Origin of the sequence: Polaromonas jejuensis NBRC 106434 (genome assembly GCF_001598235.1) — a bacterium.
GTDB classification, from domain to species: domain Bacteria; phylum Pseudomonadota; class Gammaproteobacteria; order Burkholderiales; family Burkholderiaceae_C; genus Polaromonas; species Polaromonas jejuensis.
On the sequence record NZ_BCYO01000002.1, the window covers coordinates 333608 to 388813 of the forward strand.

Annotated in this window: 59 protein-coding genes and 1 pseudogene (2 of these 60 only partly in view); 25 read left to right on the forward strand and 35 right to left on the reverse strand. The window is 63.7% G+C overall.

Features of this window, described 5'->3' with window-relative positions; all coding sequences use genetic code 11:
- The 3 genes in view from PJE01S_RS04075 to PJE01S_RS04085 are tightly spaced (at most 58 nt apart) and all read right to left on the reverse strand, a layout consistent with a single transcriptional unit that may run on beyond the window.
- On the reverse strand, positions 1-1061 hold the 5' portion of the coding sequence (locus tag PJE01S_RS04075; RefSeq protein WP_068831848.1) for an MATE family efflux transporter. Its footprint begins 343 nt before the window's first position; 1061 of the gene's 1404 nt are visible here — the first part of the coding sequence; its start codon is at positions 1059-1061; its stop codon lies off the left edge, out of view.
- Positions 1058-2365, reverse strand: coding sequence for an MFS transporter (locus PJE01S_RS04080; protein WP_068831849.1), 1308 nt, complete (start codon positions 2363-2365; stop codon positions 1058-1060). Before PJE01S_RS04080 ends, PJE01S_RS04075 begins: the two co-directional genes overlap by 4 nt.
- A 58-nt stretch (positions 2366-2423) precedes the next feature.
- Positions 2424-2924 carry a MarR family winged helix-turn-helix transcriptional regulator gene (locus PJE01S_RS04085; RefSeq protein ID WP_068831850.1) on the reverse strand — a complete coding sequence of 167 codons (501 nt, stop codon included), beginning with the start codon at positions 2922-2924 and terminating at the stop codon, positions 2424-2426.
- A gap of 39 nt (positions 2925-2963) precedes the next feature.
- Between PJE01S_RS04085 and PJE01S_RS04090 the strand changes: the two genes are divergently transcribed.
- Positions 2964-3521, forward strand: a complete 558-nt coding sequence (locus tag PJE01S_RS04090) for a PaaI family thioesterase (protein ID WP_174548511.1) — start codon at positions 2964-2966, stop codon at positions 3519-3521.
- A gap of 154 nt (positions 3522-3675) precedes the next feature.
- Here the strand turns inward: PJE01S_RS04090 and PJE01S_RS24995 are convergent, their stop codons facing one another.
- Positions 3676-3882 (reverse strand): hypothetical protein, encoded by a 207-nt coding sequence (locus PJE01S_RS24995; protein ID WP_157090215.1) that lies wholly within the window; start codon positions 3880-3882, stop codon positions 3676-3678.
- Positions 3883-3936: 54 nt separating this feature from the next.
- Complete coding sequence (locus PJE01S_RS24310) at positions 3937-4308, reverse strand: histone protein (protein WP_245660587.1); 372 nt, start codon at positions 4306-4308, stop codon at positions 3937-3939.
- A gap of 564 nt (positions 4309-4872) precedes the next feature.
- Between PJE01S_RS24310 and PJE01S_RS04095 the strand changes: the two genes are divergently transcribed.
- From PJE01S_RS04095 to PJE01S_RS04115, 5 genes are read left to right on the forward strand one after another with little or no spacing between them, the layout of a single operon-like run.
- Positions 4873-6111, forward strand: coding sequence for an amino acid ABC transporter substrate-binding protein (locus tag PJE01S_RS04095; RefSeq protein WP_245660589.1), 1239 nt, complete (start codon positions 4873-4875; stop codon positions 6109-6111).
- 57 nt (positions 6112-6168) lie between these two features.
- On the forward strand, positions 6169-7068 hold the full coding sequence (locus tag PJE01S_RS04100; RefSeq protein ID WP_068831851.1) for a branched-chain amino acid ABC transporter permease: 900 nt from the start codon (positions 6169-6171) through the stop codon (positions 7066-7068).
- On the forward strand, positions 7065-8045 hold the full coding sequence (locus PJE01S_RS04105; RefSeq protein WP_068831852.1) for a branched-chain amino acid ABC transporter permease: 981 nt from the start codon (positions 7065-7067) through the stop codon (positions 8043-8045). The genes PJE01S_RS04100 and PJE01S_RS04105 overlap by 4 nt, the downstream gene beginning before the upstream one ends.
- Complete coding sequence (locus PJE01S_RS04110; RefSeq protein ID WP_068831853.1) at positions 8042-8785, forward strand: ABC transporter ATP-binding protein; 744 nt, start codon at positions 8042-8044, stop codon at positions 8783-8785. Before PJE01S_RS04105 ends, PJE01S_RS04110 begins: the two co-directional genes overlap by 4 nt.
- On the forward strand, positions 8785-9642 hold the full coding sequence (locus tag PJE01S_RS04115; protein WP_084389342.1) for an ABC transporter ATP-binding protein: 858 nt from the start codon (positions 8785-8787) through the stop codon (positions 9640-9642). Before PJE01S_RS04110 ends, PJE01S_RS04115 begins: the two co-directional genes overlap by 1 nt.
- Before the next feature lie 53 nt (positions 9643-9695).
- On the opposite strand, the gene PJE01S_RS04120 is transcribed toward PJE01S_RS04115, so the two are convergent.
- Entirely contained in the window at positions 9696-10418 is a 723-nt protein-coding gene (locus PJE01S_RS04120) for a SixA phosphatase family protein (protein ID WP_245660590.1), read from the reverse strand.
- 436 nt (positions 10419-10854) lie between these two features.
- Between PJE01S_RS04120 and PJE01S_RS04125 the strand changes: the two genes are divergently transcribed.
- Positions 10855-11592, forward strand: a complete 738-nt coding sequence (locus PJE01S_RS04125; RefSeq protein ID WP_245660592.1) for a protein-L-isoaspartate(D-aspartate) O-methyltransferase — start codon at positions 10855-10857, stop codon at positions 11590-11592.
- 67 nt (positions 11593-11659) lie between these two features.
- Positions 11660-14056 carry a spermine/spermidine synthase domain-containing protein gene (locus PJE01S_RS04130; RefSeq protein WP_245660594.1) on the forward strand — a complete coding sequence of 799 codons (2397 nt, stop codon included), beginning with the start codon at positions 11660-11662 and terminating at the stop codon, positions 14054-14056.
- A 30-nt stretch (positions 14057-14086) separates the two neighbouring features.
- Here the strand turns inward: PJE01S_RS04130 and PJE01S_RS04135 are convergent, their stop codons facing one another.
- From PJE01S_RS04135 to PJE01S_RS04150, 4 genes are all read right to left on the reverse strand, one after another.
- Positions 14087-14317, reverse strand: a complete 231-nt coding sequence (locus tag PJE01S_RS04135) for a hydroxyacylglutathione hydrolase C-terminal domain-containing protein (RefSeq protein ID WP_084389343.1) — start codon at positions 14315-14317, stop codon at positions 14087-14089.
- 377 nt (positions 14318-14694) lie between these two features.
- Positions 14695-15147 carry a hypothetical protein gene (locus tag PJE01S_RS04140; RefSeq protein WP_068831856.1) on the reverse strand — a complete coding sequence of 151 codons (453 nt, stop codon included), beginning with the start codon at positions 15145-15147 and terminating at the stop codon, positions 14695-14697.
- A gap of 156 nt (positions 15148-15303) precedes the next feature.
- Positions 15304-16002, reverse strand: a complete 699-nt coding sequence (locus tag PJE01S_RS04145) for a CBS domain-containing protein (protein ID WP_068831857.1) — start codon at positions 16000-16002, stop codon at positions 15304-15306.
- A complete protein-coding gene (locus PJE01S_RS04150; RefSeq protein WP_245660596.1) occupies positions 15999-16565 on the reverse strand; it encodes a DUF488 domain-containing protein in 567 nt (188 codons plus the stop codon). Before PJE01S_RS04150 ends, PJE01S_RS04145 begins: the two co-directional genes overlap by 4 nt.
- Before the next feature lie 141 nt (positions 16566-16706).
- Between PJE01S_RS04150 and PJE01S_RS04155 the strand changes: the two genes are divergently transcribed.
- Positions 16707-17600, forward strand: coding sequence for a LysR family transcriptional regulator (locus PJE01S_RS04155; RefSeq protein WP_068831858.1), 894 nt, complete (start codon positions 16707-16709; stop codon positions 17598-17600).
- Positions 17601-17827: 227 nt separating this feature from the next.
- Here the strand turns inward: PJE01S_RS04155 and PJE01S_RS25705 are convergent, their stop codons facing one another.
- Entirely contained in the window at positions 17828-18031 is a 204-nt protein-coding gene (locus PJE01S_RS25705; RefSeq protein WP_218017491.1) for a hypothetical protein, read from the reverse strand.
- Between the two features lie 189 nt (positions 18032-18220).
- Here PJE01S_RS25705 and gloA point away from each other — a divergent pair, with 189 nt between their 5' ends.
- The gene (gloA, locus tag PJE01S_RS04160) at positions 18221-18631 is read left to right on the forward strand and encodes a lactoylglutathione lyase (RefSeq protein ID WP_068831859.1); all 411 of its coding nucleotides are present in this window, start codon (positions 18221-18223) and stop codon (positions 18629-18631) included.
- A 103-nt stretch (positions 18632-18734) separates the two neighbouring features.
- Here the strand turns inward: gloA and eda are convergent, their stop codons facing one another.
- From eda to PJE01S_RS04175, 3 genes are all read right to left on the reverse strand, one after another.
- On the reverse strand, positions 18735-19397 hold the full coding sequence (gene eda / locus PJE01S_RS04165) for a bifunctional 4-hydroxy-2-oxoglutarate aldolase/2-dehydro-3-deoxy-phosphogluconate aldolase (protein WP_281178553.1): 663 nt from the start codon (positions 19395-19397) through the stop codon (positions 18735-18737).
- Positions 19388-21205 (reverse strand): phosphogluconate dehydratase, encoded by a 1818-nt coding sequence (gene edd, locus PJE01S_RS04170; RefSeq protein WP_068831860.1) that lies wholly within the window; start codon positions 21203-21205, stop codon positions 19388-19390. Before edd ends, eda begins: the two co-directional genes overlap by 10 nt.
- Before the next feature lie 198 nt (positions 21206-21403).
- Positions 21404-21970, reverse strand: a complete 567-nt coding sequence (locus PJE01S_RS04175) for an OmpA family protein (protein WP_068831861.1) — start codon at positions 21968-21970, stop codon at positions 21404-21406.
- Between the two features lie 97 nt (positions 21971-22067).
- Between PJE01S_RS04175 and PJE01S_RS04180 the strand changes: the two genes are divergently transcribed.
- Positions 22068-22628, forward strand: a complete 561-nt coding sequence (locus tag PJE01S_RS04180) for a gamma-glutamylcyclotransferase (protein WP_068831862.1) — start codon at positions 22068-22070, stop codon at positions 22626-22628.
- Here the strand turns inward: PJE01S_RS04180 and PJE01S_RS04185 are convergent.
- Positions 22618-23169 (reverse strand): nucleotidyltransferase family protein, encoded by a 552-nt coding sequence (locus PJE01S_RS04185; protein ID WP_068831863.1) that lies wholly within the window; start codon positions 23167-23169, stop codon positions 22618-22620. The genes PJE01S_RS04180 and PJE01S_RS04185 overlap by 11 nt on opposite strands.
- Before the next feature lie 77 nt (positions 23170-23246).
- On the opposite strand from PJE01S_RS04185, the gene pdxH reads away from it, so the two are divergent.
- Positions 23247-23900 carry a pyridoxamine 5'-phosphate oxidase gene (gene pdxH / locus PJE01S_RS04190; RefSeq protein WP_068831864.1) on the forward strand — a complete coding sequence of 218 codons (654 nt, stop codon included), beginning with the start codon at positions 23247-23249 and terminating at the stop codon, positions 23898-23900.
- Here pdxH and folK read toward each other — a convergent pair.
- The 5 genes from folK to PJE01S_RS04215 form a co-directional block, all read right to left on the reverse strand.
- On the reverse strand, positions 23897-24436 hold the full coding sequence (gene folK, locus PJE01S_RS04195) for a 2-amino-4-hydroxy-6-hydroxymethyldihydropteridine diphosphokinase (RefSeq protein WP_068831865.1): 540 nt from the start codon (positions 24434-24436) through the stop codon (positions 23897-23899). The genes pdxH and folK overlap by 4 nt on opposite strands.
- A 14-nt stretch (positions 24437-24450) precedes the next feature.
- Positions 24451-26052 carry a polynucleotide adenylyltransferase PcnB gene (gene pcnB / locus PJE01S_RS04200; protein ID WP_068831866.1) on the reverse strand — a complete coding sequence of 534 codons (1602 nt, stop codon included), beginning with the start codon at positions 26050-26052 and terminating at the stop codon, positions 24451-24453.
- 96 nt (positions 26053-26148) lie between these two features.
- Positions 26149-26877 carry an HAD family hydrolase gene (locus tag PJE01S_RS04205; protein ID WP_084389345.1) on the reverse strand — a complete coding sequence of 243 codons (729 nt, stop codon included), beginning with the start codon at positions 26875-26877 and terminating at the stop codon, positions 26149-26151.
- Positions 26874-27560: a DnaA regulatory inactivator Hda gene (hda, locus tag PJE01S_RS04210; RefSeq protein ID WP_068831867.1), complete on the reverse strand. Its 687-nt coding sequence runs from the start codon at positions 27558-27560 to the stop codon at positions 26874-26876. Before hda ends, PJE01S_RS04205 begins: the two co-directional genes overlap by 4 nt.
- A gap of 16 nt (positions 27561-27576) precedes the next feature.
- Positions 27577-28647: an AI-2E family transporter gene (locus tag PJE01S_RS04215; RefSeq protein WP_068831868.1), complete on the reverse strand. Its 1071-nt coding sequence runs from the start codon at positions 28645-28647 to the stop codon at positions 27577-27579.
- A 173-nt stretch (positions 28648-28820) separates the two neighbouring features.
- On the opposite strand from PJE01S_RS04215, the gene purM reads away from it, so the two are divergent.
- A complete protein-coding gene (gene purM / locus PJE01S_RS04220) occupies positions 28821-29861 on the forward strand; it encodes a phosphoribosylformylglycinamidine cyclo-ligase (protein WP_068831869.1) in 1041 nt (346 codons plus the stop codon).
- 46 nt (positions 29862-29907) lie between these two features.
- Positions 29908-31116: an MFS transporter gene (locus PJE01S_RS04225; protein WP_068831870.1), complete on the forward strand. Its 1209-nt coding sequence runs from the start codon at positions 29908-29910 to the stop codon at positions 31114-31116.
- A 205-nt stretch (positions 31117-31321) separates the two neighbouring features.
- Here the strand turns inward: PJE01S_RS04225 and PJE01S_RS04230 are convergent, their stop codons facing one another.
- Entirely contained in the window at positions 31322-32173 is an 852-nt protein-coding gene (locus PJE01S_RS04230) for a SirB1 family protein (RefSeq protein WP_068831871.1), read from the reverse strand.
- A gap of 91 nt (positions 32174-32264) precedes the next feature.
- A complete protein-coding gene (gene murJ, locus PJE01S_RS04235; protein WP_068831872.1) occupies positions 32265-33827 on the reverse strand; it encodes a murein biosynthesis integral membrane protein MurJ in 1563 nt (520 codons plus the stop codon).
- Between the two features lie 195 nt (positions 33828-34022).
- Between murJ and PJE01S_RS04240 the strand changes: the two genes are divergently transcribed.
- The gene (locus PJE01S_RS04240) at positions 34023-35342 is read left to right on the forward strand and encodes a hypothetical protein (protein ID WP_157090216.1); all 1320 of its coding nucleotides are present in this window, start codon (positions 34023-34025) and stop codon (positions 35340-35342) included.
- 148 nt (positions 35343-35490) lie between these two features.
- Positions 35491-35802, forward strand: a complete 312-nt coding sequence (gene rpsT / locus PJE01S_RS04245) for a 30S ribosomal protein S20 (protein ID WP_068831874.1) — start codon at positions 35491-35493, stop codon at positions 35800-35802.
- A 241-nt stretch (positions 35803-36043) separates the two neighbouring features.
- Here rpsT and PJE01S_RS04250 read toward each other — a convergent pair whose 3' ends face one another.
- The 12 genes from PJE01S_RS04250 to nac all read right to left on the reverse strand — a co-directional run bounded on the left by PJE01S_RS04250 (position 36044) and on the right by nac (position 46034).
- Positions 36044-36886 carry an ABC transporter substrate-binding protein gene (locus tag PJE01S_RS04250; RefSeq protein ID WP_068831875.1) on the reverse strand — a complete coding sequence of 281 codons (843 nt, stop codon included), beginning with the start codon at positions 36884-36886 and terminating at the stop codon, positions 36044-36046.
- Positions 36887-36947: 61 nt separating this feature from the next.
- Complete coding sequence (locus tag PJE01S_RS04255) at positions 36948-37682, reverse strand: amino acid ABC transporter ATP-binding protein (RefSeq protein WP_068831876.1); 735 nt, start codon at positions 37680-37682, stop codon at positions 36948-36950.
- A gap of 27 nt (positions 37683-37709) precedes the next feature.
- A complete protein-coding gene (locus tag PJE01S_RS04260) occupies positions 37710-38468 on the reverse strand; it encodes an amino acid ABC transporter permease (protein WP_068831877.1) in 759 nt (252 codons plus the stop codon).
- A 3-nt stretch (positions 38469-38471) separates the two neighbouring features.
- Complete coding sequence (locus PJE01S_RS04265) at positions 38472-39173, reverse strand: amino acid ABC transporter permease (protein WP_068831878.1); 702 nt, start codon at positions 39171-39173, stop codon at positions 38472-38474.
- Between the two features lie 54 nt (positions 39174-39227).
- Positions 39228-39980 (reverse strand): SDR family oxidoreductase, encoded by a 753-nt coding sequence (locus PJE01S_RS04270; protein WP_068831956.1) that lies wholly within the window; start codon positions 39978-39980, stop codon positions 39228-39230.
- Between the two features lie 208 nt (positions 39981-40188).
- Positions 40189-40953, reverse strand: coding sequence for a LamB/YcsF family protein (locus PJE01S_RS04275; protein ID WP_068831879.1), 765 nt, complete (start codon positions 40951-40953; stop codon positions 40189-40191).
- Between the two features lie 12 nt (positions 40954-40965).
- A complete protein-coding gene (locus PJE01S_RS04280) occupies positions 40966-41424 on the reverse strand; it encodes an acetyl-CoA carboxylase biotin carboxyl carrier protein (RefSeq protein ID WP_068831880.1) in 459 nt (152 codons plus the stop codon).
- 3 nt (positions 41425-41427) lie between these two features.
- Positions 41428-42420, reverse strand: coding sequence for a 5-oxoprolinase subunit C family protein (locus PJE01S_RS04285; protein ID WP_068831881.1), 993 nt, complete (start codon positions 42418-42420; stop codon positions 41428-41430).
- Positions 42417-43106 (reverse strand): 5-oxoprolinase subunit PxpB, encoded by a 690-nt coding sequence (gene pxpB, locus PJE01S_RS04290; protein ID WP_068831882.1) that lies wholly within the window; start codon positions 43104-43106, stop codon positions 42417-42419. The genes PJE01S_RS04285 and pxpB overlap by 4 nt, the downstream gene beginning before the upstream one ends.
- Positions 43103-44455: an acetyl-CoA carboxylase biotin carboxylase subunit gene (accC, locus tag PJE01S_RS04295; RefSeq protein ID WP_068831883.1), complete on the reverse strand. Its 1353-nt coding sequence runs from the start codon at positions 44453-44455 to the stop codon at positions 43103-43105. Before accC ends, pxpB begins: the two co-directional genes overlap by 4 nt.
- Positions 44448-44951 (reverse strand): acetyl-CoA carboxylase biotin carboxyl carrier protein, encoded by a 504-nt coding sequence (gene accB, locus PJE01S_RS04300; RefSeq protein WP_068831884.1) that lies wholly within the window; start codon positions 44949-44951, stop codon positions 44448-44450. Before accB ends, accC begins: the two co-directional genes overlap by 8 nt.
- 135 nt (positions 44952-45086) lie before the next feature.
- On the reverse strand, positions 45087-46034 hold the full coding sequence (gene nac, locus PJE01S_RS04305; protein ID WP_068831885.1) for a nitrogen assimilation transcriptional regulator NAC: 948 nt from the start codon (positions 46032-46034) through the stop codon (positions 45087-45089).
- A 222-nt stretch (positions 46035-46256) separates the two neighbouring features.
- Here nac and PJE01S_RS04310 point away from each other — a divergent pair, with 222 nt between their 5' ends.
- From PJE01S_RS04310 to PJE01S_RS04345, 8 genes and pseudogenes are all read left to right on the forward strand, one after another.
- Complete coding sequence (locus PJE01S_RS04310) at positions 46257-47465, forward strand: aspartate transaminase (RefSeq protein ID WP_068831886.1); 1209 nt, start codon at positions 46257-46259, stop codon at positions 47463-47465.
- Between the two features lie 35 nt (positions 47466-47500).
- Entirely contained in the window at positions 47501-48175 is a 675-nt protein-coding gene (locus PJE01S_RS04315; protein ID WP_068831887.1) for an RraA family protein, read from the forward strand.
- Between the two features lie 170 nt (positions 48176-48345).
- Positions 48346-48573: pseudogene (locus PJE01S_RS24315) on the forward strand (aminotransferase class I/II-fold pyridoxal phosphate-dependent enzyme); the annotation flags it as partial.
- Positions 48574-49068: 495 nt separating this feature from the next.
- Positions 49069-49947: an aldo/keto reductase gene (locus PJE01S_RS04325; RefSeq protein WP_218017492.1), complete on the forward strand. Its 879-nt coding sequence runs from the start codon at positions 49069-49071 to the stop codon at positions 49945-49947.
- 33 nt (positions 49948-49980) lie between these two features.
- Positions 49981-51279 (forward strand): ABC transporter substrate-binding protein, encoded by a 1299-nt coding sequence (locus PJE01S_RS04330; RefSeq protein WP_068831890.1) that lies wholly within the window; start codon positions 49981-49983, stop codon positions 51277-51279.
- Positions 51276-52157 carry a carbohydrate ABC transporter permease gene (locus PJE01S_RS04335; RefSeq protein ID WP_068831891.1) on the forward strand — a complete coding sequence of 294 codons (882 nt, stop codon included), beginning with the start codon at positions 51276-51278 and terminating at the stop codon, positions 52155-52157. The genes PJE01S_RS04330 and PJE01S_RS04335 overlap by 4 nt, the downstream gene beginning before the upstream one ends.
- The gene (locus tag PJE01S_RS04340) at positions 52150-53058 is read left to right on the forward strand and encodes a carbohydrate ABC transporter permease (protein WP_157090217.1); all 909 of its coding nucleotides are present in this window, start codon (positions 52150-52152) and stop codon (positions 53056-53058) included. The genes PJE01S_RS04335 and PJE01S_RS04340 overlap by 8 nt, the downstream gene beginning before the upstream one ends.
- Before the next feature lie 19 nt (positions 53059-53077).
- The gene (locus tag PJE01S_RS04345; protein ID WP_068831892.1) at positions 53078-54190 is read left to right on the forward strand and encodes an ABC transporter ATP-binding protein; all 1113 of its coding nucleotides are present in this window, start codon (positions 53078-53080) and stop codon (positions 54188-54190) included.
- Positions 54191-54466: 276 nt separating this feature from the next.
- Here PJE01S_RS04345 and PJE01S_RS04350 read toward each other — a convergent pair whose 3' ends face one another.
- On the reverse strand, positions 54467-55009 hold the full coding sequence (locus PJE01S_RS04350) for a hypothetical protein (protein ID WP_169804355.1): 543 nt from the start codon (positions 55007-55009) through the stop codon (positions 54467-54469).
- 15 nt (positions 55010-55024) lie between these two features.
- Between PJE01S_RS04350 and PJE01S_RS04355 the strand changes: the two genes are divergently transcribed.
- Positions 55025-55206, forward strand: the beginning of a protein-coding gene (locus tag PJE01S_RS04355) for an RraA family protein (RefSeq protein ID WP_245660598.1). Its footprint extends 202 nt past the window's final position; only the first 182 of its 384 coding nucleotides appear in the window; it begins with the start codon at positions 55025-55027; its stop codon lies off the right edge, out of view.

Here is a 55206-nt window from a genome sequence, read left to right on the forward strand (position 1 = left end):
GTGCCGAACAGCGAAAGCCATGCGCGCGGAAAGGCCGCAGCCGCAAGCCCGATCGCCTCGGTCAGCGTGAAAGCCATGGCCGCGCCTATCCAGGTCGCGCGGAGTGCGCGCTCATGCTGGCCCGCGCCCATGCAGGTGCCGACCATCGCCACCAGAGGCGCGCCCAATCCGAACACCAGCGGCACCAGCAGGTATTCAAGCCGCGCGGCCGTGCCGTAACCCGCAATGGCTGCAGGCCCGAAGCCGCCGGCAAGCGAGGTCGCCACCCCGATGGACAGGTTGGTCGCCAGCGTGGAAATGGCGCCAATCAGGCCAATGCGCAGGATGTCGCGAAACAGCAGCCAGCGCAGTTTCACGTTCGCCAGCGAGGGTTTGAGCAAGCTGCGGTCCGACCACAGGTAGGCCGCGAGCGCCAGTGTGCCGACCAGGTAGTACAGCAACAACGCGAGGGCGCCACCGGCGATGCCGAGCGCCGGCACAGGGCCCCAGCCGAAGATCAGCAGCGGCGACAGCGGCACCAGCGCGATCACGCCCACCACGGTCACATTGGCCGGCACCGTCATGTTGCCGGTACCGCGAATCACCGCCGCGAGCGAATTGAACAGCCACACCAGCATCGCCCCCGCAAACACCCAGTGCGAGTAGGTGACGGCCGCTTGCAGCGAAGCGCCGCTGCCGCCCATTTGCGCATACAGCCAGCGGCCGCCAAGCAGCAGCGCCAGCGAAAACGCCAGGCCAAAGCCCAGCGCAATCACGATGGCGTGCAGCACCAGCGCATCGGCGTCATCGCGCCGCCCAGCCCCCAGTGCGCGCGCGATCGATGAGGCGATGCCGCCGCCCATCGCGCCGGCCGAGGTCATTTGCATCAACATCACAATCGGGAACACCAGCGCCATGCCGGCCAGCGCATCGGTGCCAAGCTTGCCGACGAAGTAGGTTTCGATCAGGCCGGCGGCGGCCTGCGCGACCATCACCAGGACATTGGGCGCGGCCAGGCGCAGCAGGGTAGCCCCTATGGGCGCCTCCAACAGCAGGCGCGTGCGCGGGTCTATGGTGTTCACGGCGCGCTGCCCGCCGGTTTAAGAACGGCAAAGGGCGCGGGCTGGGGCCGGCGTATCAGCATCACAATCGCTGACGCGAGCAGGCAAGCAGCGCCCGCTGCATAAAGCGCAGGCGTGTAGGTCAACAGCAGCGTGCGCGTCAGGCCCGCGCCGTAGGCGGCGGTGGCTGCGCCGATTTGATGGGCCGCAAAAATCCAGCCAAACACCAGGCCTACTCGCTCCTTGCCAAAGGTGGCGCCGGCCAGCTTGACGGTGGGCGGCACCGTGGCAATCCAGTCCAGGCCGTAAAACATCGCAAAAAACGACAGTCCGTATAGCGAGAAAGTCGAATGTGGCAGCCAGAACAGCGACAGGCCGCGCAGGCCGTAGTACCAGAACAGCAGCTTGCGGTTGTCATAACGGTCCGACAGCCAGCCCGACATGATGGTGCCGGCAAAGTCGAACGCGCCCATCATGGCCAGCACCGAGGCGGCCGGTATGGCCGTCATGCCGTAGTCGCCGCACAGCGAGATGAAATGCGTCTGCACCAGGCCGTTGGTGCTCAGGCCGCAAATAAAGAAAGTGGCAAACAAAATCCAGAAGGTCTTGTTGCCCAAGGCTTCGCGCAGCGCCATAAACGGCGTGCGGAAATTCATGGCCGGCTGCACTGCCGGCACGGCGCCGGGCACAAAAACCTCACCCAACGGAGCCAAGCCCAGGTCGGACGGCCGGTTGCTGATCAGGCACAGCGCCAGCACGGCAATCAGCACGCAGCCGATAAAAAGAGGAATCACCGCATAACGCCAGCCAGCATGCTCTATCAGCCAGGCAGCAACCGGCAAAAACGCCAGCTGCCCGGTGGCGGAACTGGCCGTGAGCACGCCGATGACCAGCCCGCGCCGCGCGGTGAACCAGCGGTTGGCCACCACCGCGCCCAGCACCAGCGCGGTCATGCCGGTGCCCACACCCAGCATCACGCCCCACAAGATAAACAGATGCCACAACTGCGTGGCCTGCGTGGCCAGCGCCATGCCTGTGCCGACCAAGGCCAGACCGGTGCACATCACGCGGCGCAGGCCGTAGCGCTCCATCAGCACGGCGGCAAACGGGCCCATCAGGCCAAACAGCGCAAAACGCAACGCCAGCGCGGAAGAAATCTGCTCATTGCTCCAGCCAAACTCCTTGCTTAGCGGCTGCAAGATCGCGCCCGGCAGGCCCAACGCCGCAGACATGGTCAGCATGGTCAAAAACGTGACCGCGGCAATCACCCAGCCGTAATAAATGCCACGCTTTTGCAGCCAGGTGGAGATATGTTGCGCAAACATAGAAGCCCTCGTGAAATTGGAAATACCTTGAACTACTTTTTGAAAAAACTGCACTGCGCTAGTCGTCAAGGCCGGCAAGTTCGTCCCCGGCCAGCAGCTCCAGCGACTCATTGATCAGGCGATGCAGCGCCAGCACGCGCCCGTCGCCCAGCAGCTGGTTCAGGCTTTCCTGGGCTACCTTCCAGCGCTGGCGGGCTTCCTCGCGTTTGGCACGCCCTGCCGGCGTGATGGCCACCATGCGGCTGCGCGCATCGGTGCCGGCAGCCAGTTCCAGCCAGCCGGCGTCCACCAGCGGCTTGAGGTTGCGTGTCAGGGTGGAGGCGCTGACCTTCATGCCCTGCGCCAGTTCGCCAGGGCGCAAGGGGCCCAGTTTGAGGACATAGCTCAGCAATGAATACTGCGTGGTCTTGAGCCCGGCTTTCGCCATTTCAACGTCATAGTGATGCGCCACGCGGCGCATCAGCTGCCGTAACCTGAAGTTGGTGCAGCCCTGGGTTTTCAGTTCAGCTTTCAGGTCGGCCTCATGCTGGGACTGGCTGGAACGGGATTTATCGCGCATAATTTGATTGTAACTACAACTGTTGTATATGCAAATCAAATGAACAACATGACCCCACAGGAAACATTGACTCAATGGCTGGAACAAAGCGCGGCCGTGCGCGCCCGCATGTTGCAAGGCGGCGGCAAACCCGGCCTGGCCCGTCCCGAGCAGGTGACGGGCAAGAGCGGCATGGAAATCATGCAGGCCATGCTGGCCGGCGAACTGCCCTACCCCCACATCGCCGAAACGCTGGACTTCGCGCTGATAGCGGTCGAGCCTGGCAAAGCCATCTTTCAGGGCACGCCGCAACTGAAACACTACAACCCGCTGGGCACGGTGCACGGTGGCTGGTACGCCACCTTGCTGGATTCAGCCGTGGGCTGCGCCGTGCACACCATGTTGCCGGCAGGCAGGGCCTATACGACGGCCGAGTTGAGCATCAACATCGTGCGGGCCGCCTCGCGCCAGACCGGGCCGCTGCGCGCCATCGGCACGGTCATCCACTGCGGCCGGCAGCTGGCCACGGCCGAGGGCCGCATCGTCGGGCCGGACGGCAAGCTGTATGCGCATGCCACCACGACTTGCCTGGTGTTTGAGGTGCCAACACGGGGGTAGCTTGGCGAAGCGTTGCTGAGCAAGCTACATGGCGGCGGCTATCGACCCCACTCAGGCGGTCAATGCGGGTTGCTTGAGTGACCGCAATGCCGCGAGGCGGTGTGAAAACGCAAGAGCGTCAACGTCGCGCGAAGAATCGACCTCTCAGAATGGCTCATTCCATTTCTAAATCATTCGTGAACGCGAAGGCGAAGCGCAGACAGTACAGACGTACGGCAAGCGAAGCCGACAAAGTGCACGGATGATTTAAAAATGGAATCAGGTTGTATTTTTCGGACTTGCCAAGGGGTCGAGGATCATCAAAAACGTTGACGAGCGGAGTTTTCCAAGCGGTTGCAGGGATGGCAATTGGTTTGAACAAAAGAAAAGACCCAAAAGGGTCTTTTCTGCGAAGCAACATTGTCGCTAAAGAATATTATTTCTTGGCAGCAGGCTTTCCCGCTTTCTTTGGCGCTGCAGCTTTAGGAGCAACCTTTGCCTTTGGGCCTACAGGCGCAGAAGCCACCGGAACAACTTTCAATGCAGTACGTTGATCACGCAGGGCCTTGATTTCTGTATTGATTTTGTCCTTGCGTTCGGTCAGCTTCGCGATGCTTGCGCTAAGTTTTGCAACGGCCTTGGCTGTCTTCGAAACAGGAGCCTTTTTTACAGCTGCTTTGGCAACGGGTTTCACTACTTTCGCAGGAGCCGTTACTTTCTTTGGGGTTGCTTTAGCCTTTGGAGCCGTTTTTTTCGCAGTTGCCATTTTTAAATTTCCTTTTTTATTTACCTGGTTGAGATATTTCACCAGTACCGTATTGTCGCCAATATTTTCGTTCGTTATCCACGCCGGCATTCAATCGTCAGGAAAGTGCTCGGAAAATTGCTGTCATTGAGCAATTGACGAGCCGGTCGCACCATACCCGACCGCCATCAATGTCGCTTGCGTGCCCTTTGCGGTCACTGGTGATTGGGATTCGAACGACGGGATAGCATATCGGCCAGAAGCAGCCGTTGCCTCAACCCTTGCTTCGCGACGCTGGTTACCGGTCAGCCTGATAAGTCTTGGTGAACGACCGATAGCCACATCGGTGCGACAGCTTGGCGCCATCGAACCGCGAACGGCTCAACAAGCGCTACGGGCACCCCCGCCGCGCGCCGGAGGCGGTCAACGCATCGCGCCGCAGCAAGCGCCACCTCCGAGCCCCTTCGATTGCACCGATCAGGACTCTCGTGAACCACTGCCCCCTTGGGTGTATCGAAGAGCTATACTGAACTAGCCGCCCCTGCGGGCGCCAAGGTCAACTCCTGAGAAAGGAGGGGGTCGTTGCGCGCCGACACGCCATCGGATGGGACGCAGAAGGAGACAATCATGCTGAAAACATTCACCATGAGATTCCTGCCGATCGCAGGCGCCTGCGCCCTGCTGCTGTTGACAGCAGCGAATGGCGCCGACAAGGTCGAAGGCGATTCCATCGTTCTCGGCGCGGCGGTGTCGCTCACCGGAAAGTACTCCGTCAACGGCAAGAACACGAAGGACGGCTACGACCTTGCGGTCAAGCGCGCCAACGAAAAGGGCGGCGTCAAGGTTGGCGGCAAGAGCTACAAATTCAAGGTCGTCTACTACGACGATGAATCCACGCCGGCGCGCGGGGCGCAGCTCGCGGAACGCCTGATTGCCCAGGACGGCGTGAAGTTTGTGCTCGGCGCCTACAGTTCGGGATTGACCATGGCGATCGCGCCGGTGACCGAGAAATACAAGGTTCCCCATGTTGAAGGCAACGGTGCGGCTCGCGAATTGTTCACCCAAGGGTATCGCTACCTCTTTGCCGTCCTGTCTACCTCGGACTACTACTTGCGCGATGCCGTGAATCTGGCCGCCGAAGTCGCCAGGCAGAATGGTCGCGACCCGAAGACGCTCAAGGTCGCGATGGCGTTTGAAAACGATCCGTTCAGCCTGGACGTACGCGACGGCGTCGTGGAGGATGCCGCGCGTCACGGCATGAAGGTCGTCATTGACGACAAGCTGCCGCCCGAGCTGAACGACATGGCGGCGACGCTCACCAAGGTCAGGGCCGTCAAACCCGATCTGCTCATCGTGTCGGGGCACGAGAAGGGCGCAACCCTCGTGGTGCGACAGACGGCGGAGATGAAGGTGAACGTCCCGATGATCGCCACGACGCACTGCGACTCGGCCCAGCTGGCGGAAACGCTGGGCAAGATCGCCGAGACGGTTTTGTGCGCTTCGCAGTGGGATCGCAGCTTGAACTACCAGGACAGGTGGTTCGGTACCGCCGAGCAGTATGCGCAGCTTTTCAAGAAGGAGTTCGGCTACGAAGCGCCCTACCAGGCGGCCGAGTCGACGGCGTCGGTATTGGTCTTTGCGGACGCTTTCGAACGGGCCCAGTCCTTCGATCCTGAGAAAGTGCGCGATGCCATCGCCAGCACCGATCTCATGACCTTCTACGGGCCGATCAAATTCGACGCCAGCGGGAAGAACACCGCCAAGCCCATGGTGCTTTACCAGGTGCAGAACGGACACTACAGGGTGGTGGCCCCGACAAAATGGGCCGAGGCCAAGCTGGTCTGGCCGAGAAAGGTCGCGCCGTAGCGACGTCGTACCGTTCCCCGGTCCGGCGGCCCAGGACTGGGAGGAGTGCATGGCGAGATGAACAACCTCCAGTTGCTGTTCGGCGCGCCCGAGCTGTCGGTGCAGTTGCTGCTCGACGGCATTCTGATCGGCGCGATCTATGTGCTTCCGGCCTACGGCATGGCGCTCGTCTGGGGCGTGATGAACCTGATCAACATCGCCCAGGGCGAGTTGGTCATGCTCGGGGGTTACGTCGCGTTCTTCCTGTACGCCGCCGGTATCCACCCCTTGTTTGGCATTCCGCTGGCCGCGCTGCTGATGTTTCTTTTCGGCTGGGCGCTGTACCGCAGCGTCATCTTCCGCGTCGTGGACCAGGATCTATTCACTTCGATCCTCGCCACCTTCGGCCTGAGCATTCTGTTGCAGCAACTCGCCAATGGCCTGTTCGGCGCGAACGTGCGCACGGCCGAGTCCGGTTTTGGAACCTTGCTTCTGTTCGGCGGCTTGGTCACGGTCGCCGAGATCAAGCTCGTCTCATTCGTGGCGGCCCTGGTGGTCGGCACTGCGCTGATGTGGTTTCTCAAGCGTTCACGCATGGGACAGGCGATCCGGGCCACGGCTCAGAACGCGCGTGCCGCGCGCATCATGGGCGTTGATACGGACGCGGTGTACGCCTGGACCTTCGGCATCAACGCGGCGATCTGCGGGGCGGCCGGGGCCTTGGTGGCCATGACCTGGGTCGTGCATCCGTACCTGGGCCTGCCGTACACGGTGCGCTCGTTCATGATCGTGATCCTCGCCGGACTCGGCAACGTGATGGCCGTGTTCGTCGCAGCGCTCGGGCTCGGCGCGGCGGAAAATTTCGCAGGGTTCATCCTCGGTGCGCAATACCAGGCGGCGTTTGTATTTGGACTCCTGGTCGTCATTCTCGTGTGGCGGCGATTCTCACTCGGTCGCAAGCGGAAAGTCCTGCGATGAACTCGGCATTCACGCGCCTGTCCCTTTATGCCGGCGTCGCGATCTTGGCGCTGCTGGCGCCAATCCTTGCGCCCGACTACCGGACGCAGCTGGCGTTCCTGTGGGTAATGATCGTGTTCGCACTCACCTGGGACCTGCAAGGCGGTCAGATGGGCTACAACTCCTTCGGCAATATCCTGTTCTTCGGCATCGGCATGTACGCCTGTGCCGTGGTGCAGCGGGACTCGGGTCTCGCTTATTTCCCGGCGCTGTTCCTTGGCATGGGTGCGGGCGCCCTGCTTGCGGTCGCCGTCGCCGCGCTGCTCGGGTCCGGCATGCTCGGCTTGCGCGGACACTACTTCGCCATCGGCACGCTCGGTCTTGGCATTGCCGCGGGCGAACTGGCCAGCGGTTGGGAGTTCATAGGCGCCGGCGCGGGCATGGTCCCGCCGCTGTTCCCCGGCGCGATCGGCGGGCGCGAGAGCTTTTTCTACTACCTTTCCTTCGCACTGGCGGCCATCACCTTTGCGATCCTGCGCTGGTTGTACGGCGGACGCTTTGGCCTTGCGATCAACGCCATCCGCGACGACGAAGACAAGGCCGAAGCGATGGGCCTGCGCACGACGCAGTACAAGACTACGGCGTGGTGCATCTCGGCCTTGTTCCTGGCACTTTCGGGCGGTGCCGTGGGCAACATGATCGGTTTCATCGATTCGCGCGAGACCGCATTTGCGGGCGCGACCTTCGGCGTGTGGATGGTGTTGATGGCGATCCTGGGCGGCAAGGGAACGCTTTGGGGCCCCGTGATCGGTGCGGTGGTCTTCCATCTGACCAAGGAGCTGTTCTGGACCTACCTGCTCGGCTGGCAGCGCGTGGCGCTCGGCTTGTTGATCGTGATCATCGTGGTGTTCTTCCCGCGCGGGATTCTCGGGTGGGCGCACGAACGCTGGCCGCAGCGCTTCGGTCACCGGGTCGAAGAACAGGAGGTCCATCAGTGACAGCCATCCTCAGCATCCAGGGCGTGCGCAAGACATTCGGCGGCGTGGTCGCCAACAACGGGATCAGTCTCGAAGTGCCCGAGGGCAAGATCGTCGGGTTGATCGGCCCCAACGGCTCCGGCAAGACCACGCTGTTCAATTCGATCGTCGGCTATCACCCCATCGACGCCGGCTCGATCCGCTTTCAGGCGCGCGAGATCTCGGGTTTGCGCGTGCCCGAGATCGCCCGTCTCGGCCTGTTGCGCACATTTCAGCAAACGCGCATCTACGGCCGGATGACCTGCATGCAAAACATGATCATCAGCGTGCCGCAGTCCAGCGATCGATGGCGCTCGATGTTTCGCCGCGTTTCGCCCGCCGAGACCGGCAAGGCCGAGGATCTCCTCAAGTTCGTCGGCCTGTACGCCAAACGCCAACTTCAGGCGGGTGAACTTTCTTTCGGACAGCAGAAGCTGCTCGAGTTCGCCATGGCGCTCATGAACGAACCCAGGATGCTGCTGCTCGATGAGCCCACGGCCGGCATCAATCCGACACTGATCAACGGCCTGATCAGCCGGCTGCAGCGAGTGAACCGCGAGTTCGGGATCACGCTGCTCGTCATCGAACACAACATGCGGGTGATCATGGGGCTGGCAGAATACGTTTACTGTCTCGCGCATGGCGAGCTGCTCGCGCAGGGAGCGCCTGACGCCATCCAGAATGATCAGCGAGTAATTGACGCCTATCTGGGGGCGCGCTGATGATGAACCAGAAGCACTGGCAGCGCGACCATGCCAATCTGGACGAAGACTTGCTCTCGGTCGACGACGTCGCGCGCGAGGCTGCGCTCCTGGCCGGCGCGGGGCCTTCGCGCGAGCGCATCGCCGAGCTGGCCGGCGGCAAGCCACTGCTGTCCATCGAGAGCCTGCATGCAGGTTACGGCAAGATGGAGATTCTCCACGGCGTGAACCTGCAGGTGGCCGCCGGTCAGTCGCTGTGCATGATCGGCCCCAACGGTGCCGGAAAATCCACGGTGTTGCATTCCATCTACGGTTTCACGCGCATCACCGCAGGCAGCATCCGCGTCAACGGCGAGGACATCACGCGCTTGTCGCCGAACCAAAAGCTTAAAGCTTGCGGAATCGCCTATGTCCTGCAGGACAACTCGGTGTTCCCCGACATGACGGTGGAGGAAAACGTCCTGATGGGAGGCTACCTGCTGGCGCACCCCGACCAGGCCAGGGAAGCCGCCGAACGTGTGTTTGCAAAGTACCCAAGCCTGGCCCATCGCCGCCGCCGGCCGGCGCGCGTGCTGTCAGGCGGGGAGCGGCGCCTGCTCGAAATCTCGCGTGCGCTGGTGATGAATCCGCGCATCCTGTTGGTGGACGAGCCTTCGATCGGACTGGAGCCGCGCTTCATCGATATGGTGTTTGAAATCCTGTCCGACCTGCAGCGCGGCGAGGGCAAAGCCATCATCATGGTCGAGCAGAACGCGAAGAAGGGTCTGCAATTCGCCGACATCGGCTACGCGCTGGTTTCGGGGTCGGTCGCCATTGCGGGAACGGGCGCCGAACTGCTCGAAAATCCCGACGTTGGGCGCCTGTTTCTCGGCGCCTAGCTGACCGATTCTTGATTCGACGCGAATCCAGCCATTGGAAGCCTCCGTCGGGATCACGGGTCAGATTTCTTTGGATGGTCCAGCGTCACTTGGTCGGGCTTGGACTTGCCGATGGCTGACCACGACTTCGCATGGAAAGTGAATTCGGCGATGGCGCACGTCGGCATGTGGGTAATCTCAGTGGAGAGGTATTGCGCGAGTTCGGTCAACTCAGGGTTGTGGCCAACCAGCATCACCCGCTCCAGCTTGTGGTCAAGCTCCTGGATGACATCGAGCAAGTCATCCATCTGGCCGGCATACAGCCGATGATTCACCACGATGTCCTTTCGCTTGTAATCCAGCATCTTGGCGATGACCACCGCCGTCGCGAGCGCGCGCTTTGCCGGACTCGACATGATCAAATCAGCCTTGACATTGCGCTCCACCAATCGCTTGCCCATCTTTGCGACGTCGCGCTCGCCGCGATCGTCTAATGGCCTGTCTCGGTCTGGCAATGCAGCGTCATCCCAACTCGACTTGGCGTGGCGAATGAGGAATAGTGTTTTCATATCACATCCTATATGGCCGGGGTAGCCAATGTCTATGGCCTCGTCGTGCTCGTCGTACTGGCTCTCGCTGTCCATCACAGCAAGTTCGGCCTGCTGCACCGCATCAAGGTGATGGGGGTCGCTCAACTGTCCATGGAAACAGGTCAAGCTCGGTGATGACTTGCTGCTCGAATGACAGGAAGGCAGCGTTTGCGGGTATTGGCGACCGGCAGCTTTCAGGTTGCCCAATAGCCTTCCCGTCAGATGCCGTTCGTGGCGTTCGGCATCGTCCCCAAAGGTGAAGTTCTGTACCTCTCATGAAATTGCCGGAAAGCAGGCGTTGGCCCACTGACGTTCGACGAGATTGGCGCCGGGAGGCGTCCGCTCTGCGGAGAGGTGATTGCCGGGGCCAAACGCCGCGCGACCGCCCGGTTGCCGACCACGCGGTTGACGTCGAGCGGTCCGGCGAGGCCGGCTTGCGCCGACTCTCCGTGGATGCACCAGCCGCATTGATCCGTGCACTCAAAGCGTCATGCCTGCCGTGGCTCGCTGAGCGCCGCGCACCTCGGACCACTTCCATGCTGTGGACATACACCACGCGCTGGACCGCGATCTTGCGCTCGGCCATGATTACAGAGTTTCCGCTCCCCAGTGATGAACTCAAGCCCGTCGTCGAACCGAAGCGATGGCCACACCCACCGTCCGCATTGTTGCCGCAGCGCTCCTCTTGACCATGACAGGGGCACAGACCGCCGCAGCCGAAGACTTCGCGTCCGAGCGCCGGCGGATGACGGAGGAGATCACGGTGCTCGCTGGCGAGACCCGCGCCGAGATCGGCAAGCGAGCCCTCGATGAGCGCGTGATGGCCGTCATGGGGAAGGTGCCGCGACACGAGTTCGTTCCCGCTAGCCAGCTTCCCTATGCCTACCAGAACCGGCCCCTGCCGATCGGCCATGGGCAGACCATCTCGCAGCCTTACATCGTGGCGCTGATGACCGATCTGGCCAGGGTGGAACCCGGCCACAAGGTGCTCGAGGTCGGCACCGGTTCGGGCTATCAGGCGGCGGTGATGGCGCATCTGGCCCGTGCTGTCTACACCATCGAGATCGTCGAGCCGCTGGGGCTGCAGGCCCAGCAACGCCTGCAGAAGCTGGGCTACGACAACGTCCAGGTGCGGGTGGGCGACGGCTACCACGGCTGGGAGGAACATGCGCCGTACGACGCGATCCTCGTCACTGCGGCAGCCAGCCACATTCCGCCGCCGCTCATCCGCCAGCTCAAGGCCGGCGGCAGGATGGTGATTCCGGTGGGCGCAGCGTTCATGGTCCAGCAATTGATGCTGGTCGAGAAAAACAGCGATGGGACGATCTCGACCCGGCAGATCCTGCCGGTGCGCTTCGTTCCGTTGACCGGCAAGCGTTGAGCCAGGAACGCTGATGGCCGGGACACGCGCGCCTGCGCCTGGCGGGGCCGCCCCACCGGTGATCGCCGTGGCCCTGATCTCGGCCGCCGCGCTGGCCTACGAAATCCTGCTGATGCGGCTGTTCTCCATCATTCTGTGGCACCACTTCGCCTACATGATCATCAGCCTGGCGCTGCTCGGCTACGGCGCCAGCGGCGCCGTGCTGACCTTGGCGCAACGCGCAGTGCAGCAGCGCTTTGCGCCGCTGTTCAGCGCGGCCGCCGCGGCGTTCGGGGTCAGCGCCATCGTCTGCTTTTCGCTGGCGCAGCGCGTGCCGTTCAATCCGCTGGAAATCCTCTGGGATCCGCGCCAGCCGGCCTACCTGCTGGCGGTCTACCTGCTGCTTCTGCTGCCCTTCCTGTGCGCCGGCGCCTGCGTGTGCATGGCCTTGTCGTGCTTTCGCGGCATGGTGCCCCGCATCTACAGCTTCGACATTCTGGGCGCGGGGGCGGGAAGCCTGGGCGTAGTGGCCCTGCTGTTCGTGCTGTCGCCGGCCGATGCATTGAAGCTGATCGGGGCCTTGGGATGGGTCGCCGCGGCGGTGGCGTGGCTCGAATGCGGTGGCCCCAGGCGCTGGCCGGCGGGCCTGCTGATGGCCTTGGCCGGCCTGCCCTTGCTGTTGCCGCAAGCCTGGGTTGCACCCACCATGTCGCCGTACAAGGAACTGTCACAGATCTTGCGCATTCCCGAAGCCCGGCTGGTGGTCGAGCAATCGAGCCCGCTGGGCCTCGTCAGCGTGGTCGAGAGTCCGCGCATTCCGCTACGCCACGCACCGGGATTGAGCCTCAATGCAACGACCGAGCCGCCGCCGCAGTTGGGGGTCTTCATCGACGGCGAAGGCCTCAACGCGCTGACCCGATTCGACGGGCGGCAGGGCAGCCTGGTCCATCTCGACCAGATCAGCTCGGCACTGCCCTATCACCTGCTGCGCCATCCGCGCGTGCTGGTGCTGGGGGCCGGCGCCGGGGCGGATGTGCTGCAGGCCCACTATCACGACGCCAGGCAGATCGATGCGGTGGAGCTGAACCCCCAGGTCGTCGATCTGGTAGCGCGCCGCTTCGCGGACTATGCGGGCGGCCTCTATTCGGGCATCGCGCGCGTGCATGTGGCCGAAGCGCGCGGCTTCGTCGCGGCCAGCGCGGAACGCTACGACCTCATCCAGGTGGCGCTGCTCGATTCCTTCAGCGCTTCCTCGGCCGGCCTCTACGCGCTGTCAGAAAACTATCTCTACACGGTCGAAGCCTTGCAGGACGATCTGCGGCATTTGCAGCCCGGCGGGCTGCTGGCGATCACGCGCTGGGTCACGCTGCCGCCGCGCGATGCGCTCAAGCTCTTTGCCGCCGCCGTGGTGGCGCTGGAGCAATCGGGCGTCGCTGACCCCGGGTCACGGCTCGCCCTGGTGCGCAGCTGGAAGACCAGCACACTGCTTGTCAAGAACGGCGCCTTCGACGGCGCGGACATCGCGGCGATCAAGGCGTTCTGCGTCGCCCGCTCGTTCGATCTGGCGTTCTATCCCGGCATGCGGCCGGAGGAAGCGAACCGCTACAACGTGGTCGAACCTCCCGACCTGTTCGACGGTGCCGCGGCGCTGTTGGGTCCGGGCAGGGAAGAGTTCCTGCAGGGCTACAAGTTCCACATTGCCCCGGCCACCGACGACAAGCCGCACTTCTTCCACTTCTTCAAGTGGCGCTCGCTGCCCGAGCTCTGGTCGCTGAAGGGGCAAGGTGGCTTGCCGCTGCTGGAATGGGGCTATCCGGTGCTCGTGGCGACGCTTGTTCAAGCGGCGATCGCGAGCCTGCTGTTGATCGGCCTGCCCTTGGCATGGGTCACATGGGTCGGCGCCCGGCAGAACAACCGAATGCCACTCGCCGGACCGCGCGGCCGCATCCTCGTCTACTTTCTGGCGATCGGTTTCGGCTTCATGTTCATCGAGATCGCGTTCATCCAGAAGTTCGTTCTGTTTCTGAGCCACCCGCTCTATGCGGTCGCGGTCGTGCTGTTCGCGTTTCTGCTGTTCGCCGGAATCGGCAGCCGCGTTTCCGGGCGCTTGGCAGAAGGCGCCAGGGCCATGCGGTACCCGGTGGCGGCGGTGGCGGGCGCCATTTGCCTGTCAGCGGCGCTTTGCCTGGTCCTGCTTTCCTGGCTCTTCCAGCACCCGATGGGGCTGCCGGACGCGGCGAGGATCCTGATCTCGGCCGCCCTCATCGCCCCGCTGGCGTTCTTCATGGGCATGCCGTTCCCCTTGGGCTTGGCGAAGGTGGAGGCAACAGATGCCCGGCTCATTCCCTGGGCCTGGGGTATCAACGGCTGCGCGTCGGTCACCGGGGCGGTGCTGGCCACGCTGCTCGCGATCCATATCGGATTCACCGCCGTGGTCGTGGCTGCGCTGGTTCTGTATGGGGTTGCGGCTGCGGCTCGTCCTTGACACTTCATGCGCGCCGCGCGTCATCCCGCATCACCACCTGTTGCGCAACTCACGAAGCTTGAGGAACACCGTCTTGGCATCGGGTTCCTCCGGGAGATCCGGAGAGCTTTCACGCAACTGGGCGACCAAACTCGGGCTTGTGAGGCGGAAGAAGGTATTGAACTGCTCTTCATCCTTGAGCGTGGAGGCGACCGAGGTCTTCGAGGCATGACCGGCCACGCGGGGAAGCCGGGCCCGGACAGCGCCGTTGGCCGGCTCCAGCGAGCGTCATCAGGCCACAGTTCGGCGGGTCACCGGGCGCCGGGCGGCTCCTACTACAGTAGAACAGGAAAGCGGACCGTCGCGAGTGACTGGATTTGGTGGCGGGTACTCAGAGTATTGAAATCGTCGCCACATTGCCGACCAATAACCAACAGCCCTGAGTGACCGGTCTGGAGCAAGCAGATCGAAAAGCTGTATGACAGCAGTCAGTCTCAAGCCGCCACCCACTTATTGCCCCGCTGCCAGATTCAAGCGCGACGGCGCGCTGACGATGAACACCAAGGTGTTCACCGCCAGGACCGATCGACAGCACCGCCATGCACACCCCGATCATCGCGGCCGAGGTATGCAGGATGGGGGCGCCGTCCCCGACTCCGTCATGAACGGGTCTCACCTGTGCCGGCTGGCCAGAGGAAAACCGCCTTCGTCGGCTGGCCGTGCTTGACGACTACCTTCTCGTGCAGCGTCTTGCCCGCCAGCGTTGCATCGACAACGTAGGGCCCCGGCGCCAGCTTGACCAGCAGGAACGGTCCGTCCGAGGTGGCCTCCAGGGCGGCATGCCCCTTGGCGTCGCGCACCACCACTTTCACGTTGGCCGCGAAGACGTCGCGCTGCTTGTCCTTTACGGCGAACTCGAGCGTCAACGGCCATTGCTTGCTGGCGCGTTCGATCGCTGTGGACTCAACCTTGCCGATGCCGCCGCTCAGGTACTCGACGTCGCCACTCTTGTGCACGGGCGGCAGAGCGATCGCGGTCTGTGCGACGGCACCGCCCATCGTCAGCGCGCCCAGGGTCGCTGCCATGGCGGCCTTATGGATCAGGGTTTTCATCTCTAATCTCCTGGTGGAGTCATGGAACAGCGAATCAACGCAGTGCGCTGCTCCGGGCACTGCCGTGCGGGCCGTCGATCAGCTGACACGCACCGGTACGAAGACCTCCTGCAGCAAGCGGTTGTGCTCTTGAATCTACGACAGGTACCTCATCGATCAGAACGTCATCCAGTCGCCATATGGCATGCGCCTATCCTCTACACCGCACACGCCGGGAATATTCTCTGCAGCGATGCGCGCGGCCTGCTTGTCGGCCTCGCGCTGGAACGCGCCAACATAGCTCACGACACCGTGGTGCACAAAGACGTTGGACCAATTCCCGGACCACCAGGATTGCCTGCCTAGCTCCTCGAGCAATCGCACCCGGATTGCCTCGTCGTCCATCCGTTGCGGGGACGGCGCCCTCAGGGCCGTTCTTGCCGCGAGTGCGCGCACCAGATCGGCCCGTGTCACGAGGCCGGCCAGTTGTCCATCGCGCAGCACGGGTACGCGCCGGATGTGACGCGCCTCGAAGATAGCGGCGATCCGGGCGACCGGCGCGTCCTCCGGTACCGAGACCACTTCATGGTTCATGACATCCCTGGCGTGCCCGCCATGGGACTTGACGTACGCAACTGGCGCTGGATCGGTCTGGCTGAGCCGCTGCCACCAGGTACGATACGCCACCCGGCCATCTGTGCCGATCTCGTGGCGATGCAGCAGGTCTCCATCGCCGACCACACCGACAACCCTGCCTTCGTCGACGACCAGGACACCGCTGATGCGATGTTCCAGCAGGAGCGCGACAATGTCCTGCAAACCCGTGTCGGGAGTAACGGTAATGACGGGTGCCGTCATGATTTCTTTTGCTTTCATGGCTCAACTCCTTTCGCATTGTGGCGCGGGAAGCACCGTTCGATGAGCAGCTCGCGCAGCATGATGGCGTGGCTGTGCAGGGAATCGCGCGCGTCGCAGAGCAGGGTTGACTTTCCCCGGCGGCGCAGATCGTCGAGCAGCTGAAGCAGGTCGTCGCGTTGTGCGAGTTCAACGCGGTACTTCCGTGCAAACGCCTCCCATCGGCTCGGGTCATGTCCATACCACCGGCGCAAGGTACTGCTTGGAGCCACGTCCTTGAGCCAGAGGTCCATGACCAGTTGCTGCTTCGCAAGGCCTCGTGGCCAGAGCCGGTCGACGAGGACGCGCATGCCGTCGCCCACCGATGCGCTTTCGCGGGCGCGCTTCACCGCAACAGCACGGTGCGCCCGGCCCAGATCCCCGGAGCCGGGCGATGCGGCAGGGTCGATGAGCGGCGATGCGTGCATGGCGCTTTCTCCGCTGCTCATGCATCCGCGACGACGCGTCGTCCATCGACGAGTCCATCGGGTATCGGGTACGGTGGAATCCGCCAACGTGGAGACGTTGCCCGGGTCGCTCGACATGGTGTTGCTCCTGCGCCAGGGCCCGGACTGCCATGCCGGCCGCTCCTGACGAAATCATCTTGCACGCCATTTTCAAGAAAGTAAAACGACTTTTATTTTGATTTAAGTGCAATAATTTTGCATACATTCAACCCGTCGGCCATGGATATCAACCTCGCCCGGACTTTTCTCGAAATCGTGGAGACGCGCAGTTTCCTGCGCGCCGCCGAGCGCCTGCATGTGACCCAGACCTCGGTCAGCGCACGCGTTCGCACGCTCGAAGAACTGCTGGGCCGCAAGCTCTTCGTTCGCAACAAGGCCGGCGCCGTGCTCACGCCGGCAGGCGAGCAATTCCTGCCCCACGCGACCACACTGCTGCAGGTCTGGGAGCGCGCACGCCATCAGGTGGCGGTGCCCGCGGGGCGCCGCGCCGTCCTTGCGGTCGGATGCGAGATCAGCCTCTGGGATCCGCTGCTGCTGCAATGGCTGCTGTGGATGCGCGCCGCAGCCCCTCACCTGGCCATTCGAACGGAGGTCGGATTCCCGCAGGATCTGCTCGCCAAGGTAGCAGCCGGCGTGCTCGACCTTGCCATCGTCTACGCCCCGCAGCAGCGGCCCGGCCTGCAGGTCGAACTCCTCATCGCGGAAAAGCTCGTAATGGTCACTACGTCCAGGCGCAGCCGAGCGCCGCGCCCGACGGACTACGTCTATGTCGACTGGGGCCCGGAGTTCGCGGTACAGCACGCCCTCGCGTTTCCCGAACTGTCGAATGCCGGTGTCACGGCCGGACTGGGTCCGCTCGGACGTGAATACCTTCTGGCCGCCGGCGGCACCGGATATTTCCGGCTCGATGTGGTTCGCAGCCATCTGGAATCGGGACATTTGCACCGGGTGCCCGGCGCGCCAGAGTTCCTCTATCCGGCCTACGCTGTCTACGCAGCGGGAGCTGATCCCAAGCTTGTGAATCCGGCCCTGGCAGGCTTCCGGCAGGTGGCGCATCCCCGGCCCCAGACCTCGACGAATGCGGCCCCACGAGACAAGAAGGCATCGCGCTGATCGGCGCCGGCGAGTCCTCCATGACACAAGCCGGGTGTCGCGCCCCACCCGGCGCGACTTGCTCAACCGCTTGGCTTCGTCGTCCACAGAGGGCCCGCACCAGATCCGACCCGATGACGATGCTCACCAGGCCATGTCGCCGGGGGTGGTGCCTATGATGCGATCGGGCGTCACCCCGTAATGAGTTTTAAGGCGGCGCCCTCCGGATTCGTCATGGATAGCCGGATTTATTGTCTGTGTGCGGACAATTTATGTTTGTTGAATTGCGCTGAAGCCTGACCCAATGGGTCAGATTTCAACGGAATCCAACACATCGGGGCATTTCCATCCTCGCGCTGACTGGCAACTCGGATGAGCTTGATGTCAAAACCGCCCTGAGGGCTGGTATGAATGGCTGCATCCTGAAGTCCGGCGACATGAAGTTGCTGCAAGGCAAAATCCTGGAAGTTCTGACGGCAACAGCGCAGCGTCAGAGTAGTTTGACGCCATGAAGCATCCCCATCGGCAATGGCCGCTGGTCATATCGCCGCTGCCACAGCATCCATGCGCGGGGGCGGTCGGCGCGCGCGGCGGAGATTGGCGACAATAGGCCATCCACGACTTCCCCACCCTATCCACTCATGCGACTCCTCCACACCATGCTGCGCGTTGGCAATCTTCAGCGCTCCATCGACTTCTACACCCAGGTGCTTGGCATGAAGCTGCTGCGCACTTCGGAGAACCCCCAATACAAGTACAGCCTGGCCTTTGTCGGCTATGAAGGCAATCCGGCGCAGGCCGAGATTGAGCTGACCTACAACTGGGGCACCGAAAGCTATGAGCTGGGCACCGCCTATGGCCACATTGCGCTGGGCGTGCCTGATGTCTATGCGGCCTGCGAAAAAATCAAGGCGGCGGGCGGCAATGTCACGCGCGAAGCCGGTCCGGTCAAGGGCGGCAAGACGGTGATTGCCTTTGTGACCGACCCGGACGGCTACAAGATTGAATTGATCCAGCGCGCAGAAGATGGCGGTGGCGCTGGCTTGCGCTAAGGCTTACAGCGTTTGCTATTGTTTCAATAGCTGCTTGCACCCATTCCTACTGGGCTGGAAGCCGATTTCACTCATAACCTTCCAGGTTTGAGCGCTCCCCGGCTCAAGCAGCCTGCCGCTGTAGCAAGCAGGCCTGCTGCGCCAGCGCGGTCACCTGGGCCCAATCGCCACGCGCCAGCGCCTCAGCGGGCGTGAGCCAGGAGCCGCCGACGCAGGCCACGTTGGGCAAGGCCAGAAACTCGGCCGCATTGGCCATGGACACACCGCCCGTGGGGCAAAACCTCACGTCGCCAAACGGCCCACCCCAGGCCTTGAGCATGGCCGGACCGCCGGCCTGCATGGCGGGGAAAAACTTCAGTTCCGTGAGGCCGTCTTCCTGCGCCATCATGATTTCGCTGCCGGTGGCCACGCCGGGCAGCAAGGCCAGGCCGACATCGCGACAGGCCTGGCCCACCGCGTGGGTGTAGCCCGGGCTGACCGCGAAACGGGCGCCGGCCATGGCGCAGGCCTGCGCGTCGGCGGCGCTGCGCACCGTGCCGGCGCCGACCACGGCCTCGGGGACGTCACGCGCAATCGCTTCAATACAGGCCAGCGCCTGCGGCGTGCGCAGGGTGACCTCCAGCATGCGGATGCCGCCCGCCACGAGAGCGCGCGCCAGCGACACAGCCTGGCTGACATCGCTCAGCACAATCACCGGAATCACGGGGGCGTCCCGCATCACTTGCAAGGCGGTCAATTTGCCGCTGACGTCCAGATTTACATCCACGATAAAGCTCCTTCTTCAGCCGTCAGCGCGCGCTCGCGCATGCCGGCAAACAATCCCCGTCCCATGCCAATGCCGTTGCGCTGGCGCAATTCGGCCGGCATGACATCCAATGGTCGCGCAGCCCATTCGGCCTGCGCGACCAACACCTGCAACTCGCCCGTGAGCGCGTCCACGCGGATCAGGTCACCATCGCGGACCTTGGCCAGCGGGCCGCCCGCGGCGGCCTCCGGCGACACATGAATGGCGGCCGGCACCTTGCCCGAGGCGCCGCTCATGCGGCCATCGGTCACCAGTGCCACCTTGAAGCCCTTGCCCTGCAACACCGCCAGCGGCGGCGTGAGCTTGTGCAGCTCCGGCATGCCGTTGGCCTGCGGGCCTTGCCAGCGCACCACGCACACCACATCGCATTCCAGCTCGCCGGCACTGAAGGCCAGCTGCAAGTCCTCCTGCGAATCGAAAACGCGGGCGGGCGCTTCGACCACATGCCGGTCATCGGGCACGGCAGACACCTTGATCACGCTGCGGCCCAGATTGCCCTGCAGCAGCTTGAGCCCGCCGGTGGGGCTGAACGGATGGGCGACGGGACGCACAATGGTTTCGTCTTTGGAGTCGCCCGCGTCATGCCAGGCCAGCGACGCGCCAGCCAGCGCCGGCTCACGCGTGTAGTCGCGAATGCCGCCTTCACGCACCGTCAGCACGTCTTCGTGCATGAAACCGGCGTCCAGCAATTCACGAATCACCAGCCCGGTGCCGCCCGCGGCCTGGAACTGGTTCACGTCGGCGCTGCCGTTGGGATAGACATGCGTCAGCAAGGGCACGACATCGGACAGGGCCGAAAAATCATTCCAGTCAATCACGATGCCCGCCGAATGCGCCACCGCCACCCAGTGAATCAGGTGGTTGGTGGAGCCGCCGGTGGCCAGCAGGGCCACCATGGCATTGACGATGGCCCGCTCATCCACGATCTGCCCAATCGGCGCAAAACGCCTGGACTTGATGATGCCCAGCACGGTGCGCGTTGCCTCGCGCGTGAGCTCGTCGCGCAACGCGCCGCCGGGCGCCACAAAGGCGGTGCCGGGCACATGCAGGCCCATGGCCTCGAGCAGCATCTGGTTGCTGTTGGCCGTGCCGTAAAACGTGCAGGTACCGGGGCTGTGATAGGACTTGAGCTCGGCCTCGAGCAAGCCTTCGCGCCCCACCAGCCCCTGGGCGGCCTGTTCGCGCACCCTGGCTTTTTCCTTGTTGGCCATGCCTGAGGGCATGGGTCCGGCCGGTACAAACACCGTAGGCAGATGGCCGAACTGCAGCGCGCCAATCAGCAGGCCCGGCACGATCTTGTCGCACACGCCCAGCATCAGCGCCGCATCGAACATGTCGTGCGACAGCGCCACCGCCGTGCCCATGGCGATCACATCCCGGCTGAACAGGCTCAGTTCCATGCCGCTGGTGCCCTGCGTGACGCCGTCGCACATGGCGGGCACACCGCCTGCCACTTGCGCCGTGGCGCCATGCTTGCGGGCTTCGTCCTTGATCAGCGCGGGATAGCTTTGCAGCGGGGTGTGCGCCGACAGCATGTCGTTGTAGGCCGTGACGATGCCGATGTTGGGCGCGCGCTCGGTCACCACCTTGAAGCGGTCATCCAGCGGCATGCCGGCCACCGCATGCGCCAGGTTGGCGCAGCCCATGCGGTCCATGCTGGGCGCGCGCGTCAGATCGGCCTGCAATTGGGCCAGGTAGGCGCTGCGCGTGGGACGGCTGCGCTCGGCAATGCGGGCCGTGATGTCTGAAACTGCAGAGTGAAGAGCCATGGGTACACCTTATTGCCAGGAGCGGCATGTAACTTTATTACCGACCTTATGGTAACTGGTAACGGATGCATTTTCCTGCCGCATGGTTACTGAGCGGTTACCAAAATCGGCACTCCACTCTTGTGGCGCCCAAACGGGCCGCAGCGGTAAAAGCCTGCCCCGACACTTTGGCCGGAACAGGCCATGCCGTCGCGGCGCTTATTGCAGCCTGATTTCCACGCGCCGTGCTTCAGCGCTGTTGCCACTGTCAGCCATCTGCTCGGGCTTTTTGAGTTCGATCTGCTGCTCGGCAACGCCCGCCGCCATCAGCGCCTCGCGCACCGCCACCGCACGCTGCTTGGCCAGCGCCGCATTTTGGGCGGCGTTGCCGGTAGCGTCATGAAAACCCGAGATCACCAGCTTGCGGCCCGACCTGGCGGCTTTGATCAGATCGACCAGCGCTTCGCCAGCGCCCGCGGCAAGGTCGGCCTTGCCGGAGGCGAAGTAGAACTTCACCACGCCCTGCTCGACCTTGACGCTGGCCGCATCCGAAGCGGCCTGCGCGATTTGAGCGGCGCTCACGGGCGCCTCTGCGGGCGCCGCACTGGCCGGCTGGGAAGGCAAAACCGCAGGGACAACGGCGACGCCGGGCGCGGTGGAAACGACGCGGGAGTGACGCAGTTGGTAAACACCAAAGGCGAGAACGCCCATCACGATAAACGCGACCAGGCCAAAAACGAGCGTCAAGGCCAGACGCTGCTGACCATCATTGTCCTGAGAAAACATCGCCCGACTCCTGTCATGAAAACTCAGCGCATTGTAAAGTGCGGCTGTGGAAAATTCAGTCAACCCGGACCCTTCTTCCCTGCGCAATCCAGCCCATATGCTGGAGGCGGTCGAGCGCGAGTGGGGCGGCCAAAGCGATCTGTGGATTTTTGCCTATGCCTCGCTGATCTGGCGGCCCGAATTCGACTTTGCGGAAGAACGCTTTGCCACCCTTCACGGCTACCACCGCGCGCTGAAGATGTGGAGCCGCGTCAACCGCGGCACGCCCGAATGCCCCGGCCTGGTGTTCGGCCTGCTGCCCGGCGGCAGCTGCAAGGGCCTGGTCTTTCGCATCCCGCGGCACCGCGTGGCCGCCGCCCTGCCCGCCTTGTGGGACAGGGAAATGCCCAACGGCGTGTATGACCCGAAATGGTTGCGCTGCCGGACGGCGTCAGGCCAGGCCAAGGCAGACGTGAAAGCGCTGGCCTTCACGCTGTCAAAGCGCAGCCCCAGCCATACCGGCGTGCTCAGCGAAGACCGGTACCGGCAGATTTTTTCAGACTCCTGCGGACGCTACGGCACGACCCGCGATTACGCCCAGCTGACCTACGACAAACTGCGCACCCTGGGCATTGAGGATCACGCACTGGGTAAGCTGCTCGCGCTGGTCAGCGACTAAACAGCATTTCCGCGCGACGCAGGTCGTCCAGCGTGTCAATGTCGGTCACGGTGCCAACGTCATCGGTCGCCACAAACGCTACTGAATTGATAGCCTCCTGCGCCCGTACTATCTGGGCTGCACCCTGATTTCCCTTTAAAAGCAGGAGCGCTGGGGCGCATGCCGCCGAAAACCGCACCGGATGCCCGCGCTGGCCCTGGTACAGCGGCACCGTGACCGCACTAGGCGGCGCCAGGGCGATGGTACGCAGGGTTTCGCTACGGATGAGGGGCAAATCGGCCGGCAGAATTAACCAGCCTGCAGCATCTCTTGTGGCCCTGACGCCGGCCGCGATGGAATCCCCCATGCCAGGGTTTGCGGCGGCGGGCAGCACCACATGGTGCGGCAAACCGCTGGCCTGCACGGCATCCAGCACATGGTCGAGCACGCGCTTGCCGGCCAGCAGGGCCTGGAGTTTGTGCACGGTGCCGCCCGACGCGGCAAAGCGCTCGCCGCGGCCGGCGGCCAGAACAATCACCACGGGAAGACCCGACTGAGGCATGAAGGAATGATCCGGTAAGGGGATGGTGAAGGCGCAGGGGGCGTGATTTCTGCGCTTCAATCTCTATACTCGCAAGTATGTCAGAGCACCTCTCCTCCTCCATCGCCGACCTCCGCAAAAGCTATGAGCGCGCCGAGCTCAATGAAGATGCCTCGCAGGCCGATCCCTTGAAGCAGTTCGAGCAGTGGCTGGACGAAGCCATCGCGGCGCAGCTACCGGAACCGAACGCCATGACGCTGGCCACCGTGGCCAGCAACCTGCGCCCGTCCACCCGCATCGTGCTGGTCAAGGGCTTCGATGAACGCGGCATTGTGTGGTTTACCAACTACGACAGCCGCAAGGGTCGGGAACTCGCCGGCAACCCCTATGCGGCGCTGCAGTTCCACTGGGTGGAGCTGGAACGCGTGGTGCGCATCGAAGGCGTGGTGGAAAAAGTCTCGGCCGAAGAAAGCGATGCCTACTACAACAGCCGGCCGCTGGACTCCCGCATTGGCGCCTGGGCCAGCCCGCAAAGCGAAGTGATCACCAGCCGCAGCGTGCTGGTGGCCAATGCGGCCAAGTACGGCGCGAAATTTTTATTGCAGCCGCCGCGCCCACCGCATTGGGGGGGTTACCGCCTCAAGCCCGACAACTGGCAGTTCTGGCAGGGCCGCAAAAGCCGCTTGCATGACCGGCTGCGCTATACGCTGCAGGCCGACGCCAGCTGGTTGCGCGAGCGCCTGGCGCCCTAAGCAGCCAGCGGCCCCAGCCGCGTTATGGCCTGGTGACTAACCGCCTCGAGCTGTTCGGCGCTCACCTGGTCCGGGGCAATTTCAGCCAGCGGCACCAGCACAAACGCCCGCTGCGTCATGCGCGGGTGCGGCAGCGTGAGGCGCGCGGAGTCCATCCGGGCGCTGCCATACAAAAGCAAATCCAGATCCAGGGTGCGCGGCGCATTGCGGTAAGGCCTTTCGCGCCCGGCTTGCTGCTCCAGTTGCTGCAACTGGTCCAGCAGCGCGGGCGCGCTCAGGCCGGTTTCCAGCGCCACTACGGCATTGAAATAGTCGGCCCCCGGCGCCCGAAGCTCGCTGCCTGAATCGGTGTCCAATGGCGCGGTTTTATAAAGACTCGACGCTTGCCGGACCTGCGTGAGCGGCAACTGCTGCATGGCCCTGAGCGCCTGCCGCAGCGCCGCCACGGCATCGCCCAGATTGGCCCCCAGGGCAACGTAGGCGCTCACCCAGCCGGGATGGCTGGCGGCGTCAGGCGCAGGCTCGCCCTTGTGCATGACCGTTACCCGCCTCAGGCGTTGGATGCATCCGGCGAAGGCTGGTCGCCCGCGCCTTCTGCCGCGGCGCGGTTCACGGGTTTACGGCGCCGGCGGCGCTTTTTGGCCGGGGCCGCCTCGCCAGTCTCTGCAGAGTTCTCGGCCAGTTCATGCGTGGTGCGCACAGCCGGTGAACGGCCGGCCTCCGCATCCGTCCGCTTCACGCGAACCCGGGCTTGCTGCGGTTTTTGCAATTGCGCCTGGCGCACCGCTTCGATCATGGCATGACGTTCATCGTCATAGGCGGTGCTGAATTTTTCCCACCACTCGGCCAGCTCGGTATCCACCTCACCGGTCTGCGCACGCAGGCGCAGGAAGTCAAAGCCGGCACGAAAGCGCGGCTGCTCCAGCAGCGAGTACGGCGCGCTGCCCACGCGCTTTTCAAAGCGCGGCTGCATGGTCCAGATCTCGCGCATGTCGGTGCCCAGCTTGCCGCGGCCCGAGACATCGCCAATCTTGGCGTTGAAGGCATCGTCAATGGCATCCTGCAGCGCCGGCATGAGATGCTCGCCGCGCTTTCTGCGCTGCTCCCAGCCGGTGCGCACATCGGACCACAGCACGCAGGACAGCAAAAAGCTGGGCGCCACCGGCTTGCCCTCGCCAACGCGGCGGTCGGTGTCTTTCAGCGCGAGGTTCAGGAAGGGCTCGTGGGCAGCGTCCACCACCACGTCGAGCAGCGGGTAAATGCCGGTGCCCAGGCCCAGGGTCTTGAGCTGCTCGATGCTGGCCAGCGCATGGCCGGTTTGCAGCAGCTTGAGCATTTCATCAAACAGGCGCGACTGCGGCACGTCGGCCAGCAGGCCGCGCATCTCGCGCAGCGGGGCGGCGGTTTTCTCTTCAAACTGGAAGCCCAACGCGCTGAGCTTGGCGCCAAAGCGCACGGCGCGGATGATGCGCACCGGGTCTTCACGGTAACGCACGGCCGGGTTGCCAATCATGCGGATGATTTTTTTCTTGGCGTCGCGTATGCCGTGGTGGTAGTCGACCACGATCTGCGTTTCCGGGTCGTAGTACATCGCATTGATGGTGAAGTCGCGGCGCGCGGCGTCTTCTTCCATCGGACCCCAGACGTTGTCGCGCAGCACCCGGCCCGACGCATCGACGGCATGCTTCATGCCGGCGAGCTCGCTCTTGCTGGTGCGCTCGTTGCCGCCCACCTGGCTTGCCTGGCTGCTGTCCAGATGGGCACGGAAGGTCGAGACCTCGATGACCTCATGCTCGCGGCCGCGGCCATAAATCACGTGGACGATGCGAAAGCGCCGGCCAATGATGAAGGCCCGGCGGAACAGGGACTTGACCTGCTCGGGCGTGGCATCGGTGGCCACATCGAAGTCCTTGGGGCGCAGGCCGACCAGCAGGTCGCGCACGGCGCCGCCCACGATGTAGGCCTCAAAGCCGGCCTGCTTGAGGGTGTGCACCACATCCATGGCGCGCTCATCGACCAGTTGGGGGTCGATCCCGTGTTCCTTGTGGCCTATGTCCTGGCGTTTGCCGAAGGGTGATTTTTTGGCCCGTTTGGAGCCGGACTCCGTGCTGTCTGATTTGCCAAACAGCTTGTCGATAAATTTTTTGATCATGATCTTCTGAAACTATGCGGGACAGACCGCGCCGCCCCCGCCCGATGAACACGGGAAGGCCGCCGCTGTGTGGCAAAAAGCGCTGTCCCCAGCTGGCTAAAACAGGTCAAGTATGCGCCATCCGCGCTCGGTGGCCAGCGCACGCAGGCGCTCGTCCGGGTTGGTGGCGACCGGATGCGTGGCTTTTTCGAGCAGCGCCAGGTCGTTCATGGAGTCGGTGTAAAAGGTGGTTTCCACATCGTCCCAGCTCAAGCCGCGGGCCGCCAGCCATTGTTCCATGCGCGTGACCTTGCCCTCGCGGGCCGAAGGCGTACCCCTGATTTCACCGGTGAGATTGCCCTGGGCGTCCCGCTCAAGCTCCACCGCAATCAGCTCGCTGACGCCAAAGGCCTGGGCAATCGGCCGGGTCACGAACTCATTGGTGGCGGTGACTATCACCAGCTCATCACCGGCCGCGCGGTGCTGTTCGACCAGCGCCCGCGCCTGCCTTGTGATGGTTTTCAGCACCACTTCGCCCATGAATCGGGCGTGAGCAGCTATCGAATTGGTAGCACCCTGCTCGCGTATGGCTTGCGTGGCGAACCGCACATAGTCGTGAATATCGAGCGTTCCGGCCCGGTAATGGGCAAAAAATTCGGCGTTGCGGCGCTTGAATTCGGTGGCGTCGCACCAGCCCAGCGCGATGGTGAACTCACCCCACTCATAGTCCGAATCGATAGGAATCAGGGTGTGGTCAAGATCGAACAAGGCCAGCCTGGTACGAGCCGCCCCGGCTTTTTCCGCCTGCCCCGCACCCGCTTTGTCAGCATTCACCTGAACTGTCATTCACTCTCCAACATGGATTTAAGCAGCGGGACCGTGATGGCCCGCTTGGTCTGCAGGGCATAGCCGTCCAGCTTGTCCAGCAACTGCATGAGGCTTCCGAGGTCGCGCGAAAAGCGCGTCAGCATGAAGTCCATGACCTCGTCGCTCAGAAACACGCCGCGCGCCTCGGCCTCGCCGCGCAACACGGCGCGGCGCTCCGGATCGCTCAGGGCCTGCAGCGCGAACACATGGCCCCAGCCCAGGCGGGTGCGCAGGTCTTCGCGCAGGGGCAGATCGGCAGGCGGCACATCGCCAGCCGCCAGCACCCAGCGCGGGTGGCCATCGTCGGTGCTCAGCGCATTGACAAACCAGTTGAAGGCGGCCCGCTGCTGCACCGCCGTGTAGAGGTGGCAGTCGTCCAGAATCACCACGGACCAGGCCTCGTTGAACTCGGGCGGCTCCAGCATGGAGGCATCCATCCAGCCGCTCAAGGCCCCCTGCGCGCGCAAGGCTTCGGCGACCGCCTTGAGCAAATGGGTCTTGCCGCTGGCCGATTCGCCCCAGAGATAGGTCGGCACCGGCGAGCGCAGCGGGTTGCCGGCCCAAAGTTCAAGGTGCCTGACCGCCGCCTCGTTCGGCCCGCTGAAGAAATTGGCAAACGTGGGGTCGGATGCCAGCCCGATATCCAGTGCGAGTTGTTTCATGCCTGTCTCTGCCTCCTCACCCCTGGTACAGCCGGCTGGCCATATAGCTGGCCCGCAGACGGCGAATGCCGACCAGCAGCACCGCGCTGGCGGGCAAGGCAATCAGCACGCCGAGAAAACCAAACAGCTGGCCGAAGGCCAGCAGCGCAAAAATCGCGGCCAGCGGATGCAGGCCGATGCGCTCGCCCACCAGCCGCGGGGTCAGGTAAAAACTCTCGCCCAGCTGCCCGGCGCCATAGACACCGGCGACCACCAGCAGGCCGTACAGGCTGCCGAATTGCAGCACCCCGGCCAAAAGCGCCAGAATCAGGCCCAGGCCAAAGCCCAGATAGGGAATGAAGAAGGCCAGGCCGGTGAACACGCCGACCGGCACGGCCAGGTCAAATCCGAACAGCGTCAGCGCCACACTGAAATAGACCGCCAGCACCCCCATCACCAGCAGTTGGCCGTGCAGGTACTGGCCGAGCACCGAATCGGCCTCCTCCATGAAGCTGTCAAACAGGGCGCGCAGTTTAGGCGGCACGAGTTCCATCAGCATGGCCACAAAACGGTCCCAGTCCTTGAGCAGGAAAAACAGCGCCACCGGAATCAGCACCACATTGCCGACGATGGCCAGCGCCACGCTGCCGCCCAGCTTGAGCGAGGACATGACCGAGCCGAAAGCCTCCTCGAAATTGGCATTGAGGTACTTGACGACAAAGACCTTGATGCTGGCGACGTCCAGCGACACCTTGAGGCCGAACTGCGCCAGCCAGGGCCCGAGCTTATGGTTGAGCCGGTCGGCCAGCAGCGGCAGCTGTTCGCGCAGCAAAGGCAGTTCCTTGGCGAAAATCGGCACCACCAGCAGCAAAATGGACAGCAAGATCAGCACGAACAGCGTTTCAACGATCAGGACGGCCAGCACGCGCGGCATTCTGCCCCGGCCCAGCGCATCCAGCTTGTCCACCACCGGTGTCAGTGCATAGGCCAGCACGGCCGCCACGGCAAAGGGCGTCAGTACCGGCCCCAGAGACCACAGCGCCAGCATCACCAGCGCGGCGATCAGACACCAGGCGGCGGTGCTTTTTTGGGTAGAAGTAAATTGCATACAGCCTTGGGTGAGCTTGCCGGAGTCAACCCGGAACAGGCCCCAGGGGTGGAGCCTTTAGAATCTAAGGTTGAATTCTATCGGGCTTGCAGGGCTGCTCCAGACCGCAAGCGGCCCGATAGAGCGCCGCCCAACGCCCTCACCGCACCCCATCGCATAAAAGCCCCGACACCATGACCACCTCTTCCTCCACTCCCCTGAGCTACAAAGACGCCGGCGTCGACATCGACGCGGGCGACGCCCTGGTTGAACGCATCAAGCCGCTGGCCAGGAAAACCATGCGCGAAGGCGTGCTGGCCGGCATTGGCGGCTTTGGCGCCCTGTTTGAGGTGCCCAAGCGCTACCAGGAACCGGTGCTGGTCAGCGGCACCGACGGCGTGGGCACCAAGCTGCGCCTGGCCTTCGAATGGAATATGCACGACACCGTGGGCATAGACCTGGTGGCCATGAGCGTCAACGACGTGCTGGTGCAGGGCGCCGAGCCGCTGTTTTTCCTCGACTATTTCGCCTGCGGCAAGCTGCATGTGGACACCGCCGCGGCCGTGGTCGGCGGCATTGCCAAGGGCTGTGAATTGAGCGGCTGCGCGCTGATAGGCGGCGAAACCGCCGAAATGCCCGGCATGTACCCCGAGGGCGAATACGACCTGGCCGGCTTTGCCGTCGGCGCGGTCGAAAAGTCCAAAATCCTGACCGGCAAGGATGTCAAGCCGGGCGACGTGGTGCTGGGCCTGGCCAGCAGCGGCGTGCATTCCAATGGTTTCAGCCTGGTGCGCAAGTGCATTGAGCGGGCCGGCGCCACACTCCCCGCCACCCTGGATGGCAAGCCCTTCAAAGAGGCCCTGATGGAGCCGACCCGCCTGTACGTCAAGAACGTGCTGGCAGCGCTGGCCGCTCACCCGATCAAGGCGCTGGCCCACATCACCGGCGGCGGCCTGCTGGAAAACATCCCCCGCGTGCTGCCGGAGGGCATGGCGGCCCAGCTCAAGAAGGGCAGCTGGCCGCAGACCGAGCTGTTTGCCTGGCTGCAAAAAACCGCCGCTATTTCCGACTTCGAGATGAACCGCACCTTCAACAACGGCATCGGCATGGTGGTGGTGGTGGATGCCGCCAGCGCCCAGGCCACGGCGCAGACCCTGAGCGCCGCCGGCGAGCAGGTTTACGAAATCGGCGTGATTGCCGCGCGGGGCGAAGGCGCCGCCGTCATCGTCGGCTGACCCGCCTGATGCCATGGCGGACCGGCAAGCCCCTGCGGTAAGGCCCATGGCTGAAAACGCCGGCCGCGCGCAGCGCCTTCCGGCCGCCATCTGGGCGCTGGGCTTTGTCAGCCTGCTGATGGACATCTCTTCCGAGATGATCCACAGCCTGCTGCCGGTCTTCATGGTCACGGTGCTGGGCACCAGCCTGTGGGCCGTCGGCCTGATCGAAGGCTTTGCCGAGGCCACGGCCCTCATCGTCAAGGTGTTCTCGGGCGTGCTCAGCGACTACTGGGGCAAGCGCAAGCCCCTGGCGGTGCTGGGCTACGGCCTGGGCGCCGCCTCCAAGCCCCTGTTTGCCCTCGCAACGAGCACCGGCCTGGTGCTCGCCGCCCGGGTGATAGACCGCGTCGGCAAAGGCCTGCGCGGCGCCCCGCGCGATGCGCTGGTGGCCGACCTGGCACCGCCCGGCATGCGCGGCGCGGCGTTCGGGCTGCGCCAGTCGCTGGACACCGTGGGCGCTTTCGTCGGGCCATTGGTCGCCATGGGCCTGATGCTGCTCTGGGCCAATGACTTTCGCGCCATTTTCTGGGTCGCCATCATTCCCGGCTTCCTGGCCGTAGCCCTGCTGCTGTTCGGCGTGCGCGAACCCGCGCACGCCAGGCAAGCACCGCGACTCAACCCGATCAGCAAGGACAATCTGAAGCGTCTGAGCGGGCCGTACTGGCGGGTGGTTGCCATAGGCGCTGTGTTCACGCTGGCCCGCTTCAGCGAAGCGTTTTTACTGCTGCGCGCGCTGCAGGGCGGCCTGCCGGTCGCCTACACGCCGCTGGTGCTGATCGCCATGAACGTGGTCTATGCCCTGGGCGCCTACCCCTTTGGCAAGCTGTCGGACCGGCTCAGCCACACCACGCTGCTGGCGTGGGGCCTGGTCGTGCTGATTGGCGCCGACGGGCTGCTGGCCGCCGGCAGCCACTGGACCTGGGTCTGGGCCGGCATCGCGCTGTGGGGCTTGCATATGGCCATGACCCAGGGGCTGCTGGCCACCATGGTGACCAACGCCGCCCCGCCGGACCTGCGCGGCACGGCCTTTGGTTTCTTCAACCTGGTGAGCGGCCTGGCCATGCTGCTGGCGAGCACGCTGGCCGGGGTGCTCTGGGACCAGCTGGGCGCGCCGGTGACCTTTGCCGCAGGCGCCGCCTTCAGCGGGGTGGCGCTGCTGCTGCTGTGGTGGTGTCGCGGCTCGCGCCTTGAGCGCCCTCAATCCACCGCCTGAACGCCCCTCGCAGGCCAAGGCCCGGCAACCCGGACCACACCGGCGGGCCGCGTTTCGCTACAACAACAATAGCTGATAGTGCCCGTATTTATTGGGCTAGAGTCGTTTTTTATTGATTTTTTTGAAGCCGGTGCCGGCATGTGAATGCCCGGAGCCGGAGGACGACATCGCGCTCGTCCATCCGGTCCATCCGCACAGAGACTCTTCAGTGCTTGCCCTGGCGCAGCTGCGCCAGGCGCTCGGCCACGGCATCGATGTCCAGGGCGTCCTCGGCATGCGCCAGGTAGGTCTCCAGGTCAGCAGCGGCGTGCGTCACCTCGCCCTGCGCCGCCCAGGCCAGGCCCCGGTCGCGGTATTCGGGCCAGGCGTCGGGCTGCAGCACGATCAGCCGGTCCAGCACCGCAATCAGGCGCGGCCAGTCTTCCTGGGTTTTATGAATGTCCTTCAGGTTGCGCAGCATGCGGCAGATGATGTCGCGCGGCTGCGCCGACTGCAGGTACAGGCCCATGGGCACCTCAAACTCATCGGGCAGATTGCTGTGCTGCCGGAACGGCTCCAGCCGCTCGGCCAGCTCCTCGCGGCTCAGGGACTGGCCGCTGAACGGGTCAATCACCACCTGGCCCCTGGGCAGGTTGACCTTGACCATGAAATGCCCCGGAAAGGCCACGCCGCGCGCGTTCAGGCCCAGCCCCAGGGCCAGTTCCAGCCACAGCACCGCCAGCGTGATGGGAATGCCGCGGCGCGTGCGCAGCACCGCGTTCAGGTAGCTGTTGTCAGGGTCGTAGTAGTCATTGACGTTGCCGCCAAAGCTCAGGTCGTGAAAAAAGAACTGGTTCAGCACACGCAGGCGCTGCAGGGCGGGCGCGTCGGCGGGCAAACGCCGCTTGAGGCGGGCCAGCAGCTGGTCCACATCGCCGAGCACCTGCTCCACGTCGAGGTCGGGATATTCGTCCTGGGCCAGGCTGACAGCGGCTTCCAGCAGCGGAAAATGCTCATCGCTTTGCACCAGGCTGGAGAAATACTGCAACGGGGACGGAACGGCAAGATTTAATTGCATGACGCTACTTTCTCACAAACCGGCGGGCAGTGCGAGTCAAGGAATGCCCTCGCTCAGGCCACCCACTCAGGGGGCGCACGAAACGCCCGGCTCAACGCCGCACCAGCTGGCGCAATTTCAGTCCGGAGAGCCGGAGTGCTACAAAATAAATAGCCGCTGACGCAAACAAAACAAGGGCTAGCAGCCCAATTCTTTGCATGTACAGGCTCTTCAGGCCGGTCCAGCTGACGCTCCCTGCGGCCCACAGCAAAAACACCGCCAGCAGCGCGCTGGCCGCCAGCACCTGCAGCGCAAACATGCCCCAGCCGGGCGCGGGGGTGTAGCTGCCGCGCCGCATCAGCCCGACCAGCAGGCACAGCGCGTTGATCAGTGCGCCAATGCCGATCGCCAGCGCCAGCCCGGCGTGCTGGAAGTAAGGCACCAGCGCCAGGTTCAGCAGCTGCGTGATGACCAGCACCAGCACGGCAATGCGCACCGGCGTCTTGATGTCCTGGCTGGCGTAAAAGCCCGGCGCCAGCACCTTGATGGCGACCAGGCCCAGCAGGCCGGCGCCATAACCCATCAGCGCGGTCGTGGTCTGCTGCACATCGCGGTCGGAAAAAGCGCCGTAGTGATACAGCGTGGCCACCAGCGGCCGGGCAAAGGTCAGCAGCGCCACGGCGCAGGGCACGGCCAGCAACACGACGATGCGCAGGCCCCAATCCAGCATGGCCGAGTATCTGGCGGCGTCGCCAGCCCCCTTGGCGGCCGCCAGCTGCGGCATCAGCACCACGCCGATGGCCACACCCAGCATGGCCGTCGGGAACTCCATCAGGCGGTCGGCATAGGTAAGCCAGCTGACGCTGCCGGGCGTGAGGTGCGAGGCGATCTGGGTGTTGATCAGCAGGGAAATTTGCGACACGCTCACGCCCAGCAAGGCAGGAACCATCAGTTTTACTATGTTTTTAGTAGCTGGATCCGCCCATGCTGCCTGGATCAAGGCCCAATTCCACCCAATTTTTGGCAACAGGCCCAGGTGCCGCAAGGCCGGCACCTGGACCGCCAGCTGCAGGAAGCCGCCCAGCATCACGCCCCCGCCCAGGGCGTATACCGGCTCAATGCCGTGGGCCTTGAACCAGGGCGCGCCCAGCCAGGCCGCGCCAATCATGGCCAGATTCAGCAGCACCGGCGTGGCCGCCGGCACGGCAAAGCGCCGCCAGGTATTGAGCACGCCGGACGACAGCGCCACCAGCGACATGAAGCCGATGTAGGGGAACATCCAGCGCGTCATGAACACCGCCGCCTCATAGCCACGCGCCTGCTGCAGGCCGCTGGCCATGGCCCAGACCAGCAGCGGGGCCGCCGCCACGCCCAGCACGCAGGTCAGCAGCAGCGTCCAGGTCAGCAGCGTCGCCACCCGGTCAACCAGCAGCCGGGTCTCGGCCTCGCCGTTTTTGGCCTTGCTGGCGGCCAGCACCGGCACAAAGGCCTGGCTGAACGCACCCTCGGCAAACAGCCGGCGGAACAGGTTGGGAATGCGGAATGCCACGTTGAAGGCATCGGTCATGGCGCTGGCGCCAAAAGTCGATGCAATCAGCAGTTCCCGCACCAAGCCGGTGATTCGGGAGACCAATGTGAGCAGGGAAACGGTGGAGGCGGATTTGAAAAGTGACACGGCAGGAGTTTATGCGCTAGCGCGAAACCCTCCGGCAAAGCTCTCCAGGAAACCCTGCGTGAGTGACTAGTCGCGAGGGCGCGCCGCGACGGGTTATGCAGAAATCCCCCCGGCACGATGAGGCCCGAAGGCGTCATGGCGGCGTCACAGTTTCGAAAGAAACTTACAAAAACACGCCAAACCGAAAGCATTCACATGACTCCTTTAGCCCTTTCACGCCGCCTCACGCTTGTTGCGTTTTCTGTTCTCGCCTTGGGCTTGACGCCAGCCGCACGCAGCGCCGATCAGATGCAGGCCGGCGCAGGGAACGCGCGGGCCATGCAGCTGGCGCAAGGCTCGCCATTGGTCACCTCGTCCATGCAGATGTTGCGCGATCGACTGCCTGAGCTGAAGTCTGTGCCGCTGCGCCGGCACATCACCGAGTTGCTCGATCATGAAAAAGCATGTGTCCGCCATCGCGCCGGATTGAATGCAGACGACAAGGCACGCATTCTTGACGAACTGGCGGCCGCCGGGCTGGTTGACAAAACCGAAGCCGAGAACATTCAGGGAGGGCTGATGGCCGGGGTGTTTCCTCCCGTCGGCGCCGATGGCAGTGCGTGTCCACGCATGCCGCAAGGCTTTTTTTCGGCGCCTGGCGGCGCCACTGGCGGCCACCATTCAGAGCCCGGTGGGTTACCCGTGCATGAGGCGTTCAATGATCTGAGTGCGATTGCCTTGGCGCGCAACTATCGCCTTGTTTACGGCACGCTTGGCGCCAACGGGCTGCCAGTGGTCACGCGTAATTACCGGGCTCCCCTCAAGTCACGTCACGAAGCATTTGCAATCGATGGGGACATCGTGATCGGTGCGCCGATTTGGCACGATTGGGCCAAAACCATCGTGTTTCAATGGAACGCAGACGGCACCGAATTCACAGAGCTCAATTTCGGCGGAAACGGACAGACGGACAACAACGGCGCAACAGGAAACTCCAAGACCGGCGCACACCACATTCTCGGCATCGCCGAGGCCATGAAGCGCGGACTGCCGCCTGATTTCGTCACCACCGTCGCGTCGGCTCATTCGGTGCCCACTTACGGGAGTGAATACAAGGTCGTGAACTGGTTGCGGGCGGCAGCCATCATCGCGCAGATTGACCCCTATGCGAAAGGCTATCTGCGGCGCGATGACAAGGGCGCGCCGCGCCTCAGCGCCGTCCGCAAGCTTGGCGATATTGATCTGAACGCAGCGCCGGGCACACAGCCGAACACACTGGTTGAATACGTACTGCACAATCTTTCAGACGCCGATTATGTTTTCACCGGCCCTGCAGCTGCCACGGTGGCGCTGGTTCTGGCCAACGTGGCACCCGAGTACGGCTATGACAGCACGGCGCCTGACTATTTGTTCAAATTTCGCCACACCGCCCTGACTTACCTGTCGGCGGAGCGGCTGCACATCGTGTACAGCAATGGAGGACTGGACGCTGTCCGTGCCGAGCTGAATAAACTTCGCAAGCTGAAACTTATTTAGCTTTAGCCCGGCTTGTTTCGTCAGTAAATATGTTTTCCCCTGCACCACGGCACCCCGATACACGGGTGCAGGATCCTGGGTTGTCGTATAATGTTTGGCTTTGCTGCAACATCCACAGACTCCTCCCCAGGATTAAAGGAACTCATATATGGCTACCGCTAAACCCAAGAAAAAGAACCCCCGCCTCGCGTCGGGCCGTAAACGCGTCCGCCAGGACGTCAAACTCAACGCCGCGAACACCTCGCTGCGCTCCAAATACCGCACCGCTGTGAAAAACGTCGAAAAAGCCGTTGCAGCTGGTGACAAAGACAAGGCCAAGGACTTGTTCGCCAAGGCCCAGAGCATTGTGGACACGGTTGCCGACAAGGGCATCTTCCACAAGAACAAGGCAGCGCGCGACAAGAGCCGCCTGTCCGCCAAGGTGAAAGCCCTGGCACTCGCCGCCCCAAAGGCCGCCTAAGCAATTAGGCAAACCGCCCGGACTGCCTCTTAAAAAATCCAGTCCGCCGTTTTGTAGGGTGCGCTGCAAGCAAAGCAAAAAAGCCGTCGAAAGACGGCTTTTTTGTTTTGCGGGTCTCCATCAATTGAGTTTCGCACGCGAGCGCATGACACCCGTCACCGTCCACTCGTCATGGAATCGAGCAGGACGCCCCACCCCGAGGCCGCGCCCGCCGCGCTACCCGGGATGGATCTGCCACGCATCAAGGCAGCAATTCGAACTTCAGTTCGGACAGCGGCGTCACTTTTTCTTCACGCACCATTTTGTACTCGGTGTTCGGGCCCAGCCATTTCGCCCAGAGTTTGTCGATCTCGCCGGATTTGTCCATCGCCATCAGCGCCGCGTTGACCTTGGCCAGCAGAACCGGCTCATCCTTCTTCATGCCGACGCCAATCGGCTGCAGCGCCATCGGTTCCTTGACTATCTTCAGCTCAGTGCCAGCCGTTTTGGACTGATTGACCAGCTTGATGATGGTCATGGTGTTCGCCACCATGCCTACCGACTTGTTCTGCTGCACCGCCATGTAGGCAGAGCCCGTGTCCACGAAGGTGACGGGTTCGGAGCCATTGAGTTTGATTGACAGCTCCGAGGTCGAACCCTTGGTGGAACTGATGCGCTTGCCCTTGAAGTCTGCCTTGGTGGTGCCGGGGTCCGAAGCCTTGACCGCCAGCATTTCCTTGGCGACGTAATAGGGGTCGCTGAACTGGATCTGCTCGCCACGGCTCTTGGTATAGGCCAGGTTCGCGATGGTCACATCCACGCGGCCGAGCTTGACCTCAGGCACACGAGCCTCGACCGACAAGGGCGTGATGGTGACGGCCACGCCCAGCTGCTTGGCCAGGGCATGACACATATCGACATCGAAGCCCACCATTTCCCGGGTCTTCGGATCGGGCGCGGCGAACGGCGGCACGTCGGCGAAAGTGCCGCACTTGAGCTCTTTGCGCTGGCTGATGTCCTGCCATTGGTCCGCATGGGCCAGCAGAGACAGTGCGGACAGGCAGCAGCCGATGGCTGTAAGGCGGAATGCAGTGGGGATCGACATGGTGAACTCCTTAAAGAGACTGACAAGGGATGGGAGGGGAAACTCTGGTGCGCTCGACAACTCAATGAGCGCGCAAATCAGACAGAAAACGTTGCGCGCGGGGGTGCTCGGGACGGGTGAAAAAAGCCTTGGGATCGGCCTTCTCGATAATCCGGCCCGCGTCCATGAACCAGACGCGGTCGGCCACCTCTCGCGCAAAATTCATTTCGTGAGTGACGCACATCATGGTCATGCCTTCATTGGCCAGGCTGCGCATGACTGCGAGCACTTCGCCCACCATTTCGGGGTCAAGCGCCGAGGTGGGTTCGTCAAACAGCATGGCGGGCGGCTCCATCGCCAGCGCACGGGCAATCGCCACGCGCTGCTGCTGGCCACCAGAGAGCTGCAGCGGATAGGCCCCCGCCTTGTCCGCCAGGCCCACCCGCTCAAGCAGTTGCATGGCCCTGGCTTTGGCATCGGCACGCTTGACGCCGAGCACACGCATGGGCGACAGCATGATGTTCTCCAATGCCGAAAGATGCGGGAACAGGTTGAAGCTCTGGAATACGAAACCGATGCGGCCACGCAAGCGGTTGAGTTCCGTGCTGCTCATGGGCGCATGAACGTCATGGCCGTCAAACAACAGTTGGCCGGACTGGATCTCTTCAAGCCGGTTGACGGTGCGGATCAATGTGGACTTGCCCGAACCGGACGGGCCGCACACCACCACCACCTCGCCCTTTTTTACCTCGGCGTTGATGTCATTCAGGGCATGGTAGTTCCCATACCACTTGTTGATGTTGGAAAACTTAATCACGGTTTCTCCTCTATTCGGACGTGCAGCTCAAGGCTCGGCCACCAGGGTCACAGGGTTGAGCGCCGCTTGGGCTGGTTGAAGCACTGGGGTGCCCAGACGCTTGCGGACGATGTGCCTCTCCAGCCATTGCGCCAGTTGCGTCAGGCTGAAACAGACGACGTAGTAGGTCATCGCCAGAATGAAGAACACCTGGAATGGCTTGGTCAGCAACTGGTTGTTGATCTGGTTGGCGGCGAAGGTCATCTCCTGCACATTGATGACGTAGCCCAGCGTGGTTTCCTTGATGGTGGAGATGAACTGGCTGAGCATGCTGGGCAGCATGTTGAAAAGAGCCTGCGGCAGTATCACGGACCACATGGCGCCCAGATAGCTGTGGCCCAGTGCGCGCGCCGCCTCCATCTGCCCCTTGGGCAGTGCCTGGATGCCGGCTCGCACCACTTCTGACAAAAAGGCACTCTCATAAATCACCAGCGTGCACAGCATGGTCGTGAACCCGGAGACGTTGCGGCCGATCGCCAGCGGCACCAGGAAATAGACCCACAGGATGATCATGAGCAGCGGCACGCCGCGCGCCACGTAGACCAGCCCGGTGGCTGGCCAGCGCAGCAGCATCCAGGGGGACAAGCGCGCCAGCGCCAGCAGCACCGAAAGCGGAAAGGCCAGCACCATGCCCAGAATGGACAGGATCAATGTGCAAACGATGCCGCCCAGCGGGCCATTGGGGTACTGACCGACCAGCAGCAGCAGCCAGTTGTCGCGCAGAATTTGATAAACGTCGATCAACATGGCTTACCTCACTCCGACAATGCTGTAGCGTCGACCCAGCCAGGCACCGACCACCATGATCACGAGGGAAACCGCCAGGTACACCAAGGTGGCGATAAGGTAGGCCTCGAAGGTGCGAAAACTCTGGCTCTCGACCTCCTTGACAGCGTGCGTCAACTCGGCCACACCGATGGCCATGGCCAGGCTGCTGTTCTTGAACAGCGAAACGCTGTGGCTCACCAGGGGCGGCATGGCATTGCGCACGGCCTGCGGCAGGATCACGTAGCGCATGGAGCCGATGTAGCCGTGGCCCAGCGCGCGTGCAGCCTCGGTTTGCCCAGCGGGAATCGCCCGCAGGCCCGAACGCAGGTCTTCGCTGAAGTAGGCAGCCTGGCACAAGCCCAGCGCCACAACTGACAGGATCGCCTCGGCATTGTTATTGGACAGCCAGGTCTGCAAGACGTCGGGCAGAAGGCTGAAAATACCGAAATACCACAGCATCAGTTGCACCAGCGTCGGCACATTGAAGTGATAGGACACATAGACCGCCACCAGTCGCTGGGCGGCCCGGCTGGGGGCCAGCCGGACGACCAGCAACACCAGCGCCAGCGTCATCGCCAGCAGCCAGGAGCCTGCTGCGATTTTCAGCGTCATCTGCAAACCGTGGACCAGCATCGCACCGAATTCGGTGTTCAGCAGGATCGCCATTAGATTGAAATCTTTCATGCCGGTGTCTCTAGCTTACTGTCGTGATGCTGGGTGGCGTGCAGGACGGGCTGTTCAGGCCTGCGCTTGTCCGGGGCGCGCGGTGGACAAGCCGCCCGGCACCTGCAGCGTGGGCGTGATCTCCATGTGCCCCACGTTCACCGCGATCGGCGCCGCAATGGCAAAGGCAATGGCATTCGCGATGTCCTCGGCCTGCGGCAGCTCGAAGCCTTCGACGAAGCGCTCGTAGGTTTCCTTCGAGTCGCCGTGCACGTGGGCGAAGATGTCGGTGGCCACGCGGCCGGGACAAATCTCGGTCACGCGCACACGCTTGCCGAACACGTCGATGCGCAGCTGGCGCGACAGCATGCTCACGGCCGCCTTGGTCGCGTGGTAGGTGGAGTTTCCGCCGAAGTTGTAGGCTCCAGCGATCGAACTGATGTTGACCACATGGCCGCGGTCGCGCGCCACCATGCCCGGCAGAACCAGGCGGCACAGGTGCAGTATCGCGCGCAGGTTCACGTCCAGCAGCAGGTCGATACCGGCGGCGTCTGCCTTGAGGATGGAACCCGGGCGATCCACACCGGCGCTGTTGACGAGGACGTCGAACTGCACCTCCTGCGTCAGCCGCGTGATGCCCTCCAGGTCGCTCACGTCGATGGCCTGCGGAATGCAGCCGGTGCGCGCTGCCAACTCCGCCAGCTTGTCGGCACTGCGTGCCAGGGCATGCACTTGCAGCCCCTCCCGGCACAGGCGTTCGACGACGGCGGCGCCGATGCCGGAAGAGGCTCCCGTGACCAACGCGGTCTTGTAATCAGAAAATGGCATTTTGTATCTTTCCTTGCGGTTCACCATCCGCTGATTCCACACGGAAGAAATCGTGTGGAACAGCACTTGCAACTTACTGTATCGGGCCTCAAACCGTCGCGCCAAGACGGATTGGCTGTGAAGCGATAAGCCACTCTTATGTCGCCCTGCATCTGTGCATATGCCAGGCTGCAAGCACCAAAGGCGTGCTGCTGCATCGTCCAATCCATCAGGCCATCTGCCGTGAAATCGGCACGATGCGCCCGATCGACTCAACCACGCCGCGCACGGTGCGGGCCAGTTCCACGGCGCCCGGGGTATCGCCGTGCAGCAGGATGGACTGCACGCGCATCGGGATCTTCTTGCCGCTGTAGCTGGTCACCGTGCCCTCTTCGAGCAGCTGCCTTACGCGCGCCAGCACCGCCTGGCGGTCATGGATAACGGAGTCCGGCAGTTTGCGCGGCACCAGCAGTCCCTCGTCATCGCAGGCCCGATCGGCCAGAAAGGTTGTGGCCACACGCAGACCGCAGCGCGCGGCCGCCCCTTCGATGGCACGGCTGGCCGAGGAGCTGATGATGAGCCCGGCGTCAAAGTCCGCCACGGCGCGCACCAACGGTTCGGCCAGCGCGGCATCGGCCGCGGCCATGTTGCCCAGCGCCCCGTGAAAGCTCATATGGGTCATGCGGTGCCCCGCCACCTGGGCCATGCCTGCCAGCGCGGCAAGTTGATACGTGACGTAGGTGACCAGCTCCCGGGTGTCGATCTGCATCGGCCGCCGGCCAAAGCCCAGCAGGTCGGGGAAGCCCACATGCGCGCCCACGTCCACCCCGCGCGCCTTGGCCATGCGTACCGTGCGGTCCATGATGACCGGGTCGCCGGCGTGAAAACCGCAGGCCACGTTGGCCGACGACAGGATGTCCAGCAGCGCCTCGTCCTCCCCCATGCGCCAGGGGCCGAAGCCTTCTCCCAGATCGGCGTTCAGATCGATATCCATGGTCTTGTGTCCTTAGCGGTCGGTAGGAGGGGGCATCGATGGATGCAGTTCGACAAGGGCGGTGCCATAGCCCACCAGGCTGCCATGCGCCGCCAGCATCGAGGCCACAACCCCCGCCTGTGGAGCGGCGACGGGTAGCAGCAGTGCGCCGATCTGCAGCAGTCCCACCGTCTGCCCGGCCTGCACCCCGGCGCCGGGGGGTGCCAGCGGTGCCCCGCGCAGAGGATGGTGGTGCAGGAATACGCCGACCGATGACGCCACCGCCGGCGGTGTGGCAGTTGCTTTCGAAGCGGCAACAGGGGCTGGCACCGATGCCTCTGCATTGCCCTGCAGCTCTTCCAGCACGTCGTTTTCTGGCATGGCGCCGTCGCGCCGCAGACGAACGTGCCCCTGCGGCGTGCGCAGTTCCAGCAAGCCGATGTCGGTGTCGGCCAGCCACGCGGCCAGCTGTTGAAGGTCCGGAATCATCATGGGTCAGTTCCTGCCACGTTGCCAGCGGTGAAGGCCGGCCAGCCGGCGCACCTCGTCCAGCCAGCCTTGCAACTCATGCAAGGCGGCCACAGCGTCATCCCAGGTGGTTTCGATGAAGCGCACCCGGCTGCCGATGGGGGCCTGGCCCAGTCGCCAAAGATCGGCCTCGATCACCGTACCGAATTTGGGATAGCCCCCCGAAGGCTGGGCATCGCGCATCTGGATGATGGGTTGGCCGCCGGGCGGCACCTGAATCACGCCAGGCACGATGCCGTGCGAGCGCATTTCCGTCGACCGGATGGGCGTCAGGGTTTCGCCCGCCAGCCGATAGCCGTAACGGTCGCTTTGCGGGGTGATCTTCCATTCACCGTCCCAGAATGCCGCGCGCGAGGCTTCCTGGTAAGACAGATACTCGGCCGCGGGCAGCACCCGCATGGCGGCCGCCCCGTCCACTTGCAGCGGCAAGGCCAGCGCGGGAGGAACCAGTCCGAAGCCGGTCGGGCATGTGCTCGTGCCCGGCGCGGCGGCGCGCAGCAGATCGCCTTGCCGCAAGGCACGCCCGTCATGCCCCCCGAAAGCACCGCGCAGCTGGGTGCTCCGCGAGCCCAGCACCTCGGGTACATCCACGCCGCCGGCCAGGCACAAGTAAGCACGGCTGGCACGCCAGGTGCCAGCCGGCTGTGGCGGCCCCAGGGTCAACACCTGCCCGGCACGCGCCTGATGCGCCCACCAGGGCAGAAGGGACTGGTCGTCCAGCCGCGCCGCGCAGTCTGCGCCAGTGAGGGCAAACGCGCAGTCTTCGGCAAAACGCACTGCAAACGGGAAAACCGGAACTTCGACGGCTGCGGCATTGGCATCGTTGCCCAGAAGCAGGTTGCCCGCGGCCAGCGCCAGCGGATCCATGGCACCGGCGGTGCCAACGCCCCAGCGCAGGCTGCCCGTGCGGCCCAGGTCCTGTACCGTCGACAGTGCCGTGGAGGAAAGAACTTCGATCATCGAATAATGCCCTCGACACAAAAACGGATCATGTCTCCCGGCCGCAACACGGCCGGCGGATCTTGCGACGGGTCAAAAAAAGACATGACGGTGCTGCCTATGGTGTTCCATCCGCTCGGGCCGGCGGAGGCCGATACGCCGGTTTGCCCGCCGCCGATGGAGACAGCACCGCCTGGAATGCTGAGCACCGGCACCTTGCGCCGGGGCGTGGCGATGCGCGGATCCATGCCGCCCAGATAGCAATAGCCGGGGTGGCTGCCCAGCGCGTACACCGGGTAGAGCGGTGCGCTGTGCAGCGCAACGATTTCGTCCACACTCAGGCCGGTGTGCGCCACCACGTCGGTCATGTGCGGACCGCCCTCGCCGCCGTAGACCACAGGCAGCTCAATCACGCGGCCTTCCAGCGGCAGCGGCTGGACGGCCTCCCAGGCCGACAGCAGGCGGTCTTGCAGACCGGCCAGTTGCGCCTGATCACGCGGCGGGCGGGCAAAGGTCAGCATCAGGTTGTTCATGCCGGGAACCGCCTCGCGCACCTCTGGCCAGTCCTGAACCTCGTGCGCCAGCGCCCAGATGCGCTGCTGCGGCGCCAGATCCAGCGCGCCGGGGGCTTCGAACAGCAACGCGGTCGTGCCCAGCAGGCTGATGGAGGGATGCTGTGCGCTCACCGCAATAGGAGATGCCTTCATGCCGCACTCCTTGCCTGCAGCCAGCGCTCCAGGTGGTGGATGTCGACGCCGCCCTCGGCAAAGCCTGCGTCGCGCAGGATATCGCGGTGCAGCGGCAGGTTGGTCGCGATGCCCTCGACCTGCATCTCGGACAGCGCCAGGCGCATGCGCGCCAACGCGTCCTCGCGTGAGGTGCCATGCACAATGAGCTTGGCAATCATGGAGTCGTAGTACGGCGGCACACGGTAGCCCGCACTGGCATGGGAATCCACCCGCACGCCGAAGCCGCCGGGCACCTGCCAGCCGGTGATGCGCCCCGGCGCGGGAACGAATGTTTCAGGGTTCTCGGCGTTGATGCGGCATTCCAGCGCGTGGCCCTGGCAGGCCACATCGGCCTGCTTCAACGCCAGTCGCTCGCCGCGCGCCACGCGAATCTGCTGCTGCACGATGTCGATGCCGGTGGTCATTTCGGTCACGGGGTGCTCTACCTGAAGCCGCGTGTTCATCTCGATGAAATAAAAGGCGCCTTTTTCGTACAGGAATTCGAAGGTGCCGACGCCGCAGTAGCCGATCTGCCGGCAGGCCCCGGCACAGCGCTCACCCACCTCGGCGATCAGCGCAGGGTCGATGCCCGACGCAGGCGCCTCCTCCAGCACCTTTTGATGGCGGCGCTGCAGCGAGCAGTCGCGGCTGCCCAGCCACAGCGCGTTGCCGTGGCTGTCCGCCAGCACCTGGATCTCGACGTGACGCGGATGAAGCAGGAATTTCTCAATGTAGACCTCCGGGTTGCCAAAGGCCCGGCGCGCCTCCTCGCGGGTAAGCGCCAGCGCGTCAAGCAGCGCCCCCTCCTCCTGCACCACGCGCATGCCACGCCCGCCACCGCCGCCGGCAGCCTTGATGATCACGGGGTAGCCGATCTCGCTCGCGATGGCGCGAACGGCGTCCGCCTCCTCGGGCAGCGCTCCGTCTGGCCCCGGGACGCAAGGAACGCCGGACTCGCGCATCGCGCGCTTGGCCGCCACCTTGTCGCCCATGGTGCGAATACAAGCGGCGCTGGGGCCGATGAAGGTGAGGCCGGCCTGCTCGACGCGTTCGGCAAAGCCGGCGTTCTCCGACAGGAATCCATAGCCCGGGTGAATGGCCTGCGCGCCGCTGACTTCTGCAGCGAACAGGATGGCGGCTTGATTCAGGTAACTCTGCCCCGGCGAGGCCGGGCCTATGCACAGCGCCTGGTCAGCCTGACGCACGTAAACAGCGTCGCGATCGGCCTCGGAATGCACCGCGACAGTGCGCAGGCCCAAGCCACGGCAGGCACGCTGGATACGCAAAGCGATTTCGCCCCGATTGGCGATCAGTACCGTGTCAAACATGACTGTCCTCTGCACCATGACCACTTGCGCTGCCGAAGCGGAACAGCGGCTGTCCGGCCTCAACCTCCTGCCCGGAGCTGACCAGTACGTCCTGCACGGTGACGTCTTGCTCGGCACGGACTTCGTTGAAGACCTTCATGGCTTCGATCACGCACAGTATTTGACCGGCCTTGACGGCCTGGCCAGCTGTCACGAATGGCGACTCGTCAGGCGAGGGCCGAAGGTGGACGACACCATAAAGCGGCGCTGCGAGCTCAGTCGGCGACACAGTTGACGAGGCTGCGGCAAAGGCGGCCGCAGACGAGGGAGCCGAGCTGGATGCCGGGGCGACTGCCGGAAACCTTGCCGCATCGGCGCCCCCCCCGCTTCGGGGTGCAGCCGCCAGCGCGGACCGCTTTACCAGCCGCAAGGTCTCGCCATTGTGGCTGTACTCCAGTTCGGACAGGTCCGATGCCGCCAGCGCGTCGATAAGCGCCTTGATCTGTTGCTGGTCCATGTCTGCCTATTCACCTCCGGGACCGGGATCCCTCTGCTGTCGGCATGCTCCGCGAACATGTACCGGCAAGTTGAAAGGTAACGGGCAATGCACCGCAAAGCCAAGACGGAATGGCTGTGAGGCAATAAGGGGGGCTTATGACGGCGCGTGGAGGTCAGGCGCCACCGTTGTCACGCCGACACTACCCGCCAGGTCGGCCACGAGTTCCAGCAGAATGTCCTTGACGGCCTGCGCCGGCTCGGACAAGGGCAGGTGGTCCGACTGGCACAACGCCAGCGGTGCCTCGATCACCGGCTCCACAATGCGGCATTGCCAGGCACCGCAAGCGGCCACCACCTCACGCGCCATCGAGGCCGGCAGGATGGTGGCCCCCAGCCCGTCGGCGATGACCGCCGTGAGCGTGAAGGCCGATTCGATCTCGGCCACCACGCGCGGGGCCAAGCCCGGGCCCAGGCCCATGAACGCCTCGTTGACGAGCTTGCGAACGATGTTGTAGGGGCGCGGCAAGAACAGTTCCATGTCGCGCAGGTCGCTCAGACGCACCGGTTCCGCCGGTATCGGCATGGAAGCCGGCCCGACCAGGAACAGGGGCTCCTTGAGCAGCGGCAGGAACGACAAGCCATGAATGGCCTTGTCGCCGTAGAGCACGGCCAGGTCCATCCGGCCATTCATGATCAGTTCGGACAGCGTTATGCCGTAGTTTTCATTCAGGTAGAGCAACACGCCGGGGTGGCGCGCCCGCACCGTGCGCAGCAAAGGCAGCGCCAATGCCGAGGCAGCGGTGCCCGGCGCCAACCCCACCGAGACCTGGCCTGAAAGGCCACGTCCCGCGGCTTGCATGTCCGCCAGGGCCTGATCACACTGGCGCAGGATGATTTGCGCATGGCGGTACAGCACCTTGCCCGCCTCGGTCGGCGTGACGCCGCGCTTGGTGCGCACAAGCAGTTGCTGGCGGACCTCTCCTTCCAGCGTGGCAAGCTGTTGGCTCAAGGCCGGTTGGGCAATGTAGAGCACTTCGGCGGCCTGGGTCAGGCTGCCGATGTCCACGATCTTCACAAAATATTTGAGTCGTCGGAGGTTCATACCTCTCCTCGTAAGCAAATGTTAAGCCTACCACCGCCTCAGGTGTGCGCGCCAGAGTGCAAACCCCGAACCCATCCTGTTCGGCCATGACGACCGCAACGGCGCACCATAAGCTCCACCTATTGAACCAGACCAAACTCATCTTGGCGACATCGCCTGCCTGCGCGTACCGTTACGTCTGCCCGCTCTTTCCTCTTTCTCTACTGCCCAAAGGAAACCACCGTGACCAGCTCCCGTATCGCCGCCCGCGTGCGCCGCATCAAACCATCGCCCAGCACGTCCGCCGCCGACCGTGCCAACGAACTGCGCCGCCAGGGCAAATCGATCGTTAACCTGGTCGTGGGCGAGCCCGACTTCGACACCCCCGCGCACATCCGCCAGGCCGCCACAGCGGCGATGGACCGGGGCGAAACGCGCTACACGCTGATGGCCGGCACGGTGGCGTTGCGCCAGGCCATCGCCGCCAAGCTTGAGCGCGAAAACGGGCTCACGTACGCACTGAACGAGATCATCGCCACCAGCGGCGCCAAAAGCGCGATCTACAGCGCGTTTGCGATCACGCTGGAGCCGGGCGACGAAGTCATCGTGCCCGCGCCGTACTGGGTGTCGTATCCCGACATGGTGCTGGCCTGCGACGGCACGCCCGTGACCGTGGCCTGCCCCGAGGAAAACGGCTTCAAGATCACGCCCGAACAGCTGGCCGCCGCCATCACGCCGAAGACCCGCTGGCTGCTGATCAACTCGCCGAGCAACCCGACCGGCGCGAGCTACACCACGGACGAGTACCGCGCGCTGGCCAAGGTGCTGGCCAAACACCCGCAGGTGCTGGTAATGACCGACGACATCTACGAGCACATCCGCTTCGACGGCCAGATCACGCCGCACTTCCTGCAGGCCGCGCCCGAGCTGCGCGATCGCACGCTGGCGATCAACGGCGTTTCCAAGACTTACGCCATGACCGGCTGGCGCATCGGCTGGGTGGCCGGCCCGCGCGACCTGGTGCAGGCGCTGGACACGCTGCTGTCGCAGTCCACCGGCAACTGCTGCTCGATCAGCCAGGCGGCCGCCGCGGCCGCGCTGAACGGCGACCAGAGCTTCGTAACCGAGAGCGTGGCGGTCTACAAGCAGCGACGCGACGCGACACTCGCGCGCATCAACGCGATCCCCGGCCTGAGCTGCCGCGTACCCGACGGCGCCTTCTACCTCTACATCAACTGCGGCGGCCTGATCGGCAAGACCACACCCGAGGGCAAAGTGCTGAACGAAGACGGCGACGTGGTGATGTACCTGCTGGAAAGCGTCGGCGTGGCCGTCGTCGCCGGCACGGCGTACGGCCTGTCGCCGTACTTCCGCATGTCGATCGCGACCTCGATCGACACCCTGGAAGAAGGCTGCGCGCGCATCGCCCGCGCGGTCGCAGCACTGCGCTGAGCAGCACCCGCAACACCAGCGACTCAAGGACCACCATGACCACCTACAAAGCCCTCCGCAAGAACCCTTCGGCCACGCAGGCCGGCCCGCAAATCATTGCCGCGCTGCGCGACATCCCCGTGGCCGCGCTCAGCGACAACATGCACCGCAACATCGGCACCGCGGGCCTGCACCCCTACCACCGCCCCGTCGCCCAGACCATGGCCGGCACGGCCGTCACGGCGCGCTCGCGCGGCGGTGACAACCTGACCTATCTGCGTGCCCTCGAGTTCTGCCGCCCCGGCGACGTGCTGGTGATCGATGCCGGCGGCGACCTCAACAACGCCGTGGTCGGCGGCATCCTGTCGTTCTACGCCGCCAGCATCGGCATCGTCGGCGTGGTCGTCGACGGCGCGATCCGCGACGTGGCCGAGATCCGCGAGCGCGAGTTCCCGGTCTACGCGCGCGGCATCACCCACCGCGGCCCCTACAAGGACGGCCCGGGCGAAATCAACGTGCCCATATCCGTGGGTGGCATGGTGGTCAACCCCGGCGACATCGTGGTCGGCGACCAGGACGGCCTGCTGGCCATCCCGCAGGAAGGCGTCGAGCAGTTGATAGAGAAGGCGCGCGCCCACCTGGACGCGGAAGCGCAAACCATTCGCGCGATGAAGGAAGGCCGCTGGGACCGCACCTTCATCGACGCGCTGGAAGCACGCTGCAACAATTAAGCCTAAGAGCCGCAAGGCTCAAACGCACAGGCGGCCTGAACCGCGGCTATAAGCCTGCGCTATCCGTCTAGACAAAAGACCTCTTTGCCTCGCCGCGGGCGGGTCGTTAAGGTTGCACTCACCTGAGTTTCCAAGGAATCCACGTGAGTTCGACAAGAATTTCTGCGCGCATGCGCCGCATCAAGCCCTCGCCCAGCAGTGCCGCTGCGGACCGCTTTGCCGAACTGCGGCGCCAGGGCCAGGACATCATCAACCTCGCCATCGGCGAACCCGACTTCGATACGCCGGCGCACATCCGGCAGGCCGCCGGCGCGGCCATCGAGCGCGGCGAGACGCGCTACACGCCAGTAGCCGGCACGCTGGCACTGCGCCAGGCCATCCTACGGCCTGCCGTTCGCCGCCGCGTGCGCACGCTCTCGGATCGGGCCGACGAACAGGCGCACGTGAATTTCACCGCCTTTGTCGGCGAGGTGGCCAGCCACTATGCCGGGGCCATCCTGCGTGGCTGGCTTGTCGCTTCAGACCTGGGCGACCGCTGCGCTTTCCATGTCGCGATGCGATTTATCCCATGCGGACAGCCGACCCCTGCCCTGTCTCGAAGGACCGTCAGCCGTGAGGCAGTTGCTCACGACGGTCAGCGCATCCGGCACGCTGGCTTGAAGGGCGCGGGGCTCGGCAGCGGCAGAGACGAAGCGGTCGCCCGAGATCGGCAGGCCGCATCGTGCGTCGGGTGGGCGTGGACATTGACGCACAGGCCCCGGTGGAGCGGCAATAGATGCATTTCCAATGCCCCGTTCGCAGATGCGTATGCAATATTTTTATAGCTGAACATTAATTATGTATTGGCGAAATTTCCATCGCGCTAGTAACTTTCTAACTCTCCACCGGTGAAGATGACCATCATGAAGGAAGCTATGACAACATTAAAGGTGACCGCGAATGGGGCAACCATCCCGGCTATTGGGTTCGGCACGTTCCGGATGAAAGGCGACGACGTCACCCGTATGGTCCGTCACGCACTGTCAGTCGGCTACCGTCACATCGACACCGCTCAAATCTATGGAAACGAATCCGAGGTGGGCGAGGGGCTGGTGGCCTCGGGCTTGCCGCGGTCGGACGTGTTCCTCACGACCAAGGTATGGGTCGCCAATTTCAAATACGACGATTTCCTGCGCTCGGTGGATGAAAGCCTGGAGAAACTGCGCACGGACTATGTGGACCTTCTACTGCTGCATTGGCCGAAGGTTGACGAGGTCCCTTTGGCCGAGCAGATCAGCGCGCTTAATGAGGTACGCAAACGGGGCAAGGTCCGAAACATCGGCGTGAGCAACTACACCACCGCTCTGCTACGCGACGCGCTGGCCCTCTCCAGCGCGCCGCTGGTCACCAACCAGGTCGAGTATCACCCCTATCTCGATCAGTCGGCGGTGCTGGATGTCGCCCGCAAGGCGGGCATGATCGTCACCGCCTACTATGCGATGGCGGACGGCAAGGTGATCGGCGATCCTGTCATCAAGGAGATTGCCGGGCGTCACGGCAAGACCGAAGCGCAGATCGTGCTGCGCTGGCTGATTCAGCAGGATCAGGTAATTGCGCTGTCAAAAACTCTGAGCGAGGAGCGTGCAACCAGCAACATCGACATTTTCGATGTCGAGTTGTCGTCAGAAGAGATGGCTGCCATCCACGGGTTGGCGAAGACGGATGGACGTCTTCTCAGCCCGGACTGGCTCGCCCCGGTCTGGGATGCCGGTCCCGCCAAGCAATCAATATAAATACAAATGTAAATACATTAAAGGAGACGGAGTATGTCCAACTCACTATCGAGCTATCAGTTGAACCGGCGCAACTTGCTGGCGGCATCGACCGCCGTGCTCGCTCTGCCCTATATGGTGGTGCGCGCCGCCGCAAAACCGAAGATTACCGTGATTTCGCAATGGAGCGCAGGCAGCGATGGGGCGGCCATCACCGCGCTCGGCAAGCTGTTCGAGCAGGCCGGCGGCGACTGGACGCACAATCCGGTGCCCGGCTTTACCACGGCCATGATGAACAAGCTGCGGGCGCAGATACTGGCAGGCGATCCGCCGGCAGCAAGCCAACTGAAGGGGCCGGAGATTGCGGCCTGGTCAAAGATCGCACCGACCGTCAATCTGGACGCCATCGTGGCCGCCTCTGGCTACGAGAAGGTTGTCGTCCCCGAGTTGGCCAGACTGCACAAGCCCGCCGGCCACTGGATCGCCTTGCCGCTCCAGGTCTACCGTATGAATACGCTGTGGGTGTCGAAGAAGGCGATGGACAAAGTCGGTGCGACGGCCTTGCCTAAGACCTGGGCCGAGTTCAACGCGCTGGCGGCGAAGATGAAGGCAGCCGGGATTCAGCCGCTGATCAACGGCGGCCTCCCTTATGACAACGCGATGATCTGGGAAACCTGTCTGGCCGGCATCAGCCCGGCGAGCTATCGCAAGGCGATCATGGAACTGGACGACGCTGCACTGCGCGGACCCGAGGTGCTGGCCGCATTCCAGCAAGCCCGCAGGCTCAGCGAGTGGATGGATCCGAATGTCGGCAACCAGCATTATTCCGTATATATCCCCAAGTTCATGGCAGGCGATGGCGGCATGCTGCTGACAGGCGGCGCGGTGCAGGGCGTATTCCGTGCTGCCGGCTACCAGCTCAGCGATTACCTGGTCGGGCCGGGGCCGCAGGACAATGGCAATCAGGGCTTCACGCTGAACGCCGACTCCTTCATTTTCTGGAAGCGCAAAGAGTCGGAGTTCCTGGCCGGTCAGGAGTTGATGGCGAAGGTGTTGATGAGCAAGGAGACGCAGAAGACGTTCTCGGGCATCACCGGTTCCGTGCCGGCCCGCACCGACATCGATCTCTCCGACCCTGCCTTCACCCCCCAGCAGCGCGAGACCGCAGCGGCGATGGCGGCTTCGATGAAGACAGGGCAAGTGGTGCTGAGCCTGGCGCATAACCTGGCCCAGCCGAGTCAGGTGACGGCAGCGATGATCGATGTGCTGACCGAGTTCATCCACAACAAGGACATCACACCAAAACAGGGGCAAGACCATCTGGTTGCCGCTGTTGCCGGCGTGCGGTCATGATACGGGACCGGCTGCTGCCATATCTCGTCATATGGCCGCCGCTGCTGGTCGGCATTGTCCATGTGGTCGGCTTCACGCTGTATACCGTATGGCTGTCGTTTACGCCATCAACGCTGGTGCCGCAAGTCGGCTGGATCGGCTTGCGCAACTACAAGGCCATACTGGGTACGCGCAACTGGGAGATTGCGGCCCATAACATGGTGGTATACGGCGTCTGCTTCCTGCTGCTGACCACCGCACTCGGGCTGCTGCTGGCGATTCTGATCGACCAGAAGATCCGCGGCGAAAACGCGTTGCGGGCAATCTTTCTTTATCCGCTTGCGGTGTCGTTCGTGGTCACCGGCGTGGTCTGGGGCTGGCTGCTCAATCCTGGCCTGGGGATACAGAAGCTGGTCAACGATATCGGCTGGCTCGGCTTTCGCTTTGACTGGCTGATAGACCGCAACCGCGCCATCTATACCATCGTGATTGCCGGCGCGTGGCAGGCGTCCGGGTTTGCGATGGCGCTGTTTCTGGCCGGCTTGCGGTCGGTGGATGCCGATCTGATGAAAGCGGCCCAGATCGACGGCGCCGGACCCTGGCGCACCTATCGCCGGGTGGTGCTGCCGAGCATCTGGCCGATCTTCGTGGCCGTGTTCGTGGTCCTGCTGCAATTTGCCGTCAAGACCTTCGATCTCGCTATGGCGCTGACCGGCGGCGGTCCGGGGATCGCCACGATGCTGCCGTCCATCGTTGTCTACGATTTCATGTTTCAGCGCGGTGTGCTTGGCGGCGGATCGGCGGCGGCGGTGCTGATGCTGTTGTATCTGATGGCGGTGCTGATTCCTTACGCATTGTTCAAACGCTGGCGGCAGATGCAGGGGAGGCGGCATGGCTGACTTGCTTGAAACATCCGCGTCTTCCATCACACACCTGCCTGAGAAGACCGGCCTGCAGGTCAAGTGGAGCCGACTGGCGGTTTACGCGGTACTGCTCGGCTTCGCAGCCGCCTATCTCACACCGTTGGTGGTGGTGATCCTCAATTCGGTGCGCAGCGCGCAGGACATCGGACAGAACGGCGTGATCAACCTGCCGAAAACGCTCGAACTGCACAATTTCGTTGCCGCCTGGGGGGAGTTCTGCATTGCCCAGCATTGCTCCGGTATTCGGCCATACATGCTGAACTCGCTGATGATGGCGATACCGGCGACGATTCTGTCAACCCTGCTGGGCGCGGCTTGCGGTTATTCCATCGCGCTGTGGCGCTTTCGCGGCGACACCTGGGTATTCGGCGTTCTCACGCTGGGCGTGTTTTTGCCCGAGCAGATGAAACTGGTGCCGTGGGTTCTGGTGCTGCGTGAACTCGGACTGAGCAACACGATCGCCGGCCTGGTGCTGGTGCACGTGGTGCAGGGCATCAGCTTCGCCACGCTGTTCTGCCGCAACTACTACGTCAACATTCCGCAGGAACTGATGAAGGCGGCGAAGATCGACGGCGCAGGCTATTTCCGGATTTTCTGGCGCATCGTTCTGCCGCTGTCGCCGCCGATCCTGATTGTGACCATCATCTGGCAATTCACCGGCATCTGGAATGAGTACCTTTACGGCGTGGTATTCACCTCGGGCGAGAATCAGCCGATCACCGCTGCATTGATCGCGCTGGCGGCGGGCGTGTCCGAGGCGCCGCAATACGGGATACAAAGCGCCGCCGTGCTGCTGGCGGCCGCGCCGACGCTGCTGGTCTATCTGGTCGGCGGCAAGTACTTCATGCGCGGCCTGACGGCTGGAGCAGTCAAATAGAAATGAACAGGAGACATCGATGGCTGCTATGACAATCAGTGATTTGCATAAGCGCTTCGGGCCGGTGAACGTGCTCAAGGGCATCAATCTGGAAATCGCCGACGGCGAGTTTATCGTGCTGGTGGGACCGTCCGGCTGCGGCAAGTCGACGCTGCTCAATATCATCGCGGGACTGGAGCACCAGAGCGACGGCACGGTCGAAATCGGCGGACGGCGGATGAACGGCGTGGCGCCCAAAGATCGCGACATCGCCATGGTGTTCCAGTCCTACGCTTTGTACCCGACAATGACGGTGCGCGAGAACATGTCCTTTGGCATGGAGTGCCGCGGCGTGGCGAGGGCACAGCAAGGAGAAGCAGTGACGCGGGTGGCGCGCCTGCTGCAGATTGAACCCTTGCTGGACCGTAAACCGGGCCAACTGTCCGGCGGCCAGCGCCAGCGGGTGGCGATGGGGCGCGCGCTGGTGCGTGACCCGGTGCTGTTCCTGTTCGATGAGCCGCTGTCCAATCTGGACGCCAAGCTGCGCGTGGAGATGCGCTGGGAAATCAAGCAATTGCATGCGCGGATCGGTTCTACAATCGTCTATGTCACCCACGACCAGATCGAGGCGATGACTATGGCGACCCGGATCGCGGTGATGCATCAGGGCGAGGTGCAGCAGTTCGCCGATCCCGATACGCTCTACAACCGCCCGGCCAATCTGTTTGTCGCGCGCTTCATGGGAGCGCCGCCGATGAACACATTTACCGCTCGTCTGACGCAACGCGATGGTGCGGCGGTCGCCTTGATTGGTGCTGGCCTGCCGGAGGAGATCGCCGTGTCCATCGCGCCGGGGGCGGCGCGGGACTATATGGAGCGGGACGTCATCGTCGGCATCCGCCCGGAATGCATCGGCGAGCGCAACCGCCGGTTCGGCGACCATCCGCAGGCCAGCCAGCACATCACGGCGAAAGTGGAGATGATCGAACCGACTGGAGCCGAGACCATCGTGCTGCTGCGCCTGGGTGGGCAGTCTGGGCTGGGGCGGGTGGCGCCGGATATCCGTCTGGTTCCCGACCAGATGGCGGAGTTCGCGCTCGATGTGAGGAACATCTGCCTGTTCGACCCCGTTACGGAACGCCTGATTGCATGAACTCTTCCGGCTGTCCCGATAATCCCGACCAGCTTGCAGGCACGGGCACCTTTGGGTCAGCGGTACTCGCTCAAACGTGGCAGCGCCGTCGTCGATATACATCAGGCCCGGCGCGCCCGTGACCTGGATAACATGTTCCTTAGAGTTCTACATGCCCCCCAGTTTGCCAAGCATTCAATGCGTTATGGAGTGAAGGTAAAGATTGACCTCAGGCTTTCAGCAACCCAGGACGCCTCCCGCAAAGATGTCGGTCATGCACGGAACATGGCGCACGCTTCAGTGAAGCTCGTCAAGCAGCGCCTTGGCCTCCTGCAGGTCAGCGGTGTCGAAGCCTTCAGTGAACCAGCCGTAGGTCTCGGCCAACATCTGGCGGGAGTCTCCCGGCTTGCCCTGCTGCCACCACAGCCGGCTTAAGGCCATCACCGCGCGCAGCTCCAGCGATCGGGCGCTCTGCTGGCGGGCGATCGCGATCGCCTTCAGGAAGCAGGCTTTGGCTTCGTCCCGGCCGCCCACGTCCTCTGCCTCGCGGCTCGGCTGCAGCAGCGTCAACTCCCCCTTGAGCCGATACAGCTCCGCCTCGTACGCGCGCTCTTGCGTTCGGTCCACCATGGCCAGCGCCTCGGCAAGCGTCTTCAGCCCTGCCTCGGTTTGCCCCGCACTCCCGTAGGCTTCGGCCAGTAGCGCCAGGAAATGCGGCCGCCAAATCTCCGCCCCGGTGGCCCTGTAGGCGCTCAAACCCTGTTGCATCCTTTCGATGCCTTCTGCTGCGCGTCCCTGCTGGGACAGCGTCCAGCCCGAGAGGATGGTTCCGTAAGCCAACCAGAACGGGAAGCCGTGGTTGGCGGCATCCTGTCGTTCTACGCCGCCAGCATCGGCATCGTCGGCGTGGTCGTCGACGGCGCGATCCGCGACGTGGCCGAGATCCGCGAGCGCGAGTTCCCGGTCTACGCGCGCGGCATCACCCACCGCGGCCCCTACAAGGACGGCCCGGGCGAAATCAACGTGCCAATATCCGT

What these genes read in the sequence shown, in the direction of transcription:
- PJE01S_RS04080 (WP_068831849.1), bottom strand. Translation starts at nt 2,365, where the DNA reads ATGTTTGCGCAACATATCTCCACCTGGCTGCAAAAGCGTGGCATTTAT.
- PJE01S_RS04085 (WP_068831850.1), bottom strand. Translation starts at nt 2,924, where the DNA reads ATGCGCGATAAATCCCGTTCCAGCCAGTCCCAGCATGAGGCCGACCTG.
- PJE01S_RS04090 (WP_174548511.1), top strand. Translation starts at nt 2,964, where the DNA reads ATGAACAACATGACCCCACAGGAAACATTGACTCAATGGCTGGAACAA.
- PJE01S_RS04095 (WP_245660589.1), top strand. Translation starts at nt 4,873, where the DNA reads ATGCTGAAAACATTCACCATGAGATTCCTGCCGATCGCAGGCGCCTGC.
- PJE01S_RS04100 (WP_068831851.1), top strand. Translation starts at nt 6,169, where the DNA reads ATGAACAACCTCCAGTTGCTGTTCGGCGCGCCCGAGCTGTCGGTGCAG.
- PJE01S_RS04105 (WP_068831852.1), top strand. Translation starts at nt 7,065, where the DNA reads ATGAACTCGGCATTCACGCGCCTGTCCCTTTATGCCGGCGTCGCGATC.
- PJE01S_RS04115 (WP_084389342.1), top strand. Translation starts at nt 8,785, where the DNA reads ATGATGAACCAGAAGCACTGGCAGCGCGACCATGCCAATCTGGACGAA.
- PJE01S_RS04125 (WP_245660592.1), top strand. Translation starts at nt 10,855, where the DNA reads ATGGCCACACCCACCGTCCGCATTGTTGCCGCAGCGCTCCTCTTGACC.
- PJE01S_RS04140 (WP_068831856.1), bottom strand. Translation starts at nt 15,147, where the DNA reads ATGAAAACCCTGATCCATAAGGCCGCCATGGCAGCGACCCTGGGCGCG.
- PJE01S_RS04145 (WP_068831857.1), bottom strand. Translation starts at nt 16,002, where the DNA reads ATGAAAGCAAAAGAAATCATGACGGCACCCGTCATTACCGTTACTCCC.
- PJE01S_RS04150 (WP_245660596.1), bottom strand. Translation starts at nt 16,565, where the DNA reads ATGTCGAGCGACCCGGGCAACGTCTCCACGTTGGCGGATTCCACCGTA.
- PJE01S_RS04155 (WP_068831858.1), top strand. Translation starts at nt 16,707, where the DNA reads ATGGATATCAACCTCGCCCGGACTTTTCTCGAAATCGTGGAGACGCGC.
- gloA (WP_068831859.1), top strand. Translation starts at nt 18,221, where the DNA reads ATGCGACTCCTCCACACCATGCTGCGCGTTGGCAATCTTCAGCGCTCC.
- edd (WP_068831860.1), bottom strand. Translation starts at nt 21,205, where the DNA reads ATGGCTCTTCACTCTGCAGTTTCAGACATCACGGCCCGCATTGCCGAG.
- PJE01S_RS04175 (WP_068831861.1), bottom strand. Translation starts at nt 21,970, where the DNA reads ATGTTTTCTCAGGACAATGATGGTCAGCAGCGTCTGGCCTTGACGCTC.
- PJE01S_RS04180 (WP_068831862.1), top strand. Translation starts at nt 22,068, where the DNA reads ATGCTGGAGGCGGTCGAGCGCGAGTGGGGCGGCCAAAGCGATCTGTGG.
- PJE01S_RS04185 (WP_068831863.1), bottom strand. Translation starts at nt 23,169, where the DNA reads ATGCCTCAGTCGGGTCTTCCCGTGGTGATTGTTCTGGCCGCCGGCCGC.
- pdxH (WP_068831864.1), top strand. Translation starts at nt 23,247, where the DNA reads ATGTCAGAGCACCTCTCCTCCTCCATCGCCGACCTCCGCAAAAGCTAT.
- folK (WP_068831865.1), bottom strand. Translation starts at nt 24,436, where the DNA reads ATGCACAAGGGCGAGCCTGCGCCTGACGCCGCCAGCCATCCCGGCTGG.
- pcnB (WP_068831866.1), bottom strand. Translation starts at nt 26,052, where the DNA reads ATGATCAAAAAATTTATCGACAAGCTGTTTGGCAAATCAGACAGCACG.
- PJE01S_RS04205 (WP_084389345.1), bottom strand. Translation starts at nt 26,877, where the DNA reads ATGACAGTTCAGGTGAATGCTGACAAAGCGGGTGCGGGGCAGGCGGAA.
- hda (WP_068831867.1), bottom strand. Translation starts at nt 27,560, where the DNA reads ATGAAACAACTCGCACTGGATATCGGGCTGGCATCCGACCCCACGTTT.
- PJE01S_RS04215 (WP_068831868.1), bottom strand. Translation starts at nt 28,647, where the DNA reads ATGCAATTTACTTCTACCCAAAAAAGCACCGCCGCCTGGTGTCTGATC.
- purM (WP_068831869.1), top strand. Translation starts at nt 28,821, where the DNA reads ATGACCACCTCTTCCTCCACTCCCCTGAGCTACAAAGACGCCGGCGTC.
- PJE01S_RS04225 (WP_068831870.1), top strand. Translation starts at nt 29,908, where the DNA reads ATGGCTGAAAACGCCGGCCGCGCGCAGCGCCTTCCGGCCGCCATCTGG.
- PJE01S_RS04230 (WP_068831871.1), bottom strand. Translation starts at nt 32,173, where the DNA reads ATGCAATTAAATCTTGCCGTTCCGTCCCCGTTGCAGTATTTCTCCAGC.
- PJE01S_RS04240 (WP_157090216.1), top strand. Translation starts at nt 34,023, where the DNA reads ATGACTCCTTTAGCCCTTTCACGCCGCCTCACGCTTGTTGCGTTTTCT.
- rpsT (WP_068831874.1), top strand. Translation starts at nt 35,491, where the DNA reads ATGGCTACCGCTAAACCCAAGAAAAAGAACCCCCGCCTCGCGTCGGGC.
- PJE01S_RS04250 (WP_068831875.1), bottom strand. Translation starts at nt 36,886, where the DNA reads ATGTCGATCCCCACTGCATTCCGCCTTACAGCCATCGGCTGCTGCCTG.
- PJE01S_RS04260 (WP_068831877.1), bottom strand. Translation starts at nt 38,468, where the DNA reads ATGTTGATCGACGTTTATCAAATTCTGCGCGACAACTGGCTGCTGCTG.
- PJE01S_RS04265 (WP_068831878.1), bottom strand. Translation starts at nt 39,173, where the DNA reads ATGAAAGATTTCAATCTAATGGCGATCCTGCTGAACACCGAATTCGGT.
- PJE01S_RS04270 (WP_068831956.1), bottom strand. Translation starts at nt 39,980, where the DNA reads ATGCCATTTTCTGATTACAAGACCGCGTTGGTCACGGGAGCCTCTTCC.
- PJE01S_RS04275 (WP_068831879.1), bottom strand. Translation starts at nt 40,953, where the DNA reads ATGGATATCGATCTGAACGCCGATCTGGGAGAAGGCTTCGGCCCCTGG.
- PJE01S_RS04280 (WP_068831880.1), bottom strand. Translation starts at nt 41,424, where the DNA reads ATGATGATTCCGGACCTTCAACAGCTGGCCGCGTGGCTGGCCGACACC.
- PJE01S_RS04285 (WP_068831881.1), bottom strand. Translation starts at nt 42,420, where the DNA reads ATGATCGAAGTTCTTTCCTCCACGGCACTGTCGACGGTACAGGACCTG.
- pxpB (WP_068831882.1), bottom strand. Translation starts at nt 43,106, where the DNA reads ATGAAGGCATCTCCTATTGCGGTGAGCGCACAGCATCCCTCCATCAGC.
- accC (WP_068831883.1), bottom strand. Translation starts at nt 44,455, where the DNA reads ATGTTTGACACGGTACTGATCGCCAATCGGGGCGAAATCGCTTTGCGT.
- accB (WP_068831884.1), bottom strand. Translation starts at nt 44,951, where the DNA reads ATGGACCAGCAACAGATCAAGGCGCTTATCGACGCGCTGGCGGCATCG.
- nac (WP_068831885.1), bottom strand. Translation starts at nt 46,034, where the DNA reads ATGAACCTCCGACGACTCAAATATTTTGTGAAGATCGTGGACATCGGC.
- PJE01S_RS04315 (WP_068831887.1), top strand. Translation starts at nt 47,501, where the DNA reads ATGACCACCTACAAAGCCCTCCGCAAGAACCCTTCGGCCACGCAGGCC.
- PJE01S_RS04325 (WP_218017492.1), top strand. Translation starts at nt 49,069, where the DNA reads ATGACCATCATGAAGGAAGCTATGACAACATTAAAGGTGACCGCGAAT.
- PJE01S_RS04330 (WP_068831890.1), top strand. Translation starts at nt 49,981, where the DNA reads ATGTCCAACTCACTATCGAGCTATCAGTTGAACCGGCGCAACTTGCTG.
- PJE01S_RS04335 (WP_068831891.1), top strand. Translation starts at nt 51,276, where the DNA reads ATGATACGGGACCGGCTGCTGCCATATCTCGTCATATGGCCGCCGCTG.
- PJE01S_RS04340 (WP_157090217.1), top strand. Translation starts at nt 52,150, where the DNA reads ATGGCTGACTTGCTTGAAACATCCGCGTCTTCCATCACACACCTGCCT.
- PJE01S_RS04345 (WP_068831892.1), top strand. Translation starts at nt 53,078, where the DNA reads ATGGCTGCTATGACAATCAGTGATTTGCATAAGCGCTTCGGGCCGGTG.